The 55,939-nt window shown below is 65.6% G+C and carries 52 protein-coding genes, 1 tRNA gene, 1 pseudogene and 1 riboswitch (1 of these 55 cut by a window edge); of the genes and pseudogenes, 27 read left to right on the top strand and 27 right to left on the bottom strand.

Annotated features, from left to right (window positions below):
- The 3 genes from U1E69_RS09705 to U1E69_RS09695 all read right to left on the bottom strand — a co-directional run.
- Positions 1-214, bottom strand: the start of a protein-coding gene (locus U1E69_RS09705) for a dimethylsulfonioproprionate lyase family protein (protein ID WP_322244181.1). It extends 374 nt beyond the left edge of the window; 214 of the gene's 588 nt are visible here — the first part of the coding sequence; the start codon lies at positions 212-214; its stop codon lies off the left edge, out of view.
- 43 nt (positions 215-257) lie between these two features.
- A complete protein-coding gene (gene serA, locus U1E69_RS09700; RefSeq protein WP_322244192.1) occupies positions 258-1,853 on the bottom strand; it encodes a phosphoglycerate dehydrogenase in 1,596 nt (531 codons plus the stop codon).
- Between the two features lie 88 nt (positions 1,854-1,941).
- Positions 1,942-3,099 (bottom strand): phosphoserine transaminase, encoded by a 1,158-nt coding sequence (locus U1E69_RS09695; protein ID WP_322244180.1) that lies wholly within the window; start codon positions 3,097-3,099, stop codon positions 1,942-1,944.
- A 154-nt stretch (positions 3,100-3,253) separates the two neighbouring features.
- Between U1E69_RS09695 and serB the strand changes: the two genes are divergently transcribed.
- Both serB and U1E69_RS09685 read left to right on the top strand, forming a co-directional pair.
- Positions 3,254-4,132, top strand: coding sequence for a phosphoserine phosphatase SerB (gene serB, locus U1E69_RS09690; protein ID WP_322244179.1), 879 nt, complete (start codon positions 3,254-3,256; stop codon positions 4,130-4,132).
- Positions 4,133-4,294: 162 nt separating this feature from the next.
- Positions 4,295-5,056 (top strand): TSUP family transporter, encoded by a 762-nt coding sequence (locus U1E69_RS09685; protein ID WP_322244178.1) that lies wholly within the window; start codon positions 4,295-4,297, stop codon positions 5,054-5,056.
- Here the strand turns inward: U1E69_RS09685 and zapE are convergent.
- The gene (gene zapE / locus U1E69_RS09680) at positions 5,053-6,132 is read right to left on the bottom strand and encodes a cell division protein ZapE (RefSeq protein ID WP_322244177.1); all 1,080 of its coding nucleotides are present in this window, start codon (positions 6,130-6,132) and stop codon (positions 5,053-5,055) included. The genes U1E69_RS09685 and zapE overlap by 4 nt on opposite strands.
- 254 nt (positions 6,133-6,386) lie before the next feature.
- Between zapE and U1E69_RS09675 the strand changes: the two genes are divergently transcribed.
- Positions 6,387-7,445 (top strand): type I restriction enzyme HsdR N-terminal domain-containing protein, encoded by a 1,059-nt coding sequence (locus U1E69_RS09675; RefSeq protein ID WP_322244176.1) that lies wholly within the window; start codon positions 6,387-6,389, stop codon positions 7,443-7,445.
- A gap of 89 nt (positions 7,446-7,534) precedes the next feature.
- Here the strand turns inward: U1E69_RS09675 and U1E69_RS09670 are convergent, their stop codons facing one another.
- Positions 7,535-9,016, bottom strand: coding sequence for a 2-isopropylmalate synthase (locus U1E69_RS09670; RefSeq protein WP_322244175.1), 1,482 nt, complete (start codon positions 9,014-9,016; stop codon positions 7,535-7,537).
- A 192-nt stretch (positions 9,017-9,208) separates the two neighbouring features.
- On the opposite strand from U1E69_RS09670, the gene U1E69_RS09665 reads away from it, so the two are divergent.
- Positions 9,209-10,867 (top strand): NAD+ synthase, encoded by a 1,659-nt coding sequence (locus U1E69_RS09665; protein WP_322244174.1) that lies wholly within the window; start codon positions 9,209-9,211, stop codon positions 10,865-10,867.
- The gene (locus tag U1E69_RS09660) at positions 10,857-11,279 is read left to right on the top strand and encodes a hypothetical protein (protein WP_322244173.1); all 423 of its coding nucleotides are present in this window, start codon (positions 10,857-10,859) and stop codon (positions 11,277-11,279) included. The genes U1E69_RS09665 and U1E69_RS09660 overlap by 11 nt, the downstream gene beginning before the upstream one ends.
- Here the strand turns inward: U1E69_RS09660 and U1E69_RS09655 are convergent.
- From U1E69_RS09655 to U1E69_RS09640, 4 genes are all read right to left on the bottom strand, one after another.
- Positions 11,227-12,018: a phosphodiesterase gene (locus U1E69_RS09655; protein ID WP_322244172.1), complete on the bottom strand. Its 792-nt coding sequence runs from the start codon at positions 12,016-12,018 to the stop codon at positions 11,227-11,229. The genes U1E69_RS09660 and U1E69_RS09655 overlap by 53 nt on opposite strands.
- Before the next feature lie 60 nt (positions 12,019-12,078).
- Positions 12,079-13,026, bottom strand: coding sequence for a 1-phosphofructokinase family hexose kinase (locus tag U1E69_RS09650; protein ID WP_322244171.1), 948 nt, complete (start codon positions 13,024-13,026; stop codon positions 12,079-12,081).
- 137 nt (positions 13,027-13,163) lie between these two features.
- On the bottom strand, positions 13,164-14,093 hold the full coding sequence (locus tag U1E69_RS09645; protein ID WP_322244170.1) for an MBL fold metallo-hydrolase: 930 nt from the start codon (positions 14,091-14,093) through the stop codon (positions 13,164-13,166).
- A 121-nt stretch (positions 14,094-14,214) separates the two neighbouring features.
- Positions 14,215-14,625, bottom strand: a complete 411-nt coding sequence (locus U1E69_RS09640) for a metallopeptidase family protein (protein WP_322244169.1) — start codon at positions 14,623-14,625, stop codon at positions 14,215-14,217.
- 85 nt (positions 14,626-14,710) lie between these two features.
- On the opposite strand from U1E69_RS09640, the gene U1E69_RS09635 reads away from it, so the two are divergent.
- The 7 genes from U1E69_RS09635 (at position 14,711) to gcvP (ending at position 27,837) form a co-directional block, all read left to right on the top strand.
- Positions 14,711-15,136 (top strand): DUF1801 domain-containing protein, encoded by a 426-nt coding sequence (locus tag U1E69_RS09635; protein ID WP_322244168.1) that lies wholly within the window; start codon positions 14,711-14,713, stop codon positions 15,134-15,136.
- Positions 15,137-15,292: 156 nt separating this feature from the next.
- Complete coding sequence (gene gltX, locus U1E69_RS09630; RefSeq protein WP_322244191.1) at positions 15,293-16,618, top strand: glutamate--tRNA ligase; 1,326 nt, start codon at positions 15,293-15,295, stop codon at positions 16,616-16,618.
- A 107-nt stretch (positions 16,619-16,725) separates the two neighbouring features.
- Complete coding sequence (locus U1E69_RS09625; RefSeq protein ID WP_322244167.1) at positions 16,726-18,138, top strand: MATE family efflux transporter; 1,413 nt, start codon at positions 16,726-16,728, stop codon at positions 18,136-18,138.
- Positions 18,139-18,221: 83 nt separating this feature from the next.
- Positions 18,222-23,057 (top strand): Hint domain-containing protein, encoded by a 4,836-nt coding sequence (locus tag U1E69_RS09620; RefSeq protein WP_322244166.1) that lies wholly within the window; start codon positions 18,222-18,224, stop codon positions 23,055-23,057.
- Positions 23,058-23,142: 85 nt separating this feature from the next.
- Positions 23,143-23,241: riboswitch (glycine riboswitch) on the top strand.
- 171 nt (positions 23,242-23,412) lie between these two features.
- On the top strand, positions 23,413-24,534 hold the full coding sequence (gcvT, locus tag U1E69_RS09615) for a glycine cleavage system aminomethyltransferase GcvT (protein WP_322244165.1): 1,122 nt from the start codon (positions 23,413-23,415) through the stop codon (positions 24,532-24,534).
- Between the two features lie 10 nt (positions 24,535-24,544).
- Positions 24,545-24,904 (top strand): glycine cleavage system protein GcvH, encoded by a 360-nt coding sequence (gene gcvH, locus U1E69_RS09610; RefSeq protein ID WP_322244164.1) that lies wholly within the window; start codon positions 24,545-24,547, stop codon positions 24,902-24,904.
- A gap of 95 nt (positions 24,905-24,999) precedes the next feature.
- Positions 25,000-27,837 (top strand): aminomethyl-transferring glycine dehydrogenase, encoded by a 2,838-nt coding sequence (gcvP, locus tag U1E69_RS09605; protein ID WP_322244163.1) that lies wholly within the window; start codon positions 25,000-25,002, stop codon positions 27,835-27,837.
- 83 nt (positions 27,838-27,920) lie between these two features.
- Here gcvP and U1E69_RS09600 read toward each other — a convergent pair whose 3' ends face one another.
- The gene (locus U1E69_RS09600) at positions 27,921-28,595 is read right to left on the bottom strand and encodes a hypothetical protein (RefSeq protein WP_322244162.1); all 675 of its coding nucleotides are present in this window, start codon (positions 28,593-28,595) and stop codon (positions 27,921-27,923) included.
- A gap of 127 nt (positions 28,596-28,722) precedes the next feature.
- On the opposite strand from U1E69_RS09600, the gene U1E69_RS09595 reads away from it, so the two are divergent.
- From U1E69_RS09595 to U1E69_RS09575, 5 genes are all read left to right on the top strand, one after another.
- The gene (locus U1E69_RS09595; protein WP_322244161.1) at positions 28,723-29,397 is read left to right on the top strand and encodes an AzlC family ABC transporter permease; all 675 of its coding nucleotides are present in this window, start codon (positions 28,723-28,725) and stop codon (positions 29,395-29,397) included.
- Positions 29,394-29,717, top strand: a complete 324-nt coding sequence (locus U1E69_RS09590) for an AzlD domain-containing protein (protein WP_322244160.1) — start codon at positions 29,394-29,396, stop codon at positions 29,715-29,717. Before U1E69_RS09595 ends, U1E69_RS09590 begins: the two co-directional genes overlap by 4 nt.
- A 54-nt stretch (positions 29,718-29,771) precedes the next feature.
- On the top strand, positions 29,772-30,089 hold the full coding sequence (locus U1E69_RS09585) for a DUF3775 domain-containing protein (protein ID WP_322244159.1): 318 nt from the start codon (positions 29,772-29,774) through the stop codon (positions 30,087-30,089).
- Positions 30,090-30,170: 81 nt separating this feature from the next.
- The gene (gene trxC / locus U1E69_RS09580; RefSeq protein WP_322244158.1) at positions 30,171-30,605 is read left to right on the top strand and encodes a thioredoxin TrxC; all 435 of its coding nucleotides are present in this window, start codon (positions 30,171-30,173) and stop codon (positions 30,603-30,605) included.
- 50 nt (positions 30,606-30,655) lie between these two features.
- Positions 30,656-30,731 (top strand) — tRNA-Ala (locus U1E69_RS09575).
- Positions 30,732-30,789: 58 nt separating this feature from the next.
- Here the strand turns inward: U1E69_RS09575 and U1E69_RS09570 are convergent.
- The 14 genes from U1E69_RS09570 to U1E69_RS09505 all read right to left on the bottom strand — a co-directional run bounded on the left by U1E69_RS09570 (position 30,790) and on the right by U1E69_RS09505 (position 43,242).
- Positions 30,790-31,626: an amidohydrolase gene (locus U1E69_RS09570; protein WP_322244157.1), complete on the bottom strand. Its 837-nt coding sequence runs from the start codon at positions 31,624-31,626 to the stop codon at positions 30,790-30,792.
- Positions 31,627-31,658: 32 nt separating this feature from the next.
- On the bottom strand, positions 31,659-32,396 hold the full coding sequence (locus tag U1E69_RS09565; protein WP_322244155.1) for an SDR family oxidoreductase: 738 nt from the start codon (positions 32,394-32,396) through the stop codon (positions 31,659-31,661).
- 34 nt (positions 32,397-32,430) lie between these two features.
- Positions 32,431-33,615: a UxaA family hydrolase gene (locus U1E69_RS09560; protein WP_322244154.1), complete on the bottom strand. Its 1,185-nt coding sequence runs from the start codon at positions 33,613-33,615 to the stop codon at positions 32,431-32,433.
- Positions 33,615-33,911: a UxaA family hydrolase gene (locus U1E69_RS09555; protein WP_322244153.1), complete on the bottom strand. Its 297-nt coding sequence runs from the start codon at positions 33,909-33,911 to the stop codon at positions 33,615-33,617. Before U1E69_RS09555 ends, U1E69_RS09560 begins: the two co-directional genes overlap by 1 nt.
- A complete protein-coding gene (locus tag U1E69_RS09550; protein WP_322244152.1) occupies positions 33,911-34,558 on the bottom strand; it encodes a hypothetical protein in 648 nt (215 codons plus the stop codon). The genes U1E69_RS09555 and U1E69_RS09550 overlap by 1 nt, the downstream gene beginning before the upstream one ends.
- On the bottom strand, positions 34,551-34,880 hold the full coding sequence (locus U1E69_RS09545; RefSeq protein ID WP_322244151.1) for an L-rhamnose mutarotase: 330 nt from the start codon (positions 34,878-34,880) through the stop codon (positions 34,551-34,553). The genes U1E69_RS09550 and U1E69_RS09545 overlap by 8 nt, the downstream gene beginning before the upstream one ends.
- 4 nt (positions 34,881-34,884) lie before the next feature.
- Positions 34,885-35,997, bottom strand: a complete 1,113-nt coding sequence (locus tag U1E69_RS09540; RefSeq protein ID WP_322244150.1) for a mandelate racemase/muconate lactonizing enzyme family protein — start codon at positions 35,995-35,997, stop codon at positions 34,885-34,887.
- The gene (locus tag U1E69_RS09535) at positions 35,998-37,092 is read right to left on the bottom strand and encodes a sn-glycerol-3-phosphate ABC transporter ATP-binding protein UgpC (protein ID WP_322244149.1); all 1,095 of its coding nucleotides are present in this window, start codon (positions 37,090-37,092) and stop codon (positions 35,998-36,000) included. It abuts the gene before it with no gap.
- Positions 37,093-37,095: 3 nt separating this feature from the next.
- On the bottom strand, positions 37,096-37,965 hold the full coding sequence (locus U1E69_RS09530; RefSeq protein ID WP_322244148.1) for a carbohydrate ABC transporter permease: 870 nt from the start codon (positions 37,963-37,965) through the stop codon (positions 37,096-37,098).
- Complete coding sequence (locus tag U1E69_RS09525; protein WP_322244147.1) at positions 37,962-38,873, bottom strand: sugar ABC transporter permease; 912 nt, start codon at positions 38,871-38,873, stop codon at positions 37,962-37,964. The genes U1E69_RS09530 and U1E69_RS09525 overlap by 4 nt, the downstream gene beginning before the upstream one ends.
- A 64-nt stretch (positions 38,874-38,937) precedes the next feature.
- A complete protein-coding gene (locus U1E69_RS09520) occupies positions 38,938-40,254 on the bottom strand; it encodes a sugar ABC transporter substrate-binding protein (protein WP_322244146.1) in 1,317 nt (438 codons plus the stop codon).
- Between the two features lie 45 nt (positions 40,255-40,299).
- Positions 40,300-41,496, bottom strand: a complete 1,197-nt coding sequence (locus tag U1E69_RS09515; RefSeq protein WP_322244145.1) for a CaiB/BaiF CoA-transferase family protein — start codon at positions 41,494-41,496, stop codon at positions 40,300-40,302.
- A complete protein-coding gene (locus U1E69_RS09510; RefSeq protein WP_322244144.1) occupies positions 41,493-42,620 on the bottom strand; it encodes a carbohydrate ABC transporter substrate-binding protein in 1,128 nt (375 codons plus the stop codon). Before U1E69_RS09510 ends, U1E69_RS09515 begins: the two co-directional genes overlap by 4 nt.
- Positions 42,613-43,242 (bottom strand): MaoC family dehydratase, encoded by a 630-nt coding sequence (locus U1E69_RS09505; protein ID WP_322244143.1) that lies wholly within the window; start codon positions 43,240-43,242, stop codon positions 42,613-42,615. Before U1E69_RS09505 ends, U1E69_RS09510 begins: the two co-directional genes overlap by 8 nt.
- Positions 43,243-43,368: 126 nt before the next feature.
- On the opposite strand from U1E69_RS09505, the gene U1E69_RS09500 reads away from it, so the two are divergent.
- Together U1E69_RS09500 and U1E69_RS09495 are read left to right on the top strand one after the other, a co-directional pair.
- A complete protein-coding gene (locus U1E69_RS09500) occupies positions 43,369-43,818 on the top strand; it encodes a MaoC family dehydratase (protein WP_322244142.1) in 450 nt (149 codons plus the stop codon).
- Positions 43,815-44,879 carry a Gfo/Idh/MocA family oxidoreductase gene (locus U1E69_RS09495; RefSeq protein ID WP_322244141.1) on the top strand — a complete coding sequence of 355 codons (1,065 nt, stop codon included), beginning with the start codon at positions 43,815-43,817 and terminating at the stop codon, positions 44,877-44,879. Before U1E69_RS09500 ends, U1E69_RS09495 begins: the two co-directional genes overlap by 4 nt.
- Here U1E69_RS09495 and U1E69_RS09490 read toward each other — a convergent pair.
- Both U1E69_RS09490 and U1E69_RS09485 read right to left on the bottom strand, forming a co-directional pair.
- On the bottom strand, positions 44,876-45,682 hold the full coding sequence (locus U1E69_RS09490) for an IclR family transcriptional regulator (RefSeq protein ID WP_322244140.1): 807 nt from the start codon (positions 45,680-45,682) through the stop codon (positions 44,876-44,878). The genes U1E69_RS09495 and U1E69_RS09490 overlap by 4 nt on opposite strands.
- 238 nt (positions 45,683-45,920) lie before the next feature.
- The gene (locus U1E69_RS09485; protein WP_322244139.1) at positions 45,921-46,430 is read right to left on the bottom strand and encodes a phage tail protein; all 510 of its coding nucleotides are present in this window, start codon (positions 46,428-46,430) and stop codon (positions 45,921-45,923) included.
- Between the two features lie 435 nt (positions 46,431-46,865).
- Between U1E69_RS09485 and U1E69_RS09480 the strand changes: the two genes are divergently transcribed.
- Positions 46,866-47,543, top strand: coding sequence for a Crp/Fnr family transcriptional regulator (locus U1E69_RS09480; RefSeq protein ID WP_322244138.1), 678 nt, complete (start codon positions 46,866-46,868; stop codon positions 47,541-47,543).
- Between the two features lie 70 nt (positions 47,544-47,613).
- Here U1E69_RS09480 and U1E69_RS09475 read toward each other — a convergent pair whose 3' ends face one another.
- Positions 47,614-48,375 (bottom strand): DeoR/GlpR family DNA-binding transcription regulator, encoded by a 762-nt coding sequence (locus tag U1E69_RS09475; RefSeq protein ID WP_322244190.1) that lies wholly within the window; start codon positions 48,373-48,375, stop codon positions 47,614-47,616.
- Positions 48,376-48,613: 238 nt separating this feature from the next.
- On the opposite strand from U1E69_RS09475, the gene glpD reads away from it, so the two are divergent.
- The 7 genes and pseudogenes from glpD to U1E69_RS09440 form a co-directional block, all read left to right on the top strand.
- Complete coding sequence (gene glpD, locus U1E69_RS09470) at positions 48,614-50,218, top strand: glycerol-3-phosphate dehydrogenase (protein WP_322244137.1); 1,605 nt, start codon at positions 48,614-48,616, stop codon at positions 50,216-50,218.
- A gap of 10 nt (positions 50,219-50,228) precedes the next feature.
- Positions 50,229-51,317, top strand: coding sequence for an ABC transporter ATP-binding protein (locus U1E69_RS09465; RefSeq protein WP_322244136.1), 1,089 nt, complete (start codon positions 50,229-50,231; stop codon positions 51,315-51,317).
- 1 nt (position 51,318) lies between these two features.
- Positions 51,319-52,389: an ABC transporter ATP-binding protein gene (locus tag U1E69_RS09460; protein ID WP_322244135.1), complete on the top strand. Its 1,071-nt coding sequence runs from the start codon at positions 51,319-51,321 to the stop codon at positions 52,387-52,389.
- Positions 52,390-52,392: 3 nt separating this feature from the next.
- Positions 52,393-53,265, top strand: a complete 873-nt coding sequence (locus U1E69_RS09455; RefSeq protein WP_322244134.1) for a sugar ABC transporter permease — start codon at positions 52,393-52,395, stop codon at positions 53,263-53,265.
- Entirely contained in the window at positions 53,265-54,068 is an 804-nt protein-coding gene (locus tag U1E69_RS09450) for a carbohydrate ABC transporter permease (protein WP_322244133.1), read from the top strand. The genes U1E69_RS09455 and U1E69_RS09450 overlap by 1 nt, the downstream gene beginning before the upstream one ends.
- Before the next feature lies 1 nt (position 54,069).
- Entirely contained in the window at positions 54,070-54,477 is a 408-nt protein-coding gene (locus tag U1E69_RS09445) for a DUF2160 domain-containing protein (protein WP_322244132.1), read from the top strand.
- An 85-nt stretch (positions 54,478-54,562) separates the two neighbouring features.
- A pseudogene (locus U1E69_RS09440) lies at positions 54,563-55,684 on the top strand (carbohydrate ABC transporter substrate-binding protein); the annotation flags it as partial.
- Positions 55,685-55,939: the final 255 nt, after the last annotated feature.

The following is a 55,939-nucleotide window of genomic DNA, read 5'->3' as shown; positions in this document are numbered from 1 at the left end:
GAAGCCATTTGTGCGCCTCGCGGATCAGCCGCGCGGCGGGGTGTCCGGGGAGGGCCGCTGACTGGAGGATGCCGGGGGAGAGGGCCGATGGGGGCTGTCGCGGAAAGTCGGTTTCGGCGGCGGCGCGCAGGGCCTGCGCGGTGGCCGCTGCCGCGGCGCGCGGCTCGGTCCCGGTTAGGTCGGCAAGGGCGTGGAGGAGATCCGGGAGGAGCATCGGGGCCTCGGCCAGGCGGGGTGCCCGGCCGAGGCAGGATTGGTCAGGCGACGTCGAACTGCAAGGCTTTCACCTGGGAGAACATGCCGGTGCCTTCCAGCGTCTCGATCACCTTGGGGTCGATCGGCTGGTCAAGGTAGAGGATCGCGATGGCGTCCTGGCCCACGCCCGACCGGCCCAGGGTGAAGTTCGCGATGTTGACGTTGTTCTTGCCCATCGTCATGCCCAGAAGGCCGATGATGCCGGGCACGTCCTCGTTGGTGGTATAGAGCATGTGCTGCCCGATCTCGGCGTCGATGTTGATGCCCTTGATCTGGATGAAGCGCGGCTTGCCATCGCTGAAGCAGGTCCCTGCGACCGAGCGTTCGCGTTTGTCCGTCACCATCGTGACCTTGATGTAGGCGTCGAAGACCCCGGTCTTTTCCTGCCGGGTGGTGGAGATCTGGATGCCTTTCTCCCGCGCCACCACGGGGGCGGAGACGAGGTTGACGTCGGGGTTCTGCGTCTTCAGCACACCCGCGATAACGGCCTGGTTGAGGGCGGCGAGGTTCATCTCGGCCACCGTGCCGTCATAGAGGATGTTGATCGCCTTGATCGGCTCGTCGGTCATCTGGCCGATGAAGGCGCCGAGGTGGGAGGCAAGCTTGATCCAGGGGCCCATCACCGCGGCCTCTTCGGCGGTGACGTTCGGCATGTTGAGCGCGTTCTGGACGGCTCCGGTCAGCAGGTAGTCCGACATCTGCTCGGCCACCTGCAGGGCGACGTTTTCCTGCGCTTCGGTGGTGGAGGCGCCGAGGTGCGGGGTGCAGACGACGTTGGGGTGGTTGAAGAGCGGGTTTTCGTTCGCCGGTTCGACCTCGAAAACGTCCAGCGCCGCGCCCGCGACGTGGCCCGAGTTCAGGGCGTCGAGGAGGGCCGCTTCGTCGATCAGCCCGCCCCGCGCGCAGTTGATGATGCGCACGCCCTTCTTGGTTTTCGCCAGGTTGTCCTTCGACAGGATGTTGCGGGTCTTGTCGGTGAGGGGCACGTGAAGCGTGATGAAATCGGCGCGAGCGAGGAGGTCGTCGAGGTCCACCTTGGTGACGCCCAACTGCTTGGCGCGTTCGTCAGACAGGAAGGGGTCATAGGCGATGACCTTCATGTGCAGGCCGACGGCACGGTCACAGACGATGCCGCCGATGTTCCCCGCCCCGATCACGCCGAGTGTCTTGTTGAAAAGCTCCACCCCCATGAACTTGGACTTTTCCCACTTTCCGGCATGGGTCGAGGCGTTGGCCTCGGGGATTTGCCGGGCAACAGCGAACATCATGGCGATGGCATGTTCCGCCGTGGTGATCGAGTTGCCGAAGGGCGTATTCATCACGATGACGCCCTTCTTGGACGCCGCCGGGATGTCGACGTTATCGACGCCGATCCCGGCGCGGCCGATGACCTTGAGGCGGGTGGCCTTCTCAAGCAGCTTCTCGGTGGCCTTGGTGGTGGAGCGGATGGCGAGGCCGTCGTATTGGTCGATGACGGCGGCGAGGGCATCCTTGTCCTTGCCGAGTTTGGGGAGGTAATCCACTTCAACGCCGCGATCGCGGAAGATCTGGACGGCGGTTTCGGAGAGTTCGTCGGATACGAGGACTTTCGGCATGATGGGGTCCTGAAATTGGGTGGGGAAGGTGGGCGGATCGCCCACCCTACGAAGGGGGTGTTGTAGGGTGGGCGGTCCGCCCACCGCCCGGTCAGGCAGCCTGCGCCAGCGCCGCGATCTCGGCGTGGAAAGCGTGGGCGATCCAGGGCATCAGGTCCTGGACATCCGCCGTCTCGACCGTCGAGCCGCACCAGATGCGCAGGCCCGGAGGCGCGTCGCGGTAGGCCCCCATGTCGAAGCCCGCGCCTGCCTTCTCGATCCGCTTGGCGACAGCCTTGGCGAAGGCCTCGCCGTCGGTGATGCGGGGGTCGGTGAACCTGAGGCAGACGCTGGTGGTAGAGGCCGTCGCCGGGTCTTCCGCCAGGTTCGCGATCCAGGGGTTTGCGGCGCAGAAGTCGTGGACCACCTTGGCGTTGGCCGTGGCGCGGGCGATCAGGCCTTTCAGACCGCCGATGGACTTCGCCCATTTCAGCGCCACGAGGTAATCTTCGTTCGCCAGCATCGAAGGGGTATTGATGGTCTCGCCTTGGAAGATGCCTTCGATCAGCTTGCCCTTGGCGGTCAGGCGGAAGATCTTGGGCAGTGGCCAGGCGGGGACGTAAGTCTCCAGCCGTTCGACGGCGCGGGGCGACAGGATGATGACGCCATGTGCGCCCTCGCCGCCGAGGACCTTCTGCCAGGAGAAAGTGGTGACGTCGAGCTTGTCCCAGGGCAGTTCCATCGCGAAGGCGGCGCTGGTGGCGTCGCAGATCGTAAGCCCCGCGCGGGTGGCGGGGATCGCGTCGCCGTTCGGCAGGCGGACGCCCGAGGTGGTGCCGTTCCAGGTGAAGACGACGTCCTTGTCGAAGTCCACCTCGGCGAAATTCACGATCTGGCCATAGGGCGCGATGCGGACCTTGGCGTCGAGTTTCAGCTGTTTGACGGCATCGGTGACCCAGCCTTCGCCGAAGGATTCCCAGGAGAGCATTTCGACCGGGCGGGCACCCAGCAGCGACCACATCGCCATTTCCACAGCGCCGGTGTCGGACGCCGGAACAATGCCGATGCGGTAGTCGGCGGGCACGCTCAGAATTTCGCGGGTGAGGTCAATCGCCTCTTTCAGCTTGGCCTTGCCGACGGCGGCACGGTGCGAGCGGCCAAGGGGCGCGTCGCTAAGCATATCAAGGGAATATCCGGGGATCTTGGCGCAGGGGCCAGAAGAGAAGCGCGGGTTGGCCGGGCGCTTGGCCGGCGGGGTCAGGTCTGTCATGGTAGCCTTCCAGCTAAAAGCCCTTCGGTGGGGAAGGGTGTCCCGCCGCCGTGGGTAAAGGGCGTCTCGGGCTGGCGCAAGCGGAAAAATCGCGATAGTCCGACGCTTGGTCGCGAAAAAGCGACACCTCTGTTCACTATCGGAAACCTGCTCCATGTACGTCGTCTCTCTTCTGACCAACCCCGAAACCCCGGTGCTGGAACGGGTGACCGTGGAATCCCTCCGCAACGCCTGGGGGGGCGCTGACGCTCGCTGGCTGGACCCGGGCGTGGCGGCGGAGTTCGATCTTGTGGCCATGCCAGAGAACCGCTGGGAGGTCTGGGACGGCCTGCAGGCGATGCAGGTGGACATGGTGGTGCAGCGTTCCGAGGGCCGGAAGAAGCGCCTGCTGATCGCCGACATGGATTCGACGATGATCCGGCAAGAGTGCATCGACGAGCTGGCCGACGAGGCCGGGGTGGGAGCGCGCGTGGCGGACATCACGGCGCGGGCGATGAATGGGGAACTGGACTTTGAAGGCGCGCTGCGCGAACGGGTGGGGCTGTTGAAGGGCTTGGCCGAGGCGGTGATCGACCAGGTCCTGCGCGACCGGATCACGCTGATGCCGGGGGGGCCGGTTCTGCTGGCGACGATGAAGGCGCAGGGCGCCTATGCGGCGCTGGTGTCGGGTGGGTTCACGGCGTTCACCTCGGCAGTGGCGGCGAAACTGGGGTTCGACGAGAACCGCGCGAATACCCTGCACATCGCCGAGGGCCGACTGACGGGCACGGTGGCCGAGCCGATCCTTGGCAAGGAAGCCAAGCTGCAGGCGCTGAACGAGATCACCGCGCGGCTGGGGATCACCGCCGCCGAAGCTTTGGCGGTGGGGGATGGGGCCAACGACCTGCCGATGCTGCTTGCCGCAGGGATCGGCGTCGCGCTGCACGCCAAGCCCACGGTGCAGGCGCAATGCGAGGTCCGGGTGAACCACGGCGACCTGACCGCGCTGCTTTACCTGCAGGGCTATTCCCGCAACGACTTCGCCCCGGTCTGACCGTCGGCAACCAAGCGGAGCGCTGACGCGCAAGTCTTTTGTCTCGTCGTCGGGCTTCGCCTCCTCCTCGGCGATGGGGGCGCTGCCCGCAAAAACTCCCGCCGGAGGCATCCGCTTCGGCGGCCTCTTGCCCGTCCCCCTGGAACCGGCCACAACCCGACCATGTTCGAAGTCGCCACCCACCTTGCCCTGCTTCTGGTCCTTGCTGCCTTCGTGGCGGGCTTCATCGACAGCATCGCGGGGGGCGGCGGGCTTTTGTCGGTGCCTGCCTTGCTGCTGGCCGGGGCTTCCCCCGTAGAAGCGCTGGCGACAAACAAGTTGCAGGGGACCTTCGGGTCGGCCACGGCGATGGTCGCCTATGCCCGGGCGGGGCATGTGCGGCCTCAGGATCAGCTGGGGATGGCGGCGATCAGTGCGGCGGCTGGCGCCGGTGGCGCGTTGGTGGCGCATCTGATCCCGGCCGAGGTGTTGCGGATCATCATGCCGGTGGTGCTGATCGGTGTGGCAGGGTTCTTCGCGCTGAAGCCGGGGCTGACGGACGAGGCGCGGGCCGAGCGGGTCAAGCCCGCCGTCTTCGCGGTGACGGCGGTCCCGGCGATTGCGGCCTATGACGGGTTCTTCGGTCCGGGAACCGGGTCGTTCTTCATGATGGGGTTCGTGCTTCTGGCGGGCTATGGCGTCTTGAAGGCGACGGCGCATACCAAGATGCTGAACTTTGCCTCGAACCTTGGCAGCCTTCTGGTCTTCGTCTTCTCGGGCGCGACCTGGTGGGGCGTGGGGCTGGCGATGGCCGTGGGGCAGATCGCAGGGGCCTCACTGGGCGCGCGCGTGGCGATGCGGGTCGGGGCGCGGCTGATCAAGCCACTTCTGGTGGTGGTGTCGTCCGGGATGGCCCTGCGGCTTCTGTGGCAGGCGCTGGGCTAGGCACCCCAATCGGCGGATTGCATCTCGCGCAGGCGGCTGGCGGTGCGTTCGAACTCGAAGGAGCCTTCGCCTTCGATATACAGCCGCTCGGGGGCTTCGGCGGCGGAAGCGATCAGGCGCACCTTGGCCTCGTACAACGCGTCGATCAGGATGACGAACCGCTTCGCCTCGTTGTAGTTGGCCGAGGACAGCTGCGGGATGTCTTCCAGGATCAACACCCGGACCGCGCGGGCAATGGCAAGGTAGTCGGCGGCGCCGAGGGGTTTCGAGCAGAGATCCCAGAAGCTGGCCCGCCCCACCCCGTTTGCGAAGCGGGGCAGGGTGACCTGACGGGTGTTCACCTCCAGCATCAGGGGTTGTTCGGGGGCGCCTCCGGTAAGGTCGGTCCAGATCGCGGCGATCTGGGTGGTGGCGGACCGGGCCGGGTGGAAGTAGACCTGCGCGCCCTGCAGACGGTGCTGGCGATAGTCGGTGGGGCTTTCCAGTTCGACGACCTGAAGGCGGTCTTCCAGCATGGCGATGAAGGGCAGGAAGATGCCGCGGTTGAGGCCGTCCTTGTACAGGTCGCCGGGGGGCCGGTTCGAGGTGGTGACGATGAGGGTCCCGGCGGCGAAGAGCTTCTCGAAGAGGCGGCCCACGATCATCGCGTCGGTGATGTCGGTGATCTGCATCTCGTCGAAGGCCAGAAGGCGCAGGTCGCGGATGATCTCGTCGGCGACGGGGGTGAGGGGGTCTTCGACGCCGCGCTGGCGGGCCGCGTGCATGCCCTTGTGGACGGACTGCATGAAGGCGTGGAAGTGGACTCGGCGTTTCTGCTGGATATCGGTGGCTTCAGTGAAGAGGTCCATCAGCATCGACTTGCCCCGGCCCACGCCGCCCCAGAGGTAGAGGCCCTTCGGGGGCTGGATGGGCTTGGCAAAGAGGCCCGCGAAGAGGCCGACCTTGCGGGTCGCGTTCGCTTCCAGCCAGGACCTCAGGGCCTCCAGTTGTGGGAGGAGGGCATGCTGGGCGGGGTCGGGGCGGAGGGTGCCCTCGGCCACGCGGGCCTCGTAGATCTCGGTCAGGGTCTGGCGCATGGGGAAGGAGTAGCGGGGCGGGGGTGGGGGCCGCAAGGGTGATCGGCTGTCCACGCAGGACAGGGAGGGGGAGGTGAGGGATTACAAGGGTTTGGGTGTGGGCGTTAGGGGGGTGTTAACTGTGGGGTGGGGGTGGGAAGCTCATTGTTGCAACGTGCTCACGCTCAAAAGTGAGCAATATGAGCCACTACAACTTGTGCTTGATCGACTTCAAGTAAGTAGTCAGATTGCGAACCAACAAGGGAGATTGGATCGTGTCGGATTTTGCCCAGAAAGTTAATGAGTTGTCGCGCCGTTCCAGACACGCGAGCCAGCACGCGCTTACCGAAGAAGCTACAAAGACTTCGGTGGTTCTCCCCCTGATCCAAGCTTTCGGTTTCGACCCTTTCAACCTGGAAGAGGTGGTGCCGGAGTATGTAGCCGATGTCGGCCTCAAGAAGGGCGAAAAGATCGACTTTGCGCTAAACATTAATGGCGTCTTAAGCGTGCTGATCGAGGTGAAGCCGATCACCATGCCCCTCGGGAGCGCGCAGTACAGCCAACTATTCCGTTACTTTGCGACCAAGGAAGCCAAGCTTGCGGTGCTGACAAACGGTCGAGAAATCTGGTTCTTCTCAGATATGGACGAGCCGAATCGGATGGACAAAAAGCCGTTCTTTACCTTTGACCTTCAGTCTTACGCGGAAAGTGAAGTCGCAGACCTAGCACGTTTCCAAAAGACGACTTTTTCAATAACTGCAATCCGGGAGGCCGCGTCAAACCTTCGGTTCGCCAAGGCGGCAGCTTCCTACATCAAGAAGCAGTTAGAAGCGCCTGACGACGACTTTGTTCGGTTAATCGGGAAGCAAATCGTCGAAGGCAGTCTAACCAAGGCTGTAATGGAGCCGCTGCGGCTGGCCGTCCAAGGTGCGCTTGACCTTGTTATCAGAGATCGAATCCAAGACAAACTGAGCGTGGCTTTCAGGACGGACATACCCGCCGAAACGGGAGCAACGAAGGCGGATACAGCAGAGGCATCCGATGTTGTGACCACAGATGAGGAGTCACAGGCCTTCATGATAGTGCGAGCGATCGCGGCCAAGACCATTGACGTAGAACGCGTAACGCTCAGAGACGCGAAGTCCTATTGCAGCATCTTCGTTGACGACAATAACCGTAAGCCGATTTGCCGGCTGTATTTCAACGGAAAGTCCGCCAAGTTTCTTGGATTGTTCGATGAGAACAAGGTTGAAGTCAAAGAGCCCATCGAACGGCTTTCTGATATCTACAGATACTCGAGCAATATCGAGCGGGCTGTGAAGGCGTACATCTAAGTTTGTCGAGCGTAGCTGACCGGCACGGTGCGCTGTAGCGCACCCTACGATGGTTGCAGGCGTCAGGCAGAGTCGGGCTGAAGCCCGACCTACGGGTTCGTCGCGGGTTCGGTGGGGGCGGCGGCTTCGGTGGGGGCTGCAGCTGCGTCACCTTCCGCAGGCTCCGGGGCCTCTGGCGGGGCGGTCAGGATGCCGTTCTGCCAGATGCCCTCGGCCACTTCGCCGCTGGCGTAGGTCAGCTTCCCCTGGCCCTCGCGCCTTCCGGCCTTGAACATGCCTTCGTAGACGTCGCCCTCGGGGTAGGTGGCCACGCCCTGGCCCTCGATCTGGCCGGCGACCCAGGTGCCGACGTATTTGAACCCCTCGGTGGTCGAGAACTCGCCTTGGCCGTCCCTCAACCCGGCCTTGAAGTCGCCCTTGTAGAGGCTGCCGTCGGGGTAGACCGCTGACCCCACCCCCTGGCGCTGGCCTGCGACCCAGTTGCCTTCGTAGCGGTAGCCATCGGGGTAGGTCATCACGCCCTGACCCTCGGGCTTGGCCTGCTTGAACGACCCCTCGTAGACCCGGCCGTCGGTGTAGGTGGCGCGGCCCTGGCCCTCGATCACGCCTGCGACCCAGTTGCCCTGGTAGGTGCTGCCGTCGGGATAGGTGATGGCGCCCTGGCCGTTCGGCTGGTCGGCCTTCATCGCGCCGATGTAGACCGAGCCGTCGGGATAGGTGATGGACCCCGTCCCCTCCATCCTGCCCTCGACCCAGGTGCCTTCGTACTTGAAGCCGTCGGGCGTGGTGAAGGTGCCGCGGCCCTGGCGGCGGTCCTTGGTCCACGTGCCGATGTAGATGTCGCCGTTCTTGTGGGTCAGCTTGCCCTGGCCGTCGCGCAGGCCGTCCTTGAAGCTGCCCTCATACACGTCGCCGTTGGGCTGGGTCAGCATGCCCGCGCCGTTGATCTGGCCTTCGGCCCAGTTGCCCTGGTAGATCAACCCGTCGGGCATGGTGAGGCGGCCCTTGCCGGACCGCTGGCCCTTGACCAGTGCGCCTTCGTAGGTCGCGCCGTCGGGGTAGGTGATGCGGCCCTGGCCTTCCTTGACGCCCAGCACCCAGTCGCCTTCGTAGGTGTAGCCCGAGGGGTTGGTCAGCTTGCCCTGGCCGTTGTGGGTGCCCCTGACGAACGCCCCTTCGTAGACCGAGCCATTGGCATAGGTCGCGCGGCCCATGCCGGTCATCTGGCCCTGGACCCAGTCGCCGTCGTAGATGCGACCGTCGGGTGAAGTGATCTTGCCCTTGCCCTCGGGCTGGCCCTTGACGAAGGCGCCCTCGTAGACCGACCCGTTGGCATAGCGCGCGGTGCCGACGCCGGTGATCTCTCCGTCCACCCACTCGCCGGAATAGGTGAAGCCCGAGGGCAGGCGGTAGGTGCCGATGCCGTGCTGGCGGCCGTTCAGGAAAGTGCCTTCGTAGACCGAGCCGTCGTCGTATTGCTTGGTGATGATGTCGCCGTCCTGGGCCTGCACGGGAAGGGCCCAGGCGGGAAGGGCCAGGGCGGCAACGAGAAGGGCGGTCGGCAGGCGCATGGGCGAATCCCTCGGGGGGTGGTTGGCGGCAGGGTAAGGGGGCGGTTCCAGTGTGACAAGGATGTGCCGGTCACGCCTCCTCGTGCGCCTTCGGCTTCTCGTCGGACGGGCAGCGAGGAGGACACGAAGTGAACGACGAGCGGTTCCCTAAGGCGTGATCCCGGTCTACATATAGGGGAAAGGAGCCCCGCCATGACCGATATGTTCAAGATGATGCTGGCGCAGCTGAACCCGGTGGTGGGGGACATTGCGGGGAACGCCGCCCGGGCCAGGTCCGCGTGGGAAAGCGGAAAGGCCGCTGGGGCCGACATGGTTGCCCTGACCGAGATGTTCGTGACCGGCTACCAGACGCAGGACCTGATCCTGAAGCCCGCCTTCGTCGCGGCCGCCGTGGCGGCGGTGGAGCGGCTGGCGGTTGACTGCGCCGACGGTCCGGCGCTGGGGATCGGGGGGCCGGTTCCCCACGGCGGCAAGCTTTACAACGGCTACTATGTGCTGGAGAGCGGGCGGGTGCATGCCCGTGTCTTGAAGCACCACCTGCCGAACGACGCGGTCTTCGATGAAAAGCGGGTGTTCGCCTCGGCCGATGTGCATGGGCCCTACGTGGTGAAGGGGGTCCGGATCGGGACCCCGATCTGCGAGGATGCCTGGCATCCGGACGTGGCCGAGACCTTGGCCGAGACGGGGGCGGAGATCCTGCTGATCCCCAATGGCTCGCCCTACCACCGGGGCAAGCCCAATCTGCGGCTGAACCTGATGGTGTCGAGGGTGATCGAGACGGGGTTGCCGCTGGTTTATCTGAACATGGTCGGCGGGCAGGATGACCAGGTGTTCGACGGCTCCAGCATGGTCCTGAACCCCGGTGGGCGGCTCATGGCGCAACTGCCGCAGTTCGACGAGGCGGAGGTGATGGTGACCTTCCGGCGGGGCGCGGAGGGGTGGGAGGCGGACCAGGGCGAGATCCACGAGATTCCACCGATCGGCGAGGCGGATTACCGGGCCTGCGTGCTGGCCTTGGGCGACTACATGCGGAAGACCGGGTTCAAAAAGGCCTTGCTGGGGCTGTCGGGCGGCATCGACAGTGCCATTGTCGCGGCGATGGCGGTGGATGCGCTGGGGCCGGAGAATGTGCGCTGCGTGATGCTGCCCAGCGAGTTCACCAGCCAGGAGTCGCTGGACCTCGCCACGGCTGCGGCAAAGGCGCTGGGCTGCCGGTATGACTCGGTGCCGATTTCGGGGGCGCAAGGGGCGGTGGGCGAGGCGCTGGCGCCTTTGTTCGCGGGCACCACGCCAGGGATCACCGAAGAGAACATCCAGTCCCGCCTGCGCGGGGTGATGCTGATGGCGCTGTCGAACAAGTTTGGCGAGATGCTGCTGACCACCGGCAACAAGTCCGAGATGGCCGTGGGGTATTGCACGATCTACGGCGACATGAATGGCGGCTACAACCCGGTCAAGGACATGTACAAGACCCGCATGTTCCTGACGGCCCGTTGGCGGAACGAACATCACCGGGCCTGGATGAAGGGTCCGCCGGGCGAAGTGATCCCGGAGCGGATCATCTCGCGCCCCCCCAGTGCCGAGCTGCGGGCGAACCAGCGCGATGACGATAGCCTGCCGCCTTATGAGGTGCTGGACGCCATTCTGGAATGTCTGGTGGAAAAGGAAATGTCGGTTGCCGAGATCGTCAAGCTGGGCTTTGACCGGGCGGTGGTGAAGAAGGTCGAGAACCTCCTTTACATCGCGGAATACAAGCGCTTCCAGTCGGCCCCCGGCGTGCGGTTGACACAAAAGGCCTTCTGGCTGGACCGCCGCTATCCCATCGCCAACCGCTGGCGCGATGACAGCTGAACTGGTCGTCTCCAGCTTCTACGATCTTCGCGATGCCCTGGCCTTTGACCGGGCGGCGCGACTTCAGGTTGCGCGGCTGCGGCTGACGGGGATGCAAGGGGTGCGAAGCTACCGGTTCCTGGGCGGTGTCCGGGATCGGCGGCTGGTCGCCATCTACGAGACGCCCGAGGCTTGGGTGAACTTGCAAGAGATGATTGCTCCCTGGGCGGAAAGTGCCGCCTTGCGCGATGCGGCACGGCTGGCGCGGGTGGATGTTTACGGGCCGCTGTCGCCCGCGATGCGGGACTGGGTCGACCAGATGGGTCTGGGGCGCAGAGTGCGGCTGCTGGACGGCACCTCGGCAGCGCCTGCAGAGCCGGTCAGAAGAACGGGTGCGGGCCGGGGAATTTTCCAACGGCTTGCAGGTGGCTGACGAGCCCCCCATCGCGCCAGAGGTGCAAAAGCATCGCGGGCGGTTCGGTGAAGGACGCCGGCTTGGCTCCGGGTGCAAGGCGCAAGGCAAGGCTGGTCGCGGTGGCGGGGGCGGTCAGGGCGGGTCGGCCTGCAAAGCTGGTCAGGGTGAAGCGGTGAACGTGGCCCGCAAGCAGGCGGATGACCTGCGGGTGGTCTGACAGGACCTGGGCCAGCAGCGTGTCGCCAAAGCAGCGATAGGCGTCGACATAGCCGATCCCGGTGACGAAGGGCGGCTGGTGCATGACCAGAAGCGTGGGGGTGTCAGGGGCGGAGCGCAGGGTTGCGTCCAGCCAGGCGGCATGGTCGGGCGTGACCTGCCCGCGGTGATCGCCGGGCACGGTGACATCAAGGCCGATTACGCGGACCACACCTTCGGCGATGGCGTGAAGGGGACCGGTTGCAGGCAGGGGCACCAGGTTCGGCAGGCCGGAGAGGCCAGCGCGGAAGGCCTCGCGGTCGTCATGATTGCCGGGGATGGCAAGCACAGGACAGGGCAGCGCGGCAAGAAGGTCGCGGGCATGGGCGTAGCTTGCCGCATCGCCGTGCTCGGTAAGGTCGCCGGACAGGATCAGAAGATCGGGCCTGAAGCTGGACGCCTGGGCCAGAGCCCTGGCAAAGCGCGGGGCGGGGTCCAGGACCGACTGGTAAAGTGCACCCGGCGGGCAGAGATGCGGGTCCGACAGGTGCGCGATAAGCATCGATGTCCCTTTCGGGTGCGGGGGTAGGGTGGGCGATATCGCCCACCCTACGCTTGCGTGTCAGACCTGGGTCACCGCGCATTCCGGCAGAAGGCGCATAACGTCCTCGGGACGGCAAAGCTGGGTCGCGTCGGTCGTGACGGCGGCGGAAGCGGCGGCAGAACCCATCGCCAGCGCCTCGGCATGGGACTGGCCCCGCGACAGCGCCAGCACGAAAGCCGCGACAAAGCTGTCGCCTGCACCCACGGTGGACTTGACCCGCACCTTGGCCGCGCGGGAGAAGAGCCGCTGGTCGGCGTCGGCCAGCACGTTGCCCTCGGCTCCGCGGGCAATGATCACGACCTTGGCCACGCCCTTGCGCACCAGCGACTGGGCGAATTCGGCGGTGTCGGCAAGGCTGGGCAGGGGTTTGCCCGCAAGCTCTTCGCCTTCCGGCCCGTCCATCCGCAGGACCTCAAGGCCCGGGATCGGGTTCCGGATCGCCTCGGTCAGCGTGGCACCAGAGGTGTCCAGAACCACCCGTGCCTCGGGCATCGAGGCCGCGAGTTGCGCGGGGAAGTCGACCGGCACGCCGGGGGGCTGGCTGCCCGAGATGACCGACAGCCCGCCGGGCCGCGCGGTGGCGCGGAGGAGGGTGAAGACGCGGGCACGTTCCGCCTCGCCCCAGACCGGGCCGGGCAACATGAAGCGGTATTGCTTGCCGGTGGTCGCCTCGTTCACGGTCAGCGACTGGCGCGTCTCGCCGGGGCCGAGGATCGACAGGAACGTGACGCCTTCGCCCCGGATCAGCCCGGCCAGCCGGTCGCCGGTCAGCCCGCCAATGGCGACGAGGGCGAGACTGTCGCCCCCCAGCGCCTTGATCGCGCGGCTGACGTTCAGGCCACCGCCGCCGGGATCGAGCATCGGTTCGGTGCAGCGCAGCTTGTGGCCGGGGATCAGCTCGTGCACCTCGGTCGCCATGTCGAGCGCGGGGTTGAGCGTAAGGGTCAGGATCGGAAGCTGGGACATGCGGCACCTATGGCTGTTACCGCTATCATAAAGCCTTCGCCCGGAAATGGAACTGCCCCCGACGGTGGATGCCGGGGGCAAAAATCTTAAGGAAGATTTTTGACAAATTCCTTGCTTAAGGAATTTGGGTGCTGGGCTCAGCCGTTCAGCAGAAGCTGGTAGCTGGCGGGAACGTAGCGGAAGCCATCGCCCGCGGCCTCGACATACCCCACGCCGGGGAAGGGCATGTGGTAGCCGATGAAGGGGATCTTGTCGGCGGCGATCATCCCGAAGACTTGCTTGCGCACCGCGGCCGCGGCGGCCTTGTCGGCGTCGAAGCGGACTTCCCAGTCGGGTTTCTGCAGCGACCAGACGTAGTGGTTGGCGGTGTCGGCGGTGATCATCAGGCGCTGGCCGTCCGATTCCACGCTGTAGATCATGTGGCCGGGCGAATGGCCAAAGGCTGCCATGCCGGTGATGCCCGAAGCGACCGACCCGCCGTCATCCAGGAACGTGATCTTTTCGTTCAAGGGCTTCACGTTCTTGTCGAAGCCTTCGTTGGCGGCACCCGACCAGTGGTTGTGCTCGGCACTGCCGGTAACATAGCGGGCGTTGGCAAAGGTCGGGGTGGTGCCGTCAGCGCCCATCAGCCCGCCGATGTGGTCGCCGTGCATGTGGGTCAGGACGACGACGTCGATCTGGTCGGGGGTATACCCGGCGGCAGTCAAGGCGGCGAGCGTGCCTTCAGCGGCAAGGCCGGTGTCGAAAAGCACGAGTTCGGCCCCGGTGTTGACGACGGTCGGCGTGAAGAAGTTCTGCGTCCGGTCAGCCGGGATGAAGTTCGCGGCGGACAGCGCGGCGAAATCCTCGGGCGGGGCATTGGTGCCGAAGGTTTCCTGCGGCTTGTCGCTTGCGCGAGTGCCGGCGAGAAGGGTGGTCACCTCGAAGCTGCCCAGCTTGAAGCGGTTCCAGGGCGCGAAGCCCGAACCCTGCATCTCGGCCTTGGCGAAGAGGGGAAGCGGGAGGGCAGCGGCAAGCGGCATCGTGGCACCGGCGAAAAGCGCCTGACGGCGGGAAAGTCGGGTCATTCTTGTCCTCCTGAAGTTGGGTGACGGAAGGATAGGTCTACCCGACGCAGAGTCCGGTCACGGGCGCGTCATGTGTCGTGCGGGACTGCACATCGGATGTGCGGTCAAGCCGGGAACCGCGTCACTCCCACCAGCGGTCAATGGCGGCTATCTGTTCGTCGGACCAGCCGAAATGATGCGCGAGTTCATGGATGACGACGTGGCTGACCAGTTCCTGGATCGAGACGTCGCCGCGTTCGCACCATTCGTCCAGGATCGGGCGGCGGAACAGCCAGATCACGTCGGGGCGCGTCACCTGATCGGCGGTCGACTTCTCGGTCAGCGGGGTGCCGTCGTAAAGGCCGGTCAGCTCGAACGCGTCGTCGATCTGCAGCTCGTCCAGCACGTCCTCGTCCGGGAACTCCTCGATCCGCAGGCGGATGTGGGTGGCGGGTTCGCGGAACGGGTCAGGCAGGGTCGAGATCGCCTCGTGGGCGAGCTGCTCGATCACGGCGAGGGACGGGGCGATGCTGTCGGGGCTCGGGTTTGTCATCCCGGGAAGATAGGGGCGGGGGGGCGCGGGGGGAAGGGGCGTGGCGGGCCGGTTTGTGCTAGGGTGCGGGAAAAGCGAGGTCGGGATGGCCGAACCGAAGACCAAGAGCGCCCCCCTGGACCGCGAGGTCTGGCTGAAGGGCGTTAAGCCTGGGCGACGGGCCGAAGCCGCGCAGGTGCTTGCGCTTTTCGCCGGGGTGACGGGCTGGGAGCCGCGCCTGTGGGGGCCGTCGATGGTGGGGTTCGGGCGCTATGTCTATCGTTATGAGAGCGGGCATGGCGGGGAAAGCCTGGCGGTCGGGTTCTCGCCCCGGAAGGCAGAGCTGTCGCTTTACGGGCTGATCGGGGGCGCAAAGGCCGAGGCACTGATGGCGCGGCTTGGGCCGCATCGGGCCGGGACGGGCTGTCTTTATCTCAAGCGGTTGGCGGCGGTGGACGAGGGTGTCCTGCGCGCGTTGATCCAGGCCGGGTTGGAGGAACTTGGCGCGCGCTGGGAAATCCATCCGGTGTGATCCTGAAACGCGAAGTCGTCCTTGGAGTGCCAGGGGGTACGAGGCGGAAGCGCGCACCCGCCACGGACTGCTGTGCTTGCGCCGCAAACTGGACAAATGCGGGGGCTTGTGACAGGGAAGGGCGCTTGAAGGAGCCCTCTCATGCCCACTGCCCCGATGACCGTGACCTGTCGCTTCGCCCCCTCGCCCACCGGCTGGATCCATGTGGGCAACCTGCGCACCGCGCTGATGAACTACCTGATCGCGCGCCAGAACGGCGGGACCTTCATCCTGCGGCTGGACGACACGGACCAGGAGCGGTCGAAGCAGGAATACATCGACGGGCTGAAGGCGGACCTTGACTGGCTGGGCATCCGCTATGACCGGGTCGAGCAGCAGTCCAAGCGCATGGCGCGCTATGCCGAGGCGGCAGAGCAGCTGAAGGCCGCGGGGCGGTTCTATGAGTGCTTCGAGACGCCGGTCGAGTTGGACCTGAAACGCAAGAAGCAGCTGAACATGGGCAAGCCCCCGGTCTACGACCGGGCTGCCTTGGCTTTGACCGAGGCGCAGAAGGAGGCCTACCGCGCCGAGGGGCGGCAGGGCTACTGGCGCTTCAAGCTGGATCAGGAGCGGATCGAGTGGACCGACGGGATCATCGGGCCGATTTCCATAGATGCGGCCTCCGTGTCTGACCCCGTGCTGATCAAGGCGGACGGGCAGGTGCTGTATACCTTTGCGTCCTCGGTCGATGACGTGGACATGGGGGTCACGCACATCGTGCGCGGGGCGGACCATGTGACGAACACGGCCACGCAGATCCAGATCATGAAGGCGCTGGGTGGGACCCCTCCGACCTTTGCGCACCACAGCCTTCTGACCGGGCCGCAGGGCGAGGAATTGTCCAAGCGTCTGGGCGTGTTGTCCCTGCGCGATCTGCGGGCGCGGGGGGTGGAGCCGATGGCGCTTCTGTCCCTGATGGCGCGGCTGGGGTCGTCGAAGCCGGTGGAGCTGGTGTCTTCGATGGATGAGCTGGTTGCCGGGTTTGACGTGGGGTCCTTCGGGGCCGCACCGACGAAGTTCGACGCGGAAGACCTGTTCCCGCTGACCCGGCATCATGTGCAGGCGCTGCCGTTTGCGGCGGTGAAAGACCGGATCGCCGGTCTTGGCGTGCCGGAGGCGGAAGCTGAGGCGTTCTGGGCGGTCGCCAAGGGCAACATCACGATCCTGGACGATCTGGGCCAGTGGTGGACCCTTTTCCGTGACGGCGCCGAGCCGGTGGTGGACGAGGCCGACCGCGACTTCGTGCGGCAGGCTTTCGCGCTTTTGCCCGCAAAGCCCTGGACCACGGCGACCTGGGGCGAGTGGACTTCGACGGTCAAGGACGCGACGGGGCGCAAGGGCAAGGACCTGTTCCGCCCGCTGCGCCGTGCACTGACAGGCCGCGATGCGGGGCCGGAGATGGCTGACGTGATGCCGCTTCTGCGCAAGGTACCGACGGTCTGAGCATTTTGGTGGACCCCGGGGGCGCTTCGCCCCCCGGACCCCCAGAGGATATTTGTTGACAGATGAATTGGCCGCCCCAGAGCTCTGGGCCGGTTCGAGGGGATGCAATGGCCGGACCAGGCGCGCAGGCGAAATTTGTCGAAGGCAACCTGTTCCGACATGTGTCGGTGATGGCGCTGACCTCGTCCGTCGGGCTGATGGCGGTCTTTGTCGTCGACCTGATCAACATGTTCTACATCGCCATGCTGGGTCGCGAGGAGCTGGCGGCGGCCATCGGCTATGCGGGCGCGATCCTGTTTTTCACCACCAGCTTCGGGATCGGGATGTCGATCGCCGTCGGGGCCCTGGTGGCCCGGGCCTTGGGCATGCGCGACCCGGTGCTGGCGCGAGAGAAGGCGACGACGGGGCTGGTGCTGAGCTTTGTCGCAGGCTCGATCTTCGCAGCGGTGGTCTGGGCGTTCCTATGGCCGCTGGTCGGGCTTCTGGGCGCGACGGGCGAGACGGCGGCGCTGACCGTGCATTTCCTGCAGATCGTGATCCCGTCGCAGCCCTTGTTGATGGTCGGCATGATCGGCGGCGCGGTGCTGCGAAGCCACGGCGATGCGCGGTCCGCGATGATGGCGACAGTCTGGGGCGCGGTCGCGACGGCAATCCTTGACCCGATCCTGATCTTCGGCTTCGGGTGGGAGCTGACGGGGGCCGCAATAGCCTCTGTCGCGGCGCGGGTGGTCATCGCCTGGATGGCCTTGCGGCCGATCAAGGCCAAGTACGGCGGGTTCGACCGGCCGACCGTTGGTCAGGTCATGGCGGACATGGCTCCGATCTGGGCCATCGCGGTTCCGGCAATCCTGACACAGGTCGCGACCCCCGTCGGGCAGGCTTTCGTGACGCGGGCCACCAGCGCCTATGGTGAGGCGGCGGTGGCGGGCATGGCGATTGCCGGGCGGCTGACTCCGGTGGCCTTCGGGGTGATCTTCGCGCTGGCCGGGGCCATCGGGCCGATCATCGGGCAGAACTTCGGCGCGGGTCGCATGGACAGGGTCCGGCGTACCTTCTGGGACGGGCTGATCTTCACCGCGCTGGTGATTGTCCTCGTCTCGGCCCTGCTCTTTGCGTTGCGCGGACCGATTGCCGATGCGTTCAAGGCCGAGGGGTTGACGCGGGAGCTGGTGTTCCTGTTCTGCGGCCCCCTGGCGCTTTTGTGGTTCTTCAACGGCATGGTCTTCGTCGGCAACGCGGTCTGCAACAACCTCGGCCGGCCGTTCTGGTCCACTGTGGTGAACTGGGGCCGGCATACGGTGGGGACGATCCCTCTGGCGCTGTGGCTTGGGCAATACTGGGGCGCGCAGGGCGTGCTGATCGGTCAGGCGCTGGGCGGCGTGGTCTTCGGCATCGCCGCGGCCTGGCTGGCGCTGCGGGCGATCCGCTCGCCTCACTTGCCCGGGCCCCGCGGGCGCCCGGTGCCGGAGCCCGCGCCGGACACCGAACCCGTGGCCAGCCCTGGTGAGCGGCGGGCCTGATCCCGCGTGACGGACTTCGTTCTGGTTAAGTTCTCATCAACCACAAGCTGTTACTCCCGTGTTGCGCGATACGGGAGAATCCCTTGGCCGACAACAGCAGCACCGCGCCGGGCATGGCCGGCAACAACACCTACAACGCCGGCGATACGAACGACACGTTCACGGCCGGGGGTGGCAGCGATGTGGTCAATGCCGGCGGCGGTGACGACCGCATCGCCGGGGACGGGCCGCTGCCGGGGCAATGGACCTATGCGGTCTATACCCGCGATTTCAGCAGCGCGGCTGGGCAGACCGGAACGATATCGTCGGGCACGCTGCAGGGCACGGGCTATGTCGACGATTTCAACGTGCTCGCCTTGCGCAACACGCTGGCGGGAACGGCGCAGGGCACGAACCAGGACGACTTCGGGGTCATCTACCAGTCGACTCTGAACATCTCGACTTCCGGCACTTATACCTTCGGGGTGACCTCGGACGACGGGTCGCGGATCATCATCCGCGATTCCGCGGGCAATATCGTCTTCAACCTGGACAACGACCGCGAACAACCGGCAAGCACGGCCACCGGCACCGTCAACCTGCAGGCCGGGCAGACCTATACGATCGAGCTTTACTACTGGGAAAACCAGGGGGACACGGCGTTCGGCGCAACCGTCGCCGGGCCGGGCTTCGGCACGACGGACCTGTCCACGTCGACGCTGGTGGGCACGCCGCCCACGGCTGCCGGGCATGTCGACGGCAGCGACACGCTTTACGGCCAGGGCGGCAGCGACACCGTCTCGGGCGGTGGTGGCACCGACACGATCTATGGCGGGACCGAGAATGACAGCCTGCTGGGCGAAGCGGGCAGTGACCGGCTGTTCGGCGAGGCAGGCAACGACCGTCTCTATGGCGGCAGCGGCGACGATTCGCTTTTTGGCGGGACCGAGAACGACAGCCTGTCGGGCAACGAAGGCAACGATCTTCTGTTCGGCGAGGCAGGAAACGACACCCTTCTGGGCGACGACGGTGATGACACGCTGGTCGGGGGCGCGGGCTTCGACCTGCTCAGCGGCGGCACGGGACGCGATACCGCGGACTACAGCGGCTCGGCCCAGGGGGTGAACGTCAACCTCCAGTCCGGCCAGGGGTCGGGCGGAGATGCCCAGGGCGACACGCTGACGGGGGTGGAACATGCCATCGGCTCGGCCTTTGGCGATACGCTGACCGCGCAGAATACCCAAGGCGACCTTTACGGCGGCGGCGGCAATGACGTGCTTTACGGCGGCACTGCCGACGGCGACCGGCTTTATGGCGGAGACGGCAATGACACGCTTTTGGGGAACTGGGGCGGGGATCTGCTTTACGGGGGCGCGGGCGACGATTCGATCGGTGGCCACGCGGGCGAAGACGGAAACGACATCGCCTTTGGCGGCACCGGCAACGACAGCCTGATCGGGGGCGGTGGCAACGATCTGGTCTACGGCGATGCGGGCAACGACACGATCTCGGGCGGGCTCGGGGCCGACACGCTGTACGGCGGCGATGACGGCGACCAGTTCTGGGTAAGCGACAACCAGCAGACGGATACCATCTTTGGCGGCGAGGGTGGCAACGACTTTGACTACCTCGGGCTTTGGAGCGACGCCGCCGGGGTTGGGGTCACCGTCAACTTCACCGGAAGCGAGGCCGGTACCTATACCTTCGGCGGCGGCGGCAGCGGGACCTTTTCCCAGATCGAGGGCATGTGGACCACCCTTTACAACGACAGCGTCGATGCCAGTGCCACGGCGACGGGACAGGGGATCGACGGGCTTGCCGGCGACGACACGATCATCGGCGGCAGCGGGTGGGACTGGCTGGTCGGCGGCGACGGCAGGGACATCATCCGCGGCGGCGGCGGCGGGGACCAGATCTTTGCCGGGGCGGACAACGACAACGTTCAGGCCGGTACCGGCGACGACACCGTCTACGGCGGGACCGGGGCGGACAGTCTGGCGGGCGATGACGGCGCGGACCAGCTCTTTGGCGAGGATGGCAGCGATTCGCTTTACGGCGGCCAGGGGAACGACACGCTGTCGGGCGGCGCCGACAATGACCAGCTCTTCGGCGGGTCCGAGGCCGACAGACTGTCGGGCGATGCCGGGGCCGACAGTCTGGTGGGCGATGCGGGCAGCGATACCCTGTTCGGCGGCACTGGCGCCGACACGCTTTACGGCGGCAACGAGGCCGACAGCCTTGCGGGCAACGAGGACGACGATCTTCTTTACGGGGATGCGCAGAACGACACGCTGGCCGGCGGGGCGGGAAGCGACCGGCTTTTTGGCGGCAGCGAGGCTGACACCCTCACGGGCGATGCCGGGACCGACGTCCTGTACGGTGACTCCGGCAACGACACCCTGTCGGGCGGAACCGAGAATGACACGCTGTTCGGCGGCAGCGAATCCGACAGCCTGACGGGCGATGCGGGCAGCGACGTCCTGTCTGGCGACGTCGGCAACGACACCCTGTCGGGCGGAGAGGGCGGCGACACGCTCTACGGCGGAACCGGCGATGACGTGGTCACCGGGGGCGGCACCGTTCCGGCCGGCACCACCTTCATCACCAACGGCGGCATCAACCAGGGCGGCGCGGGCTGGACCGGCACGGACGTCGAGATCAACCCTGAGACCAACTATCTCGCCACCGGCAGCACGTCCAACACCGTGGCGGAAATGGACGGCAATGCCGGCCAGACCACGGTGGTGCAGCAAAGCTTCACCGTCGGCGGGTCGACCTCGGCCGACCTGACTTTTCGCGGGGCGGTGCGGGATACGGGCCAGGTCGGGAACGACGGCTTCCGGGTCGAGCTTCTGGATGCCACCAACACCGTCATCTTCAGCCAGACGATCCTGCCAGGCTCGACCGCCTGGACCAACTACACGCTGGGCGTCGTCTTTCCATCGGCCGGGACCTACACGCTGCGTTTCACCGAGGTGGGCGACAACAATTCCAATGGGGCGATTGTCGATGACATCCAGATCACCGCGACCAACGGGGATGGCGCGGACCTTCTGTACGGCGACGACGGCAACGACACGATGGACGCGGGCCTTGGGGCCGACACCGTCTTTGGCGGCGCCGACAACGACCTGGTCTACGGGGGCAGCGACAACGACACGCTCTCTGGTGACGGCGGGTCGGACAGGCTTTATGGCGACGCGGGCAATGACCTGGTCTACGGGGGTGACGGGGCCGACACGGTGTTCGGCGGCACCGGTGTCGATGCGCTGTTCGGCGGGGCGGGTGCCGACAGTCTTTCGGGCGAGGACGGGGGCGACCTTCTGTACGGCGAGGCCGGGCTGGACACCTTGTCTGGCGGCCTTGGCGCGGACACGCTTTACGGCGGGGTCGAGGCCGACAGCCTTTCCGGGGATGACGGCGACGACCGGCTCTTTGGCGAGGACGGGCTTGACACCCTGTTCGGCGGCGCTGGCAACGACACGCTCTTTGGCGGCCGGGACGCCGACAGCCTGAATGGCGGCGCCGGGGACGATGTTCTTTACGGCGACGACGGGCTGGACACGATCTCGACCGGGGGCGGTGAGGACACGGTCTTTGGTGGCGCCGATGCCGACAGCATTCTGGGCGAGGATGGCAACGACCGGCTTTATGGCGACGCGGGCCGCGATACCCTGGTCGGCGGCATCGGCAACGACCAGCTCTTTGGTGGGACCGAGGCCGACAACCTGTCAGGCGACCTGGGCAATGACCTGCTGGACGGCGGCAGCAACACCGACACGATCTATGGCGGCGACGGCGACGACACGGTCGATGCCGGGACCGAGGACGACACGGTCTATGGCGGCGCGGGCGCGGATTCGATCCTTGGTGGCGAAGGTCAGGACCGCCTGCTGTTCGGCACCGGAGACGACACCGTCTATGGCGGGGGCGGTGACGACTTCATCGACGACGAGGAACTGGCACAGCTCACCGGCCGCAACCTGATCTATGGCGGCGATGGCCGCGACCTGATCTTTACCGGCTTCGACAACGATACCCTCTATGGCGATGCAGGCGATGACGAACTCTTCGGCGAAGCCGGAGACGACCTGATCTCTGGCGGCACCGGGGCAGACAAGGCCTACGGGGGAGACGGCCGCGACACCTTTGTCCTGCGCGACGGCGACTTTGCCCAGGGCGAGTTTGTCGATGGTGGCGGTGGCGGCGACGACTTCGACGTCCTGGACCTGTCCGGCTATGGCTGGGCACGCACGGATATCGCCTATGACAGTTCCAACGGCGAATCCGGGACGGTGACCTTCTACGACGCCAACGGCGCGGCCGTGGGCACGATGAACTTCTCCGAGATCGAACAGGTGGTCCCCTGCTTCACCACGGGCACGCTCATCGACACACCCCTTGGCCCGCGCGCGGTGGAAAGTCTGAAACCGGGCGATCTGGTCCTGACGCTGGACGATGGCCCGCAGCCGGTCCGTTGGGTGGGCCAGCGCCGGTTGGGGCTGGCGGACCTGTTGGCCGATCCCGGCCTGCAACCGGTCGAGATTGAAGCCGGTGCGCTACGTCCCGGCGTGCCCGAGCGCGCGATCCGTGTCTCGCCGCAGCACCGGGTTCTTTTTGGCGGCGCAGAGTGCGAGTTGTACTTCGGCACCGAGGAAGTGCTGGTTCCCGCGATCCAGATGGTCGGCCAGCGCGGGATCTGCCAGCGCCTGCAGAGGGTGACTTATGTCCATTTCATGTTCGACCGCCACCAGATCGTCCGGGCGCACGGAATGTGGTCGGAAAGCTTCCAGCCCGGCGAGCGCGCCTTGGGCGGGATGTCCGATCCGCAGCGCGACGAACTGTTGCGCCTGTTCCCCGAACTGGAAGACCCCGACTCCTATCCGGCTGCGCGGATCACCCTCAAGGGCTATGAGACAAGGGTGCTCATGCAGGCGTGACGGGTTCCCGCCGTCGTATTCCGCGGCATACCGTCGTATCCCGAATTCCTCTTGCCCGGCGGGGGGATTTTACGCTAGGCAATCTGCGTCAGGTTCGGGAGAATCCGGCGGGCTTTCGGGTCCGACGGTGCCGAAGGAGCAACCGCCCCGGTAAACTCTCAGGCGCAAGGACCGTTTCTGACGACAGACTCTGGAGAGTTCCCGGGCAAGCCGGGACGCCGAAGGGATAACGATCTCAGGCGCAACGAACCGTTCAGGCGGGGGCGTGCAAGGACAGAGGGGGCATCGCAGGGTGGGGATTGGCCCGCCTGACGGTGCCGGTATGTTTTCCGGCCAGACGACGGGAGGGACGGCAATGGCCGACCTTGAAGAGCCGGAGCTTTCGCTGCTGGGGCTGGATGCGCTGCATGACGAACTGGGCGGGAAGATGGGGCCCTTCGCGGGCTACCGGATGCCGGTGCAATACCCCGATGGCGTGATGAAGGAACACCTGCACACGCGGTCGGCGGCGGGCCTGTTCGATGTCTCTCACATGGGTCAGGTGATCCTGCGGCCCAAGGGGTCGATGGACGACCTGAAGCTGGCCTTCGAGGCGCTGATGCCGGTCGATGTGCTGGGTCTGGCGGAAGGGCGGCAGCGCTATGGGTTGTTCACCAACGACCAGGGCGGAATCCTGGATGACCTGATGTTCACCAACCGGGGGGATCACCTTTATGTGGTGGTGAACGCGGCTTGCAAGGCGGCGGATATCGCCCACATGACGGCCGGGATGCCGGGGGTCAAGGTGCAGCCGGTGACCGACCGCGCGCTTCTGGCGCTGCAGGGTCCGGGGGCCGAGGCGGCTTTGGAGGCGGTGCTGCCCGGCGTCGCGGCGATGCGGTTCATGGATCATCGGGTGATGGGCGACATCTGGGTCTCGCGGTCCGGCTACACGGGTGAGGACGGGTTCGAGATTTCCGTTCCCGACGCACAGGCCGAAAGCTTTGCGCGGACCCTGCTGGCACAGGCCGGCGTTGCGCCCATCGGGCTCGGCGCAAGGGACTCGCTGCGGCTGGAGGCAGGGCTTTGCCTTTACGGCCATGACATCGACACGACCACCAGCCCGGTCGAGGCCAACCTGACCTGGGCGATCCAGAAGGCCCGCCGTGCCGGTGGGGCGCGTGAAGGCGGCTTCCCCGGTGCCGCGAGAATCCTGAAGGAATTGGCCGACGGGCCGGAGCGGCTCCGCGTCGGTCTGCGCCCCGAGGGCCGCGCCCCGATGCGCGAAGGCGTGGAGCTTTTCGCCGTGGATGGCACGCCTGTCGGAAAAGTGACGTCCGGCGGGTTCGGACCTTCCGTCAATGCCCCGATTGCGATGGGTTACGTGGCCCGCGCCCATGCTATGGTCGGCACACAACTCATGGGCGAGGTGCGCGGCAAGCGCCTGCCTGTGACTGTGACCGAGATGCCTTTCCAACCGACAACCTACAAGCGCTGAGGACCCGAAGATGAAGTACACCAAGGAACATGAATGGCTGCGCGTCGAGGGTGACCTCGTGGTCGTCGGCATCACCGAACATGCCGCGACTCAGCTGGGCGACGTCGTCTTCGTGGAACTGCCCGAGACCGAGACGGTCGTGGCCGAGGGCGACGAAGTCTGCGTGATCGAAAGCGTCAAGGCGGCGAGCGACATCCTGGCTCCGGTCGATGGCGAGATCGTCGCGGTGAACACGAAACTGGTCGACAACCCGGGGCTGGTGAACGAGGACCCGACAGGGGCCGCATGGTTCTTCAAGATGAAGCTGGATGACCAGAGCGTTCTCGACGAGCTGATGGACGAGGACGAGTATCAAGAGCTGATCGGCTGAACCGACCTGCGGAGCCGGGGGCCAGCCCCCGGACCCCCGGGATATTTCTGGACAGATGAATGGGAGCGGGTCGGAACGAGGCCCGGATGCATGCCATGACCTTCACGCCCACCGACTATAACCCCTACGATTTTGCCAACCGCCGCCACATCGGCCCCTCTCCCGTCGAGATGCAGGAGATGCTGGCCGCCGTCGGCGTGCGCACCCTGGACGAGCTGATCGACCAGACCGTCCCGCCGTCGATCCGTCAGTCCCAGCCGTTGCCGTGGGCGCCTTTGGCCGAGCATGAGCTTCTGGCAAAGATGAAAGAGGTTGGTGCCAAGAACCGGGTGATGACCAGCCTGATCGGGCAGGGCTATTACGGCACGGTCACGCCTCCGGCGATCCAGCGGAACATCCTGGAGAACCCGGCCTGGTATACCGCCTATACCCCCTACCAGCCCGAGATTGCGCAGGGACGGCTTGAAGCGCTGCTGAACTTCCAGACGATGGTCTGCGATCTGACTGGTTTGGACGTGGCGAACGCCTCGCTTCTGGACGAGGCGACGGCGGCGGCCGAGGCGATGACGATGGCCGAACGCGTGGCGAAGTCGAAGGCGAAGGCCTTTTTCGTCGACCGCTTCTGTCACCCCCAGACCATCGCCGTGATCCGTACCCGGGGCCTGCCCCTGGGGATCGAGATCATCGAGGATGATGTCCGCAACCTGGACCCGACGAAGGTCTTCGGCGCGATCTTCCAGTATCCCTCCAGCTACGGGCACGTGGTGGACTTCACGGTCCGCATCGCCACGCTGCATGCGGCGGGGGCCATCGCGATCATGGCGACGGACCTGCTGGCTTTGTGCGTCTTGAAGGAACCGGGCGCGATGGGGGCGGATATCGCCGTGGGCAGCGCGCAGCGGTTCGGCGTCCCGATGGGCTACGGCGGCCCGCATGCGGCCTTCATGGCGGTGAAGGATGCCCACAAGCGGCAGATGCCGGGGCGGATCGTGGGGGTGTCGATTGATGCTCAGGGCGGCAAGGCCTATCGGCTGTCCTTGCAGACCCGCGAGCAGCATATCCGGCGCGAGAAGGCCACGTCGAACGTCTGCACCGCGCAGGCGTTGCTGGCGGTCATGGCGTCAATGTACGCGGTCTTCCACGGTCCGAAGGGCCTGCGGGCCATTGCCGAACGGGTGCATTTCCTGACCCAGCGGCTGGCGCGCGCGTTGAAGGCGGCGGGGGCGAAAGTGGCTCCGAAGGCGTTCTTCGACACGATCACGGTCGAGGTTGGTGTGGGGCAGGCCGGTATCCTGGCCGCCGCCCGCAATGAGGGGCTGAATTTCCGCAAGATCGGCCATGACCGCGTCGGGATCAGCCTGGACGAGACCACCGACGAACGCGTGCTGATCAAGGTCCTCAAGGCCTTTGGCATCGACGGGGTGCCCCCGCACCGCGCGACCCTGGGCTTCCCGGAGGAGATGCTGCGGACCACGGACTATCTGACCCACCCGGTCTTCCACATGAACCGGGCGGAATCCGAGATGATGCGCTACATGCGGCGCCTCAGTGACCGCGACCTGGCGCTGGACCGGGCGATGATCCCGCTGGGGTCCTGCACGATGAAGCTGAACGCGGCAGCCGAGATGATGCCGATCACCTGGCCCGAGTTCGGCTCGCTGCACCCCTTCGCGCCGCGCGACCAGGCCCTGGGCTACCATGAGGCGATCAGCGACCTGTCCCAGAAGCTGTGCGAGATCACCGGCTATGACGCGATGTCGATGCAGCCGAACAGTGGCGCGCAAGGCGAGTACGCGGGGCTCTTGACCATCCTCGCCTATCACCGGGCGCGGGGGGATACCCAGCGGACGGTCTGTCTGATCCCGACCTCGGCGCATGGCACCAACCCGGCGTCGGCGCAGATGGCGGGGATGGAGGTGGTCGTCGTGAAGGCCTCGGCCAACGGGGACGTGGATGTCGAGGACTTCCGGGCAAAGGCCGTGGCAGCGGGGGACAAGCTCGCGGCCTGCATGATCACCTACCCTTCCACGCATGGCGTGTTTGAGGAAACCGTGAAGGCGATCTGCCAGATCACCCATGACCACGGCGGGCAGGTCTATATCGACGGCGCGAACATGAATGCGCTGGTCGGACTGGTGAAACCGGGCGAGATCGGCGGCGACGTCAGCCACCTTAACCTGCACAAGACCTTCGCTATTCCGCATGGCGGCGGTGGCCCGGGCATGGGGCCGATTGGCGTGAAGGCGCATCTCGCGCCGCACCTGCCAGGACATCCCGAGACGGGGGGCGACGGGGCCGTGTCAGCGGCGCCTTACGGGTCGGCGAGCATCCTCCTCATCAGCTGGGCCTATTGCCTGATGATGGGCGGGCCGGGCCTGACGCAAGCGACGCGGGTGGCGATCCTGAACGCCAACTACATCGCGGCGCGGCTTGCCGGGGCTTACCCGATCCTCTTCATGGGCAACAAGGGCCGGGTCGCGCATGAGTGCATCCTGGACACCCGCCCCTTCGCCGAGGCGGGCGTGACGGTGGACGACATCGCCAAGCGCCTGATCGACAACGGTTTCCACGCGCCGACGATGTCTTGGCCGGTGGCGGGCACGCTGATGGTGGAGCCGACCGAGTCCGAGACCAAGGCCGAGATCGACCGCTTCATCACGGCCCTTCTGTCGATCCGCGAGGAGATCCGCGCGGTCGAGAAGGGCGAGATCTCAGCCGAGGAAAGCCCCCTTCGCCACGCCCCGCACACGGTGGCGGCGTTGGTCGGCGACTGGGACCGGAAATACTCCCGCGAGACGGGGTGCTTCCCGCCGGGGTCGTTCCGGGTCGACAAGTACTGGCCGCCGGTCGGCCGTGTCGACAACGTCTTTGGCGACCGGAACCTGATCTGCACTTGCCCGCCGGTGGAAAGCTATGCCGAGGCGGCAGAGTGATGCGCCAAAATCCTTGAGCAAGGATTTTGACAAATTTCTTCCTTAAGAAATTTGGCCCCTGGGACAACCCGGGGGCCAAGGTTTCAGGGCTGGGGCTTTGGCGCAGGCGTTCCCAGTGCCCCGCCGGGCCGGGTGCCAAGCCCGCCGCCCGCACCGACGCCGCTGGTCTTCGGCTTGGACAGGTCCGGCACCTTCGGCGGGGCCTTTGCGCCGCCTGGGGCCGACTCGAGCACCTTGCCACCCGCCCCCCCCGCGCCGCCCCCCCCCGCGCCGCCCTGCCCGGCAAGGCACTCCTGGGCAAGGCTCAGCGCAGGGCCGATCCCGTCCACATCAAACCCGTCGTCGATCCCCATCCCCAGCATCCGCAGATAGCGGCCGGAATTCAGGAAATCCAGCGTCGGCTGGATGCCGTTGTAGGTGATGCCAGCAAAGGCTTCGTCCCAGGCCTCGCCGTTGCCGATGGCGGGCAGGCCGGTTTCCATCATCACCCAAAGCTCGAACTTCTGGCCGGGCTGAAAGCGCACCTCGGGCTGCGACAGCAGGATCGATACCGTGTCGTTGGGGTAAAGCCCGACCCAGAGCGTCTGACCGTTCACATATCCGACCGAGGTGTAGCAGTGCGAAAACCCGCCCCGATCATCCGCAACGGCTGCACCGGCCCAGTTTCCGGCTTCGAATTCCGATCCCGGGATGTCCTGGGCCAGGGCGGGCAAGGCGGTGATCAGCGCAAGGGCAGAAGCTAGGGCAAAGGGACGCATGGAAAGATCCTGAGCAGGTTTCTGGCGGCGAGAATGCAGAGCCAGGCGCCGTCGTGCAAGTCAGGGTTTCCGCAACAGTCCCGGGCCATTGACCGCGTCCGGTCGTCGCGATAGCCCTCGGACTTCGATGACCCGGACCCGCCCGCCCTTTCTTGACGGCCTGATCGCCAGCCTGCCGATCATCCTGGGCTATTTCCCTATCGCCTTCTCGTTCGGGGTGGCTGCAACCCGCGCTGGTTTCTCCGAAATCGACGCTTTTGTCCTGTCGCTGGTCATCTATGCCGGGGCCTCGCAGTTCCTGGCGCTGGCGTTGCTGTCGTCAGGCGCGCCGGTGCTGGTCGCCGCCTTCACCCTGATCGCGATGAACCTGCGCCATGTGCTTTACGGCCCGGCCCTGATGCGCGAGGCCGGGGAGCAGGCGGGACGGCGGCATGCCTGGGGCCTGACGGACGAGGTCTTTGGCCAGGCGCTGGGGGCTTTGGCGCGCGGACAGCGGTTTTCGGAACCCTACATGTTCGGCCTGGGGCTGGGGGCCTATGCCAGCTGGGTGTCCGGCACCCTGGTCGGAGCCTTTGCGGGCGGCGGCGCGCTGGAGGGCTGGCCCGCGCTGAACGCCGGCCTTGGCTTCATGCTGCCGGCCCTGTTCCTGGCGCTGCTGTTGTCGATCCTCAGCCGCCCGCAGCTGCCGGTGATCGCGGTGGCGGGGCTGGTGACCGTCGCGGGCACGCTGGCACTAAGCGCGACCAGCGGCATCCTTCTGGGGATGCTGGCGGGGGCAGTCACCGGATTGACCCGCCGATGAACTGGGAGCTGCTGACCGTCGCCCTGATGGCCGGGGCTGCAAACTGGGCGTTTCGCGCCTTGCCGATCCTGGCGCGGATGGACCGGATGGCGGTGGGGGGCTGGCTGGGCCGGTTCCTGTCCTCGACCGGACCGGCGGCCATTGCCACGCTGTTCGTTGCCTCGATCCTGCCGGCCCTCACCCCCGATCTGGCGCGCCTGGCCCCGGTCCTGACTGGCACGGCTGCGGTCCTCGCGACCTGGGTCGCCCGTCGGTCCGTCGTCCTGGCGACGCTTGCCGGAGCCATCGCGCATGGCGTGACGGTCTGGTTGCTTGGCTGAGTGCTTGCGCCCCGCGCGACCTTGCGCGACGATGGCAAAAAAGGGGAGGCCGCCATGCTTGAGATCAGCCCGCAGAAGGTGGTGCATGTCATCTACCTGGCCCGCGAGGCCGGGGCGGGGGATGCCGAACTGCACGCCTTCATCGACGCCCTGAACGACGACGAGAAGTCTCAGCTGACCGCAGTCGCCTGGGTCGGCCGTGGTGCCTTCGAGCCCGAGGATTTCGCCGAGGCGGTGGCCACAGCAACGTCCGAAGCGACCACTCCCACTGCCACCTACCTGATGGGGATGCCGCACCTGGCCGAAAACCTGGAGGCCGGGTTGGAGGCTCTGGGCGTCGATGTCAGTGGCGAGGAAGAGGATTTTCTGTAAGCCGATCTTGCGGGATGGAACCGCGCTACACATCTTCATGGCTTGCTAGATGTGAGGTTGGCCATGCCCGTAACCGAAGCCATGAAACTGACCTGCGCCACCTGTGGCCAGGCGAACCGGGTGCCAGCCGCCCGGCTGGGAGACGCGCCGAAATGCGGGGTTTGCGGCGCTGTGCTGGTCGATGGGACGGTCGCCGAACTGGACGCGGCCGCCCATGACAAGGTGACCCGCGGCGACGGAATGCCGGTCCTGGTCGACTACTGGGCGCCCTGGTGCGGCCCCTGCCGGATGATGGCCCCCGAATTTGCCAAAGCCGCGAAGACCCTGGCGACCGAGGCGCGGCTGATGAAGCTGAACACCGAGGACCATCCGCAGATCTCGGCCCGCGCAGGCATCCGCGGGATCCCGGCACTGATCCTTTACCGAAACGGCCGCGAGACTGCCCGCCTGGCCGGCGCGCGCCCTGCTGCCGACATCGTGGCCTTCGTCCGCCAGCACGCCCGCCCGGCACCTTAGCGCCCGGCTTGACTCTGCCCCGGATTTGCGCTGAATACGGCGTCGCGGATGGGGCAGTAGCTCAGTTGGGAGAGCGTATCGTTCGCAATGATAAGGTCAGGGGTTCGATCCCCCTCTGCTCCACCAGACTTCTTGAACACCGATCTTCCAGCTGGCGTTTTATCCGCCCAGGTTCGGTTGTCCGTCACAGGCGGTAGACGCGTCGAGCGGTGTCGTGGCCGATCTGGTCCTGTTCGGACTGCGACAGGCCTTGAAGAAGCTCGCGCGTCAGGGCGATCCAGTCCGGCAGGCCGACCCCCAGGTTGACGACCGGCCAGTCTCCGCCCCAAAGCATCCGGGCCGGACCGAAGGTGTTAAGGATGTGATCGACCCAAGGCTGCAGCGTGGCCCGCGTCGCGGTACCGGGGGCGCAGTAGGCGCTGATCCCAGACAGCTTGACGTGGACATGGGGCAGGGCGGCAAGGGCAGTGATGCCCTTGGCCCAATCGTCAAAGGCCTGACCCGCGATGTCCGGGACTCCGCAGTGATCAAGGACAAGCGGCTGGTTCGGGCAGGCCTTTGCCAGATCAAGCGCAATCGGCAACTGGCGGGCCAGAACGCAGACGTCGAAGGCCCGGCCGCGCGCACCGATCCGGGCCAGATTGCGGCGGAAGGTCGGGGTCTGCGAAAGCGCATCCGGCATCACATGCAGGATGCGGCGAAAGCCGTGGACATGCAGGCCTTCGCATTCGTCCAGCCAGGCGTCGAAGCCGTCGTCGTCCTCTGGGCGGCACGAGGCGATCTGACCCAGAAGCCCACCCTGACCGACCATCCCGGCCACCAGACGCGCCTCGGCCTGATAGTCGGCGTCATCGACCCCGGTCTCCACGAAGACCGCGCCGACCACTCCGCGGCCAGCCGTCAGGGCCAGGTAGTCCGCATAACTGAAATCTCCGGTTGCCAGCGCCGGTATGCCTGCGGTCCAGCCGTAACCCAGCTTGTCGCGGGCGATCAGATGCAGATGGGTGTCGATGAAATCCATGTCCGTTCTCCTGTGCATGCTTGCCCGGGTGGTCAGGTGTTGGACCAGCCGCCGTCGATCACATGCGCGACGCCGGTGGTGTAGGCGCTTTCATCGCTGGCCAGATAGACCACAAGCGCCGCGATCTCTTCGGGCTTGCCAATGCGGCCAATGGGCTGGCGGGCGATGAAGGCGGCGCGGGCCGCGTCATAATCGCCGGTGTCGCGCAGACGCTGCTCCAGCGAGGGGCTTTCCACGGTGCCGGGGCAGATCGCGTTGCACCGGATGCCCTTGGTGACGAAATCGGCGGCGATGGCCTTGGTCATCCCGATCACCCCGGCCTTGGTCGCGCCATAGACAAAGCGGTTGGGGGCGGCGATGACCGACCCCGCGACCGAGGCCATGTTGATGATCGAGCCAGCGCCCTGCGCCAGCATGCCCGGCAGGAATGACCGGCACATGCGGTACATGGCTGTCATGTTGAGATCCAGGCTGGAGGCCCACTGGTCCTCGTCACAGTCAAGGATGCTGCCCGCCGCGACAAAGCCCGCGCAGTTGAACAGCACATCGACAGGTCCCGCCGCCGCCACCGCCGCTGCGATGGAGGCTGGGTCGCGCACATCAAGCCGCCGGGTCTGCAGCCCCGCTGCCGCCAGCTCTGCCAGGGCGGCCTCGTTCACATCGGTCGCGATGACCGTCGCCCCCTCGCGCGCCATCGCCAGGGCCGAGGCCCGCCCGATGCCTTGGCCCGCTGCGGTCAGAAGCGCGGTCTTGCCTGTCAGTCGTCCCATGCTGGTCTTGCCTTCCCGGTGGATCGTCGTGATGTCAGACCGGCAGACAGGCCGGGCCGATGGGTTCAAAGCTTTTGTAGGTCAGGATGAATTCCTGATGGCCAAGCTCTTCGGACTTGCTGCGCTGGCCCGAGGCAAGGCCGACAACCAGATCGAAGATCTCTTGCCCCACCTCTTCCAGCGTGGCGGCCCCGTCCAGCACCCGCCCGGCGTTCACGTCCATGTCTTCGGACAGACGCGCGTACATGTGCGGGTTGGCGGCGATCTTGATGACCGGGGCCAGCGCCGAGCCGACCACCGACCCGCGCCCCGTGACGAACAGGGTGCAATGCGCGCCCGAGGCCATCATCTCGACGATCTCGGCATTGTCCGAAATGTTCGGAAAGCCGAACCGCACCTCGCCATCGGGGACGACATCCATCAGGTAAAGCCCGCCCTTTGGGGGGATGTCGCCCGGCTTGATCAGGCCCGAGATCACCGACTGGCCGGACTTCATGTAGGCGCCCAGCGACTTTTCCTCGATGGTGGTCAGGCCGCCGTCGGCGTTGCCGCTGGCAAAGCTGCCGTAGCCCAGGGTGGCATAATAGCGCGCGGCCTTTTCCACCGAGGCGCGAAGTTCGGCGGCAAGGGCAGGGGTGGCGGCGCGGGATTCCATGATCGCCTCGCAGCCGATCAGCTCGCCGGTTTCCTCGAAGATGCAGGCGGCCCCGGCGGCCACCAGCTTGTCAAAGGCGATGCCAGCCGCCGGATTGCCGGTGATGCCCGAGGTGCCGTCCGATCCGCCGCAGACCGTGCCGACGATCAGCTCGGAAACATCCATCGGCACGGTCGGAGCCGCGGCCAGCGCGGCGACCTGTTCGGCCACCCAGGCCCGACCTGCCGCGATGCTGGACCTTGTGCCGCCCGAGTTCTGGATGACCAGCACCTTCACCGGCCGACCCGTGGCCCTGACAACCGCCTCGACCTGATGGCGGTTGAAGCTTTCGCAGCCCAGGCTGACCAGAAGCACCGCGCCCACGTTCGGGTGGGTGCAAAGCCGCTCCATCATTCTTTGCGCATAGGGGTTCGGAAAGCAGCCGGGAAAGCCGATGACATGGACATTTTCGCGGTCCACCGCCGCCACCTCGCGGGCGACGTGATGGGCACATTCCACAAGGTAGGCCACCGCCACGACGTTGCGGATGCCCTTGCGACCGTCGGACCGCAGCCAGCCACGCATCAGGTGCCTCCATTCAGGGCATAGGTTGGGGTATAGTCAGAGACGAGATTGTGCAGATGCACATGGTCGCCGGGGGCAATCGCCCGGCTGGCGCGTCCGATCGGTGCGCCGTACTTGATCACCTTGTCACCCTGGGCCACGGCCAGGCGGGCGATCTTGTGGCCCAGACCCAGCGCCTGGCCGAAGGTGACGGCCACGCCGCCCACCAGCACCGCCTCGCCCGCGGCGATCTGGTCGCGCAGGACATAGACGCTGTCCCCGGGCGACAGAAGCATCAGTCTGGGATCGGTCAGCATCAGAACTTCCCGTGTTTGAGGTAGGCATCCTGCGGGTCCATCCCGGCAAGGATGGCGCGGCGGACCAGGCTTTCGGTGGCCATTGCCGCAACCGCCTGCCCTGCAACCTCATCCAGGATCTCGGCCGGGATGCAGACCATCCCGTCCCGGTCGCCGTGCAGCCAGTCACCGGGGCGGATCAGCACGTCGTCGATCAGGATCGGCACATCGGTCGCCGTGGGCAGCCAGCAGCCCACCACGTCGCGCGGGGTGTGAAAGACGCCCCAGCAGGGGAACCCCAGCCGCAGGATGAAGGTGGTGTCGCGCAGACCCCCATCGGTCACGCAGCCCAGCACGCCCTTGCGGTGCAGGGTCTCGGCTGACAACTCGCCCATCTGCGCGACGATGTGGTTGTGCGGCTGGCTGGTCCAGATATGGCCTGCCGGTGCCTTGGACAGAAGCCCGGTCCAGGCCAGCAGCGTCTGGTGGGCATCTGCCGTTTCGTCCATCCGGCCTTCGATGGTGAAGGCCGGGCCAGTCAGCACGCCTTCGGGGTTCAGCGGCCGCAGCCGTTGCGGCAGGGTGAAGTTCCGCCGCCCCATCGCACGCAGCACGTCATGCACGACCGAGGTGTAGCAGCCCTGCAGCGCGGCCAGAGGGTCAGTCATGGTGGAAAACCTCGTCCATCGGGGCCCACCACTCCCCCTCCTTGCGGGTGGACAGCGGGTCCTGGCAGGGCATGCAGACCGCCCACCATTCCTGCGTCCGGGGATCGGCGGCCATTTTCGCCATGTCGGCGGCGAAATCGGTGCCGTGGTATTCGAAATACGAGAACATCAGATTCTCGGGCTGTCGCAGATAGATCGAATAGTTCTTGATGTTGCAGTCGCTGATCTTGGCCAGAATCTCCGGCCAGACGGCGGCATGCAGGCGCTTGTAGACCTCGACCTTGTCGGCCTTCAGACCGATGACCATTCCCATCCGCTGCATTCCCTTACCCCCTGTGGTCGCTGTGGCTGCCTGCGATTGTCTGTTCCCTGATCGCTTGATGATCCCAGTCGATCCCCAGGCCCGCCACCTCGGGCGGGTGGGCCAGTCCGCCCCGGATATCCAGGCGGGACCGGGTGATCGGATCAAGCTGCGGGATGTATTCCAGCATCCATGAATTCGGGATGGCGCAGACCAGGCTGACGTGCAGCTCCATCAGGAAATGCGGGCAGACGGCGATGTTCATCGCCTCGGCCATATGCGCAACCTTGAGCCAGGGCGTGATGCCGCCCACGCGCGCCACATCGACCTGCACGATGCTGCAGGCCCCCGCGCGCACGTAATCGGCGAACTGGCCGGGGGAATAGAGGCTTTCGCCCACCGCAATCGGCACCCGGCTTTGCGCCGCAAGGCGCACGTGTCCCGCCAGGTCGTCTGCGGGCATCGGTTCCTCGAACCAGGTGATCCCGACCTCGGCCAGCATCTGGGCGCGGAGCATCGCCTCGTGGAAATGGAACGCCTGATTGGCGTCGACCATCAGGCGGAAATCGTCGCCCACCGCCGCGCGGACAGCTGACAGGCGCGCACGGTCCTGCGCGAGATGGGGCTTGCCGACCTTGACCTTGGACCCGGCAAAGCCTTGCTCCTTCACCCGGATCGCATCCTCGACCAAAGCCTGCGGTTCGATATGCAACCAGCCGCCTTCGGTGGAATAGAGCGGGATCGCCGGTTTCGCGCCACCCGCCAGACGCCACAAGGGCAGGCCCGCGCGCTTGCAACGCAGGTCCCACAAGGCGGTGTCGATGGCGGCCAAGGCCAGCGAGGTGATCGCGCCCACGGCGGTGGCATGGGTGGCGAAGAGAAGGTCGCGCCAGATCGCCTCGATCTCTTCGGCTTCGCGCCCGATGAGGCGCGGCACCAGGGTTTCGCGCAGCAGGCTGATGACCGCCGGGCCGCCCGTGCCGATGGTATAGCTGTAGCCGGTCCCCACCGCCCCATCGGCATCGGTGATCGTGACGAGCGGGGTTTCCTGACTGACGAACGACTGGATCGCATCGGTGCGCCTGACCATCGGCACCAGGTCGACCATCCGGATTTCGACATGGGTGATCCGTGCCATTCAGGCCACCCTCACCGATTTGCCGGTCGCGGCATCGAACAGATGCGCGCGGTCCAGCGCCAGCCGGAAGGTCAGCACCTCGCCCGGGGCGACGATGCGGGGACCGTAAAGCTTGGCCTGCACCTCCTGCCCCGCCAGCCGGGTGTAGATCAGGCTTTCCATCCCCAGGGGTTCGGCCAGATCGACCTTCAGCGCCACCTCGGCGCCCGGTCCATCCTGAGAAAGGCCGTGACCCACGGGAGAGATGTCGTCGGGCCGGATGCCCAGTTGCACCGCCATGCCGTCGCGCACGTAGTCCTTGAGGCGGTCGGGAACGGGAACGCCGGTGCCGTCGGCCAGGCGCACGGTCGCGCCCTCGATGGTGCCGGGCAAAAGGTTCATCGGCGGGCTGCCGATGAAGGTGGCGACGAAGGTGGTGACGGGGTGGTTGAACACCTCCATCGGGGTGCCGACCTGTTCGATATGGCCGTCCTTCATCACCACGATCCGGTCGGCGAGGGTCATCGCCTCGACCTGGTCATGAGTCACATAGACCACCGTAGTCTTGACCTTCTGGTGCAGCTTCTTGATCTCGGCCCGCATCTGGCCACGCAGCTTGGCGTCCAGGTTCGACAGGGGTTCATCGAACAGGAACGCATCCGGGTTGCGCACGATGGCGCGGCCCATCGCCACCCGCTGACGCTGGCCGCCCGAAAGTTCGGCAGGCGTTCGGTCCAGCAGCGGGGCAAGGCCCAGAATATCGGCGGCCTCGGCGACTCGCCGGGCAATCTCGTCCGGGGATTGCCCCGCGATCTTCAACCCGAAGCCCAGATTGTCGCGCACGTTCATGTGCGGGTAAAGCGCGTAGTTCTGGAACACCATGCTGATGTTGCGCTTCCTTGGCGGCAGGTCGTTGACCACCTGGCCGCCGATCCTGACCAGCCCGCCGGTGATATCCTCAAGCCCCGCGATCATGCGCAGGGTGGTGGACTTCCCGCAGCCCGAGGGGCCGACCAGCACGACGAACTCCTGATGCGCAATCGCAAGGTCGATGCCGTGGACGACGCCCACGGCACCGTATTTCTTGACCACCTTTTCCAGCGTGATGTCTGCCATGTCTTATCCTTTCACGCCGCCGAAGGTCAGTCCGGCAATCAGGTGTTTCTGCACGATGAAGGTCAGGATCAGCGCGGGGATGATGATGATCACCGCCATCGCGCACATGCCGGCCCAGTCGATGGTGAACTGCGCGGTAAAGTCCAGAAGGCCGACCGGCAGGGTCTTGCTGTCGGTGGACCGCGTCAACTGGCTGGCCAGCGCAAACTCGTTCCACGAGGTGAGAAACGCGAACACCCCCGCCGCCGCGATGCCGGATTTGGCCAAGGGAAATTCGATCTTCCAGAAGGCCTGCCAGCGGGTGCAGCCATCGACCTGCGCCGCCTCGGACAGGGCCGTCGGGATCTGGCGGAAAAAGCCGTCGATCAGCCAGATGGTGAAGGGCACGTTCAGGGACACGTAGACGATGATCAGCCCCAGCTTGGTGTCGATCAGGCCCAGCTTGCTCCACATCATGAAGACCGGCAGCGACAGGGCGATCCCCGGCACGGCGCGAAACAGCATCAGGCCAAGGAAGATCCCGCCCTTGAAGCGGAACCGGTAGCGGGCGAAGGAATAGCCCCCCGCGACCCCGATGATCAGCGCGATCACGGTCGAGGTCAGGGCGATCACCAGCGAGTTGGTGAAGTAGCTGACGACCGGGATGCCGACCTGTTCGGCGCCAAAGCCGAAGATCTTGCCAAAGTTGTCCAGCGTCAGCTCTTCGGGAATCCAGACCGGCGGCTTTGCCAGGATCTCGCGGTTGGGCCGGAAGGCCGACAGCACGACCCAAAGCCCCGGCAGGCACATCACCAGCATCAGAACGAAGGTTGCCAGCCATAGCGCCACCTTCTTGGCCTGTTTCGAGGCACGGCTTTCGACGGACACGGTCATTCGACGCCTCCCATGTAGCGGCGCGCCGCAACCAGCTTGCGATAGAAATACCAGGTGAACAGGACTGACAGGACGGTCGAGACATAGGCCATCGCATTGGCCTCACCCATCTTCGCCTCGTCATAGCCGGTCCGGGCGACCAGGGTCCACAAAAGCTCGGTCCGCCCGGCAGGGCCGCCGTCGGTCATCACGGCAACCAGATCATAGGCGCGGGCGATGTCCAGCGACCGGATCGCCATGGCGATATAGGCAAAGGGCATCAGGAAGGGCAGGGTGATGTGGCGAAAGACCTGCCAGCTGTTGCAGCCATCGACCTTTGCCGCCTCCAAGGGATCGCGCGGCATGGCGAAAAGGCCGGCCAAGAGCAGGATCGCAAAGACCGATGTGCTCATCCAGACTTCGGCCAGCGTGATCGAGAACATCGCCAGCTGCGCATCCACCAGCCAGGGGATCGCCTGATCGGTCACACCCAGCGATTGCAGGGCGTTGTTCACCACGCCGATATGGTCGTTGAACAGGAACTTGAACTGAAAGCCGACCAGGATCGGCGAGAACATCATCGGGAACATCATGATGGTGCGAAGGCCGCGCTGGCCCCAGGTGATCCTGTTGATCAGAAGCGCGATGCCCAGGCCCAGCACAAACTCCAGGTTGATGGCCACGGTCAGGAACAGGATGGTGCGCAGGAAGGCCGCCCAGAAGTCCCAGTCTCCGAAGATGCGGATGTAATTCGTCAGGCCGATGAAGTCGTAAAGTGTGCTGGGTTTGGTCAGCTTGTAGGGCGTCAGCGAGGTCCACAGCGAAAAGACCAGCGGCAGGGCGACCACGAACAGCATGGTCGCAATCGCGGGAAACAGCAGCAGGAACGGCGCCATTTCGCCGCGTCGCGTGGTCAGGGCACGGATCATCTGGGAAAGCCTTCGGGAATAAGGGTGGCGCGGAAGGGCAAGCAGCCTTCCGCGCCAGGGTCGCTTAGTTGTAGCCGGCGTCCTTCATGATCTGCGCCGCATCGGCCTGTGCCGCGTTCAGCGCGTCGGCGGCGGTCATGTCGCCCACCATCGCGGCCTGCAGCTTGGGCCAGAGGACGTTCGACACCTCGATCCACTCCGGGATCAGCGGCGGGGTGAAGGCGTCTTCGGCCATTGACGCCTGGAAGGTCTTCATCGTCTCGGCCGAGAAGGTGTTTCCAGCGGCTTCGAACTCGGCGATGGCGTCGACCCAGACCTGGGTGCGGGTCGGCAGCAGGCCCTTGCGGGCTTCGACCATCTGGTTGTCGTAGCTGGTCAGGAAGGTCAGGAACGAGGCGGCGGCCTCCTTGTTGTCACAGCCTTCCGTGATCGAGAAGCTGTGGCTGCCCGACCAGCCGGTCCGTTTGCCGCCCGACCCCTTCGGCGCGCGGATCAGACCGACGTTCCCCGCAACCTTGGAGTTGGCCGGATCATTGAAGTACGACGACCAGCCGCCCCAATCCAGGTTCATCGCGATGGAGCCAGACCCGAAGCCAAGGCCGGTGTCATCCCAGGTATAGTTCGGAACGCCCGCAGGCACGGCCTTTGCGGCATAAAGATCGACGAAGAACTGCAGCGACTCGATCCCGGCGGGCGAGTTGAACGTGGGCACCCAGTTCTCGTCGAACATCGCGCCGCCATTGGCGACCAGCATCTCGTAGAAGCGGCCGGTGATCGCCTCGTCCTTGCCGACGAACTGGAAGCCGTAGAAGTCCGGCGGGTTCGAGAAGAACATCGCCTGATCTTTCACCTGCGCCCAGGTTTCCGGCGGGGCAAGGTCATAGCCGTACTTCTCCTTGAAGGCGGCCTGCTTCTCGGCGTCCTCGTAAAGCGACTTCTGGTAGAAGAAGTTCGACACGTCCGAATGGCGCGGCAGTTGCACAAGGCGACCGTCGACGGTCGAGTGCTGCAGCATCAGCGGCACGAAGGCGGCAAGGTCTTCGGGCGCGATCAGCGGGGTCAGATCGGTGTAGATCTCGCCATATTGCGGGGCGAAAGAGGTGTGGTTCGACCCCACGCACCAGTCCAGCGTCCCCGCCGCGATGTCCTGCTTGATCTCCTTGTCCAGCTCGAAGTGGTTCTTCGAGGACACGATCTCGACCTTGGCCCCCGTCGCGGCTTCCCACTTCGGGATCTCGGCATAAAGCGGCTCGTACTGCGCGCCGCCGATCAGCTTGACCCGCAGCGTATAGCCGTCGAACTTGCCGTAGTCCTGCGCCAGCGCGGGCAGGGCCAGGGTGGCAAGGGCGGTGCCCAGTGCCAATTTGACCGTCAGTTTCATTGGTCTCTCCTCCCAAAGAGGGCGCATCCGCGCCCGTTGACGTCTTCAAGTGGCGGAGGCCCGCCGCTTGTCTTCCTGTCCAAAGCGGTCCCCATGCAGACCGAACTCCTGGATGATCGCCTCTCGGTCCTGTCCCAGATCGGGGGCCGCGCGGGGGCTGGTCAGGGCCGCGCCGTCGATCCGTAGGGGGCCCCGCAGGGTGGCAAGGCTCGCGGTCGGTCCGCTGATGTGCTGGACCATCTTCAGCCGCCTGAACGCGTCCGACGCCATCAGCCCCGGCCAGTCCAGCACCTCGGCGCACCAGATGTCGGCGGGCTGCAGAAGCGCCAGCCAATGCGCCGTGTCCTTGGTCGCAAGACCTGCCGCGATGATCGCCTTGATCGCGTCGCGGTCGCGCATGGCCTGCCGCGGATCGTCGAACCAGTGCTCCAGCCCGGACAGGCCCAGCAGGGTTGCCAGCCGCTCCAGCGACGGGGTCATCGCAAGCGCCAGCCAGCCATCGGCGGTCCGGTAGACCCCGTAAGGCGCGCCCAGATAGGCATGAGCGCCGTTCACCGCCGACCGTTGCGGCAGTCGCCCGCCGTCGTTCAGATGGGTGGTCAGGACCTCGAACTGGAAATCCAGCAGCGCCTCCAGAAGCGAGGTCTGCACCAGAGCGCCCTCTCCGCTGCGGGCCTTGCGGACCAGGGCCGCCAGCACGCCCTGCGCCAGCGCGTTGCCGGCCATCATGTCCGCGGCGGCCAGTCCCATCGGCATCGGTGGATCGCCAGCCGAGCCGGTCAGCCACAGAAGGCCCGACCGCGCTTGCGCCAGCAGGTCCTGGCCCGGCAGATCGACCCAGGGCCCATCCTCGCCATAGCCCGAGATCGACCCGTAGACGACACCGGGGTTCAGCGCGCGCACGTCCGCATAGCCAAAGCCCTGCCGTTCGATCACGCCGGGGCGGAAGTTCTGCAAGACCACATCGGCGCGGGTGACCAGATCGCGCAGCATGGCGCGGTCTTCTTCGTTGCGCAGATCGGCGGTGAAGCTTTCCTTGTTGCGGTTGATGGCGTGAAAGAGGCTGTTGGTGCCGCCGATCTCGGTGTCCGACAGATAAAGCGTGCGGCACAGATCGCCCTGGCCCGGGCGTTCGATCTTGATCACCCGCGCGCCCAGATCAGCCAGCTTCAGGCTGCACAGCGGCCCCGACAGGAACTGGCTGAAGTCGATGACAAGGATACCGTCCAGGGGAAGGGTCATGCGCGGCTTTCCCGGTATGCGGCGTCAAGGGCGGCAAGGGTGGCGGCCTCGGTCGCCTCGCCCCGCAGGCAGGCATGCAGGATGTCGCCCGCGCGGTCCTGCAGGGCCATGTAGCCGTCATAGCGTGGGCGCAGCCAGGCGGTCTCCAGCGTCTGGCGGGTGTTGCGGAAGAAGTTCCCGGTCAGGGCGTTGCAGGTGTCATCCTCCCAGGCAGCAGCATGGGCGGGCTGACCGCCGGACGCGGTGAACAGCCCCTTCTGGCAGTCGGCGCCAGCGATCCAGAAGGCATAGTCCACCGCGATCTCGGGGTGCTTCGTGTAGGCGGAAACCGCGATACCCGTGCCCCCCAGAACCGTGCCGCGCGGGGTGGGCTCGGCAATGCCGGGCGCATCGTGGAAGGCTAGAGGATGGGGGCAGAAGCCTGGGCGGGAATAGTTGGTGTAGCCGTAGCCGAAGGGCGAATAGGCGGGGGCATCCGCGCTGCGCCCCATCCATTCGTAGATGCCGATCGGGTCCAGTGTCAGGCAGCGCGGGTCGACCAGCGCCACGATCTCGCGCATCAGCCCCAGGACATGCGCGGCTTCCGCGGGCGCAATCAGGTGCTCCGGCCCCTCGGCCACGTCATGGCCAAGGTTCCGGGCCATCCCGAAGAAGGTCATCAGCGCGTTGATCGGGATCAGCGCAAAGCCGACCCGGCCCGCGCGGGCCAGGTCCAGCACCTCGGCCCAAAGCTTCGGGGCCTGCCCCAGAAGATCAGGCCGCAGGCAGGCCACGGGCGTTGCCGTGTCGATCGCCAGCGACCACTGCCGCCCGGCGAAAGTGTAGGACGGATGCGACAGCCCGACCGAGCCTGCGGCCAACGCCGCCATTTCGGCATCGCGCAAACCGTCCAGCGGCAGCAGGTTCCCCTGCTTGGCCACCTCGCCCACATGGGGGTGGTCGATGACCATGAGGTCGTAGGTCTCGGCCATCTCGGAAATCGGGCGGTCGGCAAAGGCCTGCAGCGACCGCTTTTCCCAGGTGATCGTCACGCCGGGATGCGCGGCTGCATAGGCGGCCGAGGTCGCGACCATCGGGTCATACCCGCGCGCATGGTCCCAGGTCATGCCGCGCAGGTTAACCACGGCCCGTCTCCTTTTGCGCCATGCTGGCGCGGGCGGCCTCCTTTTGCGCCATGCTGGCGCGGGTGGCCTCCTTCGCGGCCATCGCGGCGCGGGCCTGATCGGCAAAAGGGGCAGGGTCCTTGTACAGCGCGGTCAGCAGGTGTTCGGCGTAAAGCACCAGCTCGCCCTCGCCCTTGTAGACCGAATAGCTGACCTTCAGCTTGCCCATCGTCTCGTTGTGGACAACCTTCGAAAGGTTCTCGCGGATGGTGTAGATCGTGTCGCCGATGAAGACCGGCTTGATGAACCGCAGCCGGTCATAGCCATAGGAAAACGAGTTCAGGCAGTTCGTCGCCGCCAGCCCCAGCCCCAGCGAGAACACGAAGGCCCCCGCCACCAGACGGCGACCAAAAACCCCTTCCTCGACCGCGAAACGTTCGTCCGAGACATAGGGGTGGTGGTCCATCACCAGGCTGTTGAAGGCCATCGACTCGCCTTCCGAGATGGTCCGGCGGATCGAGCGGATTTTGTCGCCGATCTCGAAATCCTCGAAATACCAGTTCTCGGCATTCCAGACGGGAATCGCGGCGTGCGCCTCGGGCAGGCCGGGCAAGCCTCTGGAATGTATGCCGATCTCTGCCATGCGCCCCCCCCCCGAAGCATTGGCTTTGCGTGGCGTGGCAAAGCCTGTTTCACCCAAGCATGGCGGCGTGTGTTTCACTTGTCAAAGGTATTTTCATATGCAAAATAGCGTCAGGGGGAGACGCCGATGGAAGTGCCGCAGTACTTTGAAGACTATGCCATCGGGGACAGCCGCCGGACGCTGGGCCGCACGATCACCGAAACCGATATCGTGGTGCATGCCGGCCATTCCGGCGATTTCTTCCCGCATCACATGGACGCCGAGTTCTGTCGCACCCAGCCTTTCGGTCAGCGCATCGCGCACGGGACGATGACCTTTGCCATCGGGATCGGGCTGACGGCCACGCAGATCAACCCCCATGCGATGACCTATGGCTATGAGCGGCTGCGCTTTCCCAACCCGGTCTTCGCGGGCGACACGATCCGCACGACGGTGACCATCGGACGCAAGGCCGACGACGCGAAACGTCCGGGCCACGGCCAGGTGGTCGAAATCTGCGAGACGCAGAACCAGCACGGCAAGACGGTGATGTACTGCGAACACATCCTACTGGTCGCGAAAAGGCCGTCACCATGATCGAGACCTTTGCCCAGGACTGGCCCGCCCCCGCCCATCCCAAGCCTATCGTCATCATCGGCGCGGGCGGCATCGTGCGCGATGCCCATCTGCCCGCTTATGCCAAGGCGGGGCTGACGGTATGCGGCGTCACCGATCTGGATATCGCCCGCCGTGAAGCCTTGGCCCGGGATTTCAACATCCCCCAGGTGTTTTCCAGCGTGGCAGAGGCGGCCAAGGCCTGCGGAACCTCGGTCATCTACGATGTGGCGGTGCCCCCGGATGCGATCACCCGAATCCTGCCGGACCTGCCCGACGGGGCGGCGGTGCTGATCCAGAAGCCGATGGGGGCGGACCTGGGCCAGGCCCGCGCGATCCGCCAGCTGTGCCGGGACAAGCGGCTCAAGGCCACCGTCAACTTCCAGCTCCGGTTCTCGCCGATGATGATGGTCGCGCGGCAGGCGGTTCAGGGCGGCGTGATCGGCGACCCGCTGGAGCTTGAGGTGCATCTGAACATCTTCACGCCCTGGCACCTGTTTCCCTTCCTTTTGCCCATGCCAAGGGTCGAGCTTCTGGTTCATTCCATCCACTACCTTGACAGCATCCGCGCCGTTTTCGGGACGCCCAAAGGGGTCTTTGCGCGATCCTTGCCCGATCCGCGCGCGCCGGGGCTGGCGCAGACCCGCACTTCGGTCCTTCTGGACTATGGCGACCTCAGGCGCGGGGTGATGAGCATCAACCACAACCATCAGGGCGGGCGGAAATTCCAGTCCGCCTGGTTCCGCATCGAAGGCACCACGGGCGCGATCATGGTCAAGCTGGGCGTCTGCTTCGACTACCCGAACGGCGAGGCGGACGAGCTGTGGTTCTGCCCGAACGGAGGCGACTGGCGGCAGGTGCCCTTGACCGGCAGCTGGTTCATCGAAGCCTTCATGGGACCGATGCGCAACCTGCAGCGCTTTGACGCGGGCGAGGATGCGCAGCTTTTCTCTGGGGTAGAGGACGCCTTCCAGACGATGGCGCTGGTCGAGGCCTGCTTTGACGCGATGGCGCAACCTGGAGTCGCTTTGCAGGCTGACTAGCCGTCTCGGCCGCGGCTGAAGCTTTCATCCGAAAGGGCGCCCACCACCCCGCCCCCCACGCTTTGGGTCAGACGGGCGGCACAGTCGATGGTGGCGACACAGCAGTCCGAGAAGCTGATCGGATCGCCGAACCGTTCAATGTGCGGCACCGTCAGTGCGGCGATGGCGTGTCCGGTGTGGCCGATGATCGGGGCCGAGATGTTCACCACGCCCCTGACCACGAAGCTGTCGACAATCTCGTGCCCGCGAAGCCGGATCGCTGCCAGATCCTCCTGCAACTGCGCCAGGGTCATGCCTTGCGGAAGCGGTGTGCGCGCCAGCATCTCGGTCAGGGCCTCTTCTGTCTGGAAGGCCATCATCACCCGACCGGACGAGGCGCGCCAGACATCGACCCGCGTGCCCAGCCGCACCGACATGACATGGCGGGCCGGCGGGTCCACCTGCCCGACGATCAGCACCGACTCCTCGGCCAGAACGGCAAGATGCACCGACTGGTTGATCCGCTGCGCCAGCGTCCGCATCATGGGGGCGGCGGCGGTGGTCAACCGGCGGATCAGGGGCGTGCGCTGCGCGATCTCGAACATCAGGGTCGTCAGGACATAGCGGTCGGTGCCGGTATCAAAGGCGATGTAGCCGCGGTCCTGCAGCACGACCAGCATCCGGAAAATCTCGGACACCGAACGCCCCAGGACCCGTGCGATTTCGGCCTGGGTCAGCCCGGCGTCCGACCGCGACAGAAGCTCGAGGATGTCGAGACCCTTCTCCAGGGCCGGAGCCGTGTACTTCGGAGTTCGTGCGTCCATTGCCGCCTCGGCGAATTTTACCTATGAAAATTGCTAGGCGAATTTTGCCGGATCGTCCATTCCCAATTCAGAAGGCGTGCAGGGAATCAGGTGCCGCAGTGCGAGCGGACCATCCGGTCCGCCTGTCGTCCCGGTCCCGGATATAAATGGACCTGCAAGCCACGGGGAGGCTTGCAGGTCCGGGCCAGCGCGAGGGGGTCGACGCCGGCCAGTAGCCCGCAACAGGGACATTGCGGGGTCAGGTGCGCGAAGGGTAAATTCCCTCCAGTGCGATAATATAATTTACGCAAAGGCTTGGCGGCATGTTGCCATGCGGCTGGCCGCCTTTGGTCAAAGCGATGGACAGGGGCTTTTGCGACAGCGTCGGCCCACTGGTTTCGGAATGGATGTGTGACCGCGAAGGCATGTCGCCCTCCCCGCGGTCGAAAGCACTGGGAACATTGGCGACAACAAAGTCATGGTCGTGCGGCGCCGCCTGGCCGGCCGTTAGCGTGACAGTCTCACCCCCGAAGGTTTCGCCGGGGGAGCGCGGCGAAAGCCCGGCACCGGACCCGGCGTGGACGGGAACCCGTCCGCGCAAATCCGGCAACCGGAAGCTGGTCAGCCCGTCGCCGCCATAGGTCGTGCCCAGCAGCGAATAGAGTGCCGAGTACCGGGCAATCTCCAGCGACTGGCCGTTACAGAACGCCCAGCCCCTCGGCTCGAAGTTGCCTCCGAACAGAATGATCGACCCGAGCAAGGGTTCCATCGCATCCGCACCGTTTCATCTCGGCCACCAGATGCGGCTGACCGATGACGTGAAGCTAGCCGCGCAGGGGTGCGCCCATCTGTGTCAAAACGCACAGAAGCGGCCCGGCCTTCATCTTTTGGTTGCGCCGGGGGCGGTTTGGGGCGGTGTGCCCGAGCCGCCCCCCGGCCCTTTTCCGCGCCTGCACGAGGGCTGAAGAGATTGGCCCGAAGGGGCCTTCGCTTTCCGCGCGATCTGGCCCGGTCGAATCCTTTGAAGTTGCAGCGAATTGGCCATTTTGAAGCCGCACGAACTAGGTTACCGTGAGGGCAGGCTTGGGAGAAATTCGCTGATGCCGAAAGGGGATGTCGAAAGCGGCGGCGTGTGCAGTCGGGTGACGACTGGGTTGATCGGCCAGCCCCGGAAGGCCCTGGCGTGCACCCCCATGGTGGCCTCATGAGCCTTGATTCCCTTTTGTCTTATGACCTGCCGCTTTTCCAGGGACTGTCAGCAACGGACTTGGCCGGGATCGAGGTGCAGTTCACCGAGCGCCGCCTTGGCCCGTGGGAGATTCTGTTTCACCAGAAGGACCAGAGCCGCGACGTCCACTTCCTGCTCTCTGGCACGCTGATCGCGTTGTACTGGACGACAGACGGGCGCGAGGTGATCTTCACCCGCTTCGGCCTGGGCGCCCATTTCGGCGAGCTTGCCACGCTGGATGACGGGGACCGGTCCCTTGCCGTCGTCGCCCGCAGCGAGGCAACCGTGCTGACCCTGCCCGGGGCCGTTTTCCGCCAGCTCTTCGACCAGATCCCGACCTTGCGGTGGCGCATCACCCACGGACTTGTCGCCCGCATCCGCGCGCTGACCGCCCGGAATCTGGAGCTGACCACCTACAGCGTCGAACAGCGTGTCGCCTCATACCTTTTCGGCCTGGCGGTCGACCGTGGCCAGCTGCGCGCCGGGGGGGTGATCACCGAGGCCCCGACCCACGCCGAGATCGCCGCCACCATCGGTTCCAACCGCGAGATGGTCAGCCGGATCATGAGCGCCCTGGCCAAACGCGGCGCGATCAAGACGGCCCGGCAAAGGATCGAACTTCTGGACCCCAAGGTCCTGACGGCCGAGTTCTAGGGACTCCTCGTCGTGCGCCTTCGGCTTCTCCTCGGTTCATCAGCGAGGAGAAACGAAGTGCACGACGAGCCTAGCCCGCCACCTGCACGCCGGTCTCCCAGGCTTCACATTTCCGCATCAGGTCGGCGGGCAGTGCGATGTCGGTAAAAAGCGTGGTGATTTCGGACAAGGATGCCAGCCGCGCAGGGGCGGACCGGTCCAGCTTGGAATGGTCGCAGACCAGATAGGTCCGCCGCGATTGCTGGATGATCGCCTTCGACACCCGCACCTCGGCCAGGTCGAAGTCCAGCAGATCGCCGTCCCGGTCCAGAGCCGAAACGCCGATCACCGCGTAATCCACCTTGAACTGCTCGAAGAACTGCGTCGTCAGCTCGCCCACCAACCCTCCGTCGGTCCGCCGTAGCGCACCGCCCGCGACCACGATCTCGCAGCCGGGATTGGCGACCAGGATATTCGCCACGTTCATGTTGTTGGTGATCACCGTGATGTTCCGATGCCCCAGAAGCTCGCGCGCGACGGCTTCCGTGGTGGTGCCCAGGTTCAGGATCAGGCTGCAATTGTCGGGGATCGTCGCCGCACAGGCCCGCGCGATGGCGGCCTTCGCGCCCTCGTTCATTCGCCGCCGGGCCTCGTAGCCGATGTTGGCAACCCCGGTCCGCAGCACCGCCCCGCCATGCACCCGGTCCAGGTGGCCCGCATCCGCAAGATCGGAAAGGTCGCGCCGGATCGTCTGCAAGGTCACGTCGAACCGCTGGGCCAGATCCTCGACCACCACACGGCCCTCGGCGCGGGCGAGTTCCAGGATCTCGGTCTGCCGGAAGTTCAGCGCCACGGTTCGGTTCCCTTCGCATTCCGCGTTTTCGCTTTCTGCCATGCCGATGGCCCCCTGTCAGCGGAAATTTCGCTTTCGTCGCCGCGCGGTATTTTGCGTTTGCAGCAAATTTTGCTGCAAGTGCGCGATTGCCCTGCCACAAATGTTCGTTTTTCGCGAAAACGCGCAAAAGCGAAAAATCCTGTTGACGAAGCCGTGACAAACATCGCAGCTTCTTGCCCGGGGGAGGACCCGGACAGTGACGAACGGAACCGCAGGGGTTGTATCCGACCTCTTCATCATCGGCGGCGGCATCAATGGCTGCGGCATCGCCCGCGACGCCACCGGGCGTGGCCTGAGCGTCACTTTGGCCGAACAGGGCGATCTTGCCCAGGGCACCTCCTCGGCCTCGACCAAGCTGTTCCACGGCGGGTTGCGCTACCTGGAATATTTCGAGTTCCGGCTGGTCCGCGAGGCGCTGGAGGAACGCGAGACGCTGCTGGTCGCCATGCCGCACATCAGCTGGCCGATGCGCTTTGTGCTGCCGCTGTCGCCGGACATGCGGTTTGAAAGCGAGACGCCCACCTCGCGGCTGCTGCGCTGGGTGATGCCCTGGGCCAAGGGTCGCCGCCCGGACTGGCTGATCCGCCTGGGCCTTTACCTTTACGACACGATGGGCGGCCGCAAGATCCTGCCGGCGACCCGCACCTTGGACCTGACCCGCGACCCGGCTGGCAAGCCGCTGAAGGACAAGTTCCGCAAGGCTTTCGAATACTCCGACTGCTGGGTCGAGGATTCCCGGCTGGTGGCCCTGAACGCCCGCGACGCCGCCATGCGCGGCGCGCGCGTCATGACCCGGACCCGCGTCACCAGTGCCGAACGCCGTGACGGTCTGTGGCATGTGACCACCCAAGGCCCGCATGGCACCGAACACCACCAGGCCCGCGCCTTGGTCAATGCGGGCGGCCCCTGGGTCGAGGACGTGATCCGCAACGTCGCCCGCATCAATTCGTCGGAAGGCGTCCGGCTGGTCCGCGGCAGCCACATCGTGACGAAACGGCTGTTCGACCACGACCGCTGTTACTTCTTCCAGGGCGCTGACGGCCGTATCATCTTTGCCATCCCGTATGAGCAGGACTTCACCCTGATCGGCACGACCGACAAGGACCACACCGGCGCGCCGAAGGATGTCCACTGCACGGATGAAGAGCGCGACTACCTGCTGGCTTTCGCGTCGCAGTACTTTGCCAAGCCCGTGACGAAGGACGACGTGGTCTGGACCTATTCCGGGGTGCGCCCGCTGTACAACGACGGGGCCAAGTCGGCGACGGCGGCGACGCGGGACTATGTCCTGTCCCTTGACCAGACCGGCGCGCCGCTTCTGAACGTCTTTGGCGGCAAGATCACCACTTACCGCCGTCTCGCCGAATCGGCGCTGGCGAAGCTGGCCCCGTTCTTCCCGCAGGCCAAGCCCGCCTGGACCGCCCGCGTCCCGCTTCCGGGCGGGAACTTCCCGCATGATGGGGTGGCCGCGCTGATCGCCAGCCTGAAGGCCGCGCACCCGTTCCTGACCGACTACTGGGCCGCCCGCCTGGTCCGCGCCTACGGGACCGAGGCGGCGACGATCCTTGGCAACGCCACCACGGCCGAGGCGCTGGGCCAGGATTTCGGTGCCACCCTGACCGAGGCCGAGGTGCGCTGGCTTATGGCCCGCGAATACGCGGTATCGGCGGCGGATGTCGTCTGGCGCCGCTCCAAGCTTGGCCTGCGGATGACCGCGGACCAGATCGAACGACTGGACCGCTTCATGGCACACGATGTCGGAGCGGACGCTGCACGGGCTGTCAGCCCGGCGGCGGAATAGGGGGAACGGGATGACGCTGGAACTGCAGGGGGTCTCACGCTCGGTCGCGGGCAGGGTGCATATCCACCCCACCGACCTGACGCTGAAGAACGGCACGATGAATGTGCTGCTGGGGCCGACCCTGTCGGGCAAGACCAGCCTGATGCGGCTGATGGCTGGTCTCGACAAGCCCACCACGGGCCGCATCCTGTGGGAGGGGAAGGACGTCACCGGCGTCAAGGTCCAGGCGCGCCACGTCGCGATGGTCTACCAGCAGTTCATCAACTACCCCGGCCTGACGGTCTATGAAAACATCGCCTCGCCCCTGCGCCTGATGGGCAAGCCGCAAGCCGAGATCGACCGCGCCGTTCGCCAGACCGCCGAGATGCTGCGCCTGACGCCCATGCTGACCCGCAAACCGCTGGAACTTTCGGGCGGCCAGCAACAGCGCTGCGCCCTGGCGCGCGCGCTGGTCAAGGGCGCGGGGCTTGTGCTTCTGGACGAACCCCTGGCGAACCTGGACTACAAGCTGCGCGAAGAGCTGCGCATCGAAATCCCCCGCATCTTCGAGGCCTCGGGTGCCATCTTCGTCTACGCGACCACCGAACCGGAAGAGGCGCTCCTTCTGGGCGGCAACACCGCGACCCTGTGGGAGGGCCGCGTGACCCAGTTCGGCCTGACGCCGCAGGTCTACCGCCTGCCCGAAGATGCGACCACCGCCCGCGTCTTCAGCGACCCGCCGATGAACTTCGTCCCCGCCCGCAAGGAAGCCGGTCGGCTGACCTTTGGCGAAAGCGCCCATGTCCCGGCGACCGGGCCGGGCTATCATCTGCCCGACGGCACATATATGGCCGGGTTCCGCGCGAACCACGTCACCTTGAACCGCCATTCCGGCGACGCGGTCGAATTCCGCTGCACCATCGGCGCGACCGAGATCACCGGGTCCGAGACCTTCCTGCACCTCGACCACGGGGCGGACCGCTGGGTGGGCCTGGTTCACGGCGTGCACCCGATGTCGGCGGGCACGGCCTGCTCCGTCTACGTCGATCCGGCGCATGTCTACCTGTTTGATGATACGGGCCGCCTTGCCGCGCCCGCCCCTTATGCGATGGCGGCCTGACATGTCCCGGATCACGCTTTCCAACCTTGCCCACAGCTACCTTGCGAACCCGACCAGCGACGCGGACTTTGCGTTGAAGGAAATGGACCATGTCTGGGAAGACGGCGGGGCCTATGCGCTGCTGGGTGCCTCGGGCTGCGGCAAGACCACGCTTCTGAACATCATCTCAGGGTTGGTGCGCCCGTCGCAGGGCCGCGTCCTGTTCGGTGACCGCGACGTGACCGACGCCGCGACGACCGAGCGCAACATTGCCCAGGTGTTCCAGTTCCCGGTCGTCTACGACACGATGACGGTCCGCGACAACCTGGCCTTTCCCCTGCGCAACCGGGGAATGGACCCCGCCTACATCGCCAAACGCGTCGACCAGATCGCGAAGATGATCGGGATGGAGGACCGCCTGAACCGCAAGGCGCGTGGCCTGACCGCCGACGCCAAGCAGAAGATCAGCCTTGGCCGCGGCATGGTGCGCGAGGACGTGAACGCGATCCTCTTCGACGAACCGCTCACCGTGATCGACCCCCACATGAAGTGGGAATTGCGCACCCAGCTCAAGGACCTGCACCGCGAGTTCGGGCATACGATGATCTACGTGACGCACGACCAGACCGAGGCGCTGACCTTCGCGCAGAAGGTCGTCGTGATGCACGAAGGCCGCGTCGTCCAGATGGGCACGCCCGAGGAGTTGTTCGAGACCCCGGCGCATACCTTTGTCGGCTACTTCATCGGCTCGCCCGGCATGAACCTTCTGGACGCCGAGATCGCCGGGTCCGAGGCGCGCCTGCAAGGCGTCTCGGTGCCACTGGGTGCGGGTTACGGGCCAACAACGGGCCGCACCCAGATCGGCATCCGCCCGGACTATGTGACGATCTCGGATGAAGGCCTCCCCGTCACCGTCAAACGGGTCGAGGACGTGGGCCGCCACCGCATCGTCCGGGCCGAGTTCCAGGGCCAGCCCCTGAACGCGATCCTGCCCGAAGGGACCTCCGTCCCCGCCGACCCCCGCGTCGCCTTCGCGCCCGGCAAGATCAACGTCTACGCCAACGACTGGCGCATCCAGCCTGTGGGGGCCTGAGCGATGGAAAAGACCCAGAATAACAAGGCCTGGTTCCTGGTCCTGCCCGTGCTGGTGCTGGTGGCCTTCTCGGCTGTCCTGCCGCTGATGACCGTCGTCAACTACGCGGTCAACGACACCTTCGGGAACAACGAATTCTTCTGGGCCGGGCTTGAGTGGTTCGAAGAGATGGTCACCTCTGACCGCCTGCACGAGGCGTTGGGGCGACAGATCCTGTTCTCGCTGATCATCCTGGCGATCCAGGTGCCGCTGGGCATCTTCATCGCGCTGAACATGCCGAAATCAGGCTTCTGGGCCAGCTTCTGCCTTGTGCTCATGGCGTTGCCGCTGCTGATCCCCTTCAACGTGGTCGGCACGATCTGGCAGATCTTCGGCCGCGTCGACATCGGGCTTCTGGGTCACACGCTGGCCGCGATGGGCATCGATTACAACTACACCAACGATCCCCTCGACGCCTGGATCACCGTCGTGGTGATGGACGTCTGGCACTGGACCTCGCTGGTCGCCCTTCTGTGCTACGCGGGTCTGCAGTCCATCCCCCAGGCCTACTACCAGGCCGCCAAGATCGACCAGGCGACGCGCTGGTCCGTCTTCCGCTACATCGAACTGCCGAAGATGAAGGGCGTCCTTCTCATCGCCGTCCTGCTGCGCTTCATGGACAGCTTCATGATCTATACCGAGCCTTTCGTCCTGACCGGCGGCGGCCCCGGCAACTCGACCACCTTCCTGTCGATCGACCTGGCAAAGATGGCCACCGGCCAGTTCGACCTTGGCCCCGCCGCTGCCTTCTCGATCATGTACTTCCTGGTCATCCTGTTGATCTCATGGGTCTTCTACACCGTCATGACCAACCTTGACCGCGAGGAGAACCGCTGATGCGCTTCCGTTCCAACGCCGTCGTGATGACGATCTATCTCTTGTTCCTGCTGATCCCGATCTACTGGCTTCTCAGCATGAGCCTGAAGACCAACACCGAGATCCTGGGGACCTTCACCCTTTTCCCGCAGGAGCTTACCTTCCGGAACTACATGGTCATCCTGACCGATCCGTCGTGGTACATGGGCTACGTCAACTCGATGATCTACGTGACGATGAACGTCGTCATCACGATCACCGTGGCGCTGCCTGCGGCCTATGCCTTCAGCCGCTACAGCTTCATGGGCGACAAGCACCTGTTCTTCTGGCTGCTCACGAACCGCATGGCCCCGCCCGCCGTTTTCGCGCTGCCGTTTTTCCAACTGTATTCCGCGATGAACCTGATCGACACGCACATCGCCGTGGCCCTGGCGCATTGCCTTTTCAACGTGCCGCTGGCGGTCTGGATTCTGGAGGGCTTCATGCGCGGCGTCCCGAAGGAAATCGACGAAACCGCCTATATCGACGGCTACAGCTTCCCGCGCTTCTTCGTGAAGATATTCATGCCCCTGATCGCCAGCGGCATCGGCGTCGCCGCCTTCTTCTGCTTCATGTTCTCGTGGGTGGAGCTTCTCCTCTCCCGCACCCTGACCACCACCGACGCCAAGCCCATCGCGGCCACCATGACCCGCACCGTGTCAGCGTCCGGCATGGACTGGGGAGTGCTGGCCGCCGCCGGCATCCTGACCATCGTGCCGGGGGCCCTGGTGATCTACTTCGTCCGCAACTACATCGCCAAGGGCTTCGCCCTGGGAAGGGTGTGACATGACCCAGACCCGCTGGACCCCGATCTACCTTACCCTCGCCGCGATCATGGTGGCGATCCTTGCCCTGATCCTCTGGGCAGTCCCCGTCGACGAGGATGGCGTGCGCGAATGGACCGGGCAGCTGATCCCCGGCTTCTGGATGGCCTGGACCTTCCCGGTGGCGCTTTTCTTCTGGTGCATCGCCGCACTTCTGATCATCATGACGCTGCTGGCGATCCGCTTTCCCGAAACCCCGCGCGTCGGCATCCTGCGGATCGAAACCACGCGGGGCGACCGGCTTTTCATCACCCTTCTGGGCACGGCCTTCATCCATCTTGGCTGGCTCTTCTTCGCGGGCCCCGACATGCTGTGGGGCGCGCTTATCCTCTCCCTCGCCTATGCCTTCGCGGTCTTCCGCTGGGTGTAAGGGGGCAACGACGGCCCTGGGGCGGGCAAGGAGACCGGCCCGGGGATAAAGAACTGAAACGTCTCAACATTCTGGGAGGAATCACATGAGACTTCGTTCCACCGCAACGGCGATGGCGCTTGCGCTGATCGCCATGCAGGCCCCCGCCTGGGCCGACATCGAGGCGGCGAAAGCCTTCCTTGATGCCGAAATCGGCGACATGTCGACGCTGGACCGCGCCGGCCAGGAAGCGGAAATGCAGTGGTTCATCGACGCCGCCGCACCGCTGGCCGGCATGGAGATCAAGGTCGTCTCCGAAACCATCACCACGCATGAATACGAAGCCAAGGTTCTTGCCCCGGCGTTCACCGCGATCACCGGGATCAAGGTCACGCATGACCTGATCGGCGAAGGCGACGTGGTGGAAAAGCTGCAGACGCAGATGCAGTCGGGTGAAAACATCTATGACGCCTACATCAACGACAGCGACCTGATCGGCACCCACTGGCGCTATCAGCAGGCCCGCAACCTGACCGACTGGATGGCAGGCGAAGGTGCGGCCTTCACCAACCCGAACCTGGATCTCGCCGACTTCATCGGCACCAAGTTCACCACCGCGCCGGACGGCAAGCTTTATCAGCTTCCCGACCAGCAGTTCGCCAACCTCTACTGGTTCCGTTACGACTGGTTCAACGACCAGAAGACCAAGGACGACTTCAAGGCCAAGTATGGCTACGACCTGGGCGTCCCGCTGAACTGGTCCGCCTACGAGGACATCGCCGAGTTCTTCACCGGCCGCGACATGTCCTATGCCGGTGGCCCGGCGACCGGCGTCTATGGCAACATGGACTACGGCAAGAAGGACCCGTCGCTGGGCTGGCGCTACACCGACGCGTGGATGTCGATGGCCGGCATGGGCGACGTGGGTGAACCGAACGGCCTGCCGGTCGACGAATGGGGCGTCCGCGTGAACGAAAACTCGCAGCCCGTCGGGTCCTGCGTGGCGCGCGGCGGTGCGACGAACGACGCGGCTGCGGTCTATGCCGTGACCAAGGCGATCGAGTGGCTGCAGAAGTACACGCCTCCGGAAGCCCAGGGCATGACCTTCGGCGAAGCGGGGCCCGTGCCAGCCCAGGGCAACATCGCCCAGCAGATGTTCTGGTACACCGCCTTCACCGCTGACATGGTCAAGGAAGGTCTGCCCGTGATGAACGAGGACGGCACGCCCAGCTCGTAGCCGTACTTGGCCTTGAACTTGTCCTTGAGGTCCTTGCGCTCGAAGAGGTCGGCGCGGAACCAGTAGAGGTTGGCGAACTGCTGGTCGGGCAGTTGGTAGAGCTTGCCGTCGGGCGCGGTGGTGAACGACTTGCCGATGAAGTCGTCGATGTCGATGTTCGGATTGGTGACGTCCTTGCCCTCGTTGGCCATCCAGTCGGTCAGCGAACGGGCCTGCTGGTAACGCCAGTGGGTGCCGATCAGGTCG

Origin of the sequence: Tabrizicola sp., from assembly GCF_034366665.1 — a bacterium.
GTDB lineage: Bacteria > Pseudomonadota > Alphaproteobacteria > Rhodobacterales > Rhodobacteraceae > Tabrizicola.
This window is presented reverse-complemented; position numbering and strand designations above follow the sequence as displayed.

What these genes read in the sequence shown, in the direction of transcription:
- U1E69_RS09695 (WP_322244180.1), bottom strand. Translation starts at nt 3,099, where the DNA reads ATGACAGACCTGACCCCGCCGGCCAAGCGCCCGGCCAACCCGCGCTTC.
- serB (WP_322244179.1), top strand. Translation starts at nt 3,254, where the DNA reads ATGTACGTCGTCTCTCTTCTGACCAACCCCGAAACCCCGGTGCTGGAA.
- U1E69_RS09685 (WP_322244178.1), top strand. Translation starts at nt 4,295, where the DNA reads ATGTTCGAAGTCGCCACCCACCTTGCCCTGCTTCTGGTCCTTGCTGCC.
- zapE (WP_322244177.1), bottom strand. Translation starts at nt 6,132, where the DNA reads ATGCGCCAGACCCTGACCGAGATCTACGAGGCCCGCGTGGCCGAGGGC.
- U1E69_RS09670 (WP_322244175.1), bottom strand. Translation starts at nt 9,016, where the DNA reads ATGCGCCTGCCGACCGCCCTTCTCGTTGCCGCCCTGGCCCTTCCCGCC.
- U1E69_RS09665 (WP_322244174.1), top strand. Translation starts at nt 9,209, where the DNA reads ATGACCGATATGTTCAAGATGATGCTGGCGCAGCTGAACCCGGTGGTG.
- U1E69_RS09660 (WP_322244173.1), top strand. Translation starts at nt 10,857, where the DNA reads ATGACAGCTGAACTGGTCGTCTCCAGCTTCTACGATCTTCGCGATGCC.
- U1E69_RS09655 (WP_322244172.1), bottom strand. Translation starts at nt 12,018, where the DNA reads ATGCTTATCGCGCACCTGTCGGACCCGCATCTCTGCCCGCCGGGTGCA.
- U1E69_RS09650 (WP_322244171.1), bottom strand. Translation starts at nt 13,026, where the DNA reads ATGTCCCAGCTTCCGATCCTGACCCTTACGCTCAACCCCGCGCTCGAC.
- U1E69_RS09645 (WP_322244170.1), bottom strand. Translation starts at nt 14,093, where the DNA reads ATGACCCGACTTTCCCGCCGTCAGGCGCTTTTCGCCGGTGCCACGATG.
- U1E69_RS09640 (WP_322244169.1), bottom strand. Translation starts at nt 14,625, where the DNA reads ATGACAAACCCGAGCCCCGACAGCATCGCCCCGTCCCTCGCCGTGATC.
- U1E69_RS09635 (WP_322244168.1), top strand. Translation starts at nt 14,711, where the DNA reads ATGGCCGAACCGAAGACCAAGAGCGCCCCCCTGGACCGCGAGGTCTGG.
- gltX (WP_322244191.1), top strand. Translation starts at nt 15,293, where the DNA reads ATGACCGTGACCTGTCGCTTCGCCCCCTCGCCCACCGGCTGGATCCAT.
- U1E69_RS09625 (WP_322244167.1), top strand. Translation starts at nt 16,726, where the DNA reads ATGGCCGGACCAGGCGCGCAGGCGAAATTTGTCGAAGGCAACCTGTTC.
- gcvT (WP_322244165.1), top strand. Translation starts at nt 23,413, where the DNA reads ATGGCCGACCTTGAAGAGCCGGAGCTTTCGCTGCTGGGGCTGGATGCG.
- gcvH (WP_322244164.1), top strand. Translation starts at nt 24,545, where the DNA reads ATGAAGTACACCAAGGAACATGAATGGCTGCGCGTCGAGGGTGACCTC.
- gcvP (WP_322244163.1), top strand. Translation starts at nt 25,000, where the DNA reads ATGACCTTCACGCCCACCGACTATAACCCCTACGATTTTGCCAACCGC.
- U1E69_RS09600 (WP_322244162.1), bottom strand. Translation starts at nt 28,595, where the DNA reads ATGCGTCCCTTTGCCCTAGCTTCTGCCCTTGCGCTGATCACCGCCTTG.
- U1E69_RS09595 (WP_322244161.1), top strand. Translation starts at nt 28,723, where the DNA reads ATGACCCGGACCCGCCCGCCCTTTCTTGACGGCCTGATCGCCAGCCTG.
- U1E69_RS09590 (WP_322244160.1), top strand. Translation starts at nt 29,394, where the DNA reads ATGAACTGGGAGCTGCTGACCGTCGCCCTGATGGCCGGGGCTGCAAAC.
- U1E69_RS09585 (WP_322244159.1), top strand. Translation starts at nt 29,772, where the DNA reads ATGCTTGAGATCAGCCCGCAGAAGGTGGTGCATGTCATCTACCTGGCC.
- trxC (WP_322244158.1), top strand. Translation starts at nt 30,171, where the DNA reads ATGAAACTGACCTGCGCCACCTGTGGCCAGGCGAACCGGGTGCCAGCC.
- U1E69_RS09570 (WP_322244157.1), bottom strand. Translation starts at nt 31,626, where the DNA reads ATGGATTTCATCGACACCCATCTGCATCTGATCGCCCGCGACAAGCTG.
- U1E69_RS09565 (WP_322244155.1), bottom strand. Translation starts at nt 32,396, where the DNA reads ATGGGACGACTGACAGGCAAGACCGCGCTTCTGACCGCAGCGGGCCAA.
- U1E69_RS09560 (WP_322244154.1), bottom strand. Translation starts at nt 33,615, where the DNA reads ATGCGTGGCTGGCTGCGGTCCGACGGTCGCAAGGGCATCCGCAACGTC.
- U1E69_RS09555 (WP_322244153.1), bottom strand. Translation starts at nt 33,911, where the DNA reads ATGCTGACCGATCCCAGACTGATGCTTCTGTCGCCCGGGGACAGCGTC.
- U1E69_RS09550 (WP_322244152.1), bottom strand. Translation starts at nt 34,558, where the DNA reads ATGACTGACCCTCTGGCCGCGCTGCAGGGCTGCTACACCTCGGTCGTG.
- U1E69_RS09545 (WP_322244151.1), bottom strand. Translation starts at nt 34,880, where the DNA reads ATGCAGCGGATGGGAATGGTCATCGGTCTGAAGGCCGACAAGGTCGAG.
- U1E69_RS09540 (WP_322244150.1), bottom strand. Translation starts at nt 35,997, where the DNA reads ATGGCACGGATCACCCATGTCGAAATCCGGATGGTCGACCTGGTGCCG.
- U1E69_RS09535 (WP_322244149.1), bottom strand. Translation starts at nt 37,092, where the DNA reads ATGGCAGACATCACGCTGGAAAAGGTGGTCAAGAAATACGGTGCCGTG.
- U1E69_RS09530 (WP_322244148.1), bottom strand. Translation starts at nt 37,965, where the DNA reads ATGACCGTGTCCGTCGAAAGCCGTGCCTCGAAACAGGCCAAGAAGGTG.
- U1E69_RS09525 (WP_322244147.1), bottom strand. Translation starts at nt 38,873, where the DNA reads ATGATCCGTGCCCTGACCACGCGACGCGGCGAAATGGCGCCGTTCCTG.
- U1E69_RS09520 (WP_322244146.1), bottom strand. Translation starts at nt 40,254, where the DNA reads ATGAAACTGACGGTCAAATTGGCACTGGGCACCGCCCTTGCCACCCTG.
- U1E69_RS09515 (WP_322244145.1), bottom strand. Translation starts at nt 41,496, where the DNA reads ATGACCCTTCCCCTGGACGGTATCCTTGTCATCGACTTCAGCCAGTTC.
- U1E69_RS09505 (WP_322244143.1), bottom strand. Translation starts at nt 43,242, where the DNA reads ATGGCAGAGATCGGCATACATTCCAGAGGCTTGCCCGGCCTGCCCGAG.
- U1E69_RS09500 (WP_322244142.1), top strand. Translation starts at nt 43,369, where the DNA reads ATGGAAGTGCCGCAGTACTTTGAAGACTATGCCATCGGGGACAGCCGC.
- U1E69_RS09495 (WP_322244141.1), top strand. Translation starts at nt 43,815, where the DNA reads ATGATCGAGACCTTTGCCCAGGACTGGCCCGCCCCCGCCCATCCCAAG.
- U1E69_RS09490 (WP_322244140.1), bottom strand. Translation starts at nt 45,682, where the DNA reads ATGGACGCACGAACTCCGAAGTACACGGCTCCGGCCCTGGAGAAGGGT.
- U1E69_RS09485 (WP_322244139.1), bottom strand. Translation starts at nt 46,430, where the DNA reads ATGGAACCCTTGCTCGGGTCGATCATTCTGTTCGGAGGCAACTTCGAG.
- U1E69_RS09480 (WP_322244138.1), top strand. Translation starts at nt 46,866, where the DNA reads ATGAGCCTTGATTCCCTTTTGTCTTATGACCTGCCGCTTTTCCAGGGA.
- U1E69_RS09465 (WP_322244136.1), top strand. Translation starts at nt 50,229, where the DNA reads ATGACGCTGGAACTGCAGGGGGTCTCACGCTCGGTCGCGGGCAGGGTG.
- U1E69_RS09460 (WP_322244135.1), top strand. Translation starts at nt 51,319, where the DNA reads ATGTCCCGGATCACGCTTTCCAACCTTGCCCACAGCTACCTTGCGAAC.
- U1E69_RS09455 (WP_322244134.1), top strand. Translation starts at nt 52,393, where the DNA reads ATGGAAAAGACCCAGAATAACAAGGCCTGGTTCCTGGTCCTGCCCGTG.
- U1E69_RS09450 (WP_322244133.1), top strand. Translation starts at nt 53,265, where the DNA reads ATGCGCTTCCGTTCCAACGCCGTCGTGATGACGATCTATCTCTTGTTC.
- U1E69_RS09445 (WP_322244132.1), top strand. Translation starts at nt 54,070, where the DNA reads ATGACCCAGACCCGCTGGACCCCGATCTACCTTACCCTCGCCGCGATC.